Here is a 54,471-nt window from a genome sequence, read left to right as displayed (position 1 = left end):
GCCTGTTGAGTGGTGAGAAGCAGGGTTTACGCCGATCCATTGTGGTAGCTGGCTGCGAAGGCGGCTCAACAGTCGACCAATTTCTTTCAGATATGTCCCTCATCCCATTGTGGGAGCGGGCTTGCTCGCGAAGGCGGCCTGACAGCCGATCAATATCTTGCAGATGTACCCAATTCAACTGTGGAAGCGAGCTTGCTCGCGATGGCAATTGTTCATTCAACATTGATGTCGACAGACACACCGCTATCGCGAGCAAGCTCGCTCCCACATTTGGATTTTTGCCGGGCCGGGATTGATGTCTGCTGTGACTGTGGCTGTGGCTGTGGCTGTGGCTGTGTATGTGGCTGTGGCTGTGGCTGTGGCTGTGGCTTTTGATCTTGATCTTGATCTGCTTTTGATCTTTCGCCCCTTCGGCAGGCCGAGCGTAGGTGTTCATCAGGGGGTTAGGCGCGTAGCGCCGTGCGGCGAAGCCGCACACATCGAGAGGAGGTCGTCGCGAAGCAGACCGTAGGCGATGCCCCCTGATGGACACCGTAGCGAGGGAACGCGGAGCCTCAGCGAGGCGCCGTACGCCGGGGCGAAGCCTTTTGGTTACTTTTCGGCGTTTGGAAAAGTGACTCGCTGTAAGAGCGAAACCATAAGTAGCCGTTACCGCAAAAATGGATATGTACACCAAACCCCGAAACCCCGAAACCCAATCACCCCACCTGATACCCAAACATTCACCCAACCCCCATACCCCTCCAGGTTAACAAAACATAACGTGGCGTCGATTGTCAGACCTTTCCAAACCCCGATAGGATAAGCCAGCTTCCGAAGGGGCTCTAGATTGCATATTTCAGGAGTATGCTTCAGAAAAGGCATTCGCAAAGAGCACCCTTATGGCGCCCAGAAAGGTTGAACGACCTAACAATAATAATGGGGGAAGGTCTATGAGTGAGCCTGTCATGGGTGTGGGTATCTGCCGCCCGCCGGCATTACGCAAATTCGCGTTGCTGGCTACAGCGCTCTCGCTGTTGGGCTGTGCCGTGCTGTCGGCACCTGCGCTGGCCGCTGCGGCGCCGGCATCCGACATTGTTTATTCCGTTGAATCTGCCAAAGCCAGCAAGAGCCTGATGCTCGACGTCGTGCACGCCGGCAAACGCCTGGTGGCGGTCGGGGATCGCGGGCACATTTTGTATTCCGATGACCAGGGCGCGACCTGGACCCAAGCCAAGGTGCCGACGCGGCAACTGCTGACGTCGGTGTATTTCGTCGACGACAAACACGGTTGGGCCGTTGGCCATGATGCGCAGATCCTCGCGAGCGAGGACGGCGGCGTCACCTGGACCAAGCAATTCGAAGATCTGAAACGCGAATCGCCGCTGCTCGACGTCTGGTTCCAGGACGTCAACAGCGGCTTTGCCGTGGGCGCCTACGGTGCGTTGATTGCCACCACCGACGGCGGCAAAACCTGGGATGACGTCAGCGATCGCCTCGACAACGAAGACCAGTACCACCTCAACGGCATTGCCGCGGTCAAGGATGCCGGGCTGTTCATCGTCGGCGAGCAGGGCAGCATGTTCCGCTCTGCCGACGGGGGCCAGACCTGGGAAAAGCTTGAAGGTCCCTACCAAGGTTCGCTGTTCGGCGTGATCGGCACCGCTCAAGCCAACACACTGCTGGCCTACGGGCTGCGGGGCAATCTGTTTCGCTCCACCGATTTTGGTACGACCTGGGAGCCGGTTGAGCTCAAGGCCGCTCGCGGTGCGCTGGAGTTCGGTCTGTCCGGCGCGACGCTGCTCGACGACGGTTCCATCGTGATCGTCGGTAACGGTGGCTCGGTGATCCGCAGCAACGACAACGGCGAAACCTTCAGCGTGTTCAACCGTCCGGATCGCATTTCCGTTTCGGCAGTCACCGCGGCGGGCAACGGCAATCTGATTCTGGCAGGACAGGGTGGCGTTCGCCTCACTTCGCCAACCGGCGCAGAAAATGGAAAAAATGGGTCGTCCAAATGAGCCGGGCAAATAATAAGAAGGCGGGTCTATGACATCCTTGAGCACTCATCATCATGACAAGGCGACGTTTCTCGAACGCCTGATTTTCAACAACCGCCCGGCAGTGATCGTCATCTGCCTGCTGGTCAGTATTTTCCTGTTCTGGCAGGCGACGCTGATCCGGCCGTCCACCAGTTTCGAAAAAATGATCCCGCTCGAGCATCCGTTCATTCAAAAGATGATGGAGCATCGCAACGATCTGGCGAACCTGGGCAACACGGTGCGCATCTCGGTGGAAGCCACTGATGGCGACATCTTCTCCAAGGAGTACATGGAGACCCTGCGTCAGATCAACGACGAGGTGTTCTACATCTCCGGTGTTGATCGTTCCGGCCTCAAGTCGCTGTGGAGCCCGAGCGTACGCTGGACCGAAGTGACGGAGGAGGGCTTCGCCGGTGGTGAAGTGATTCCGCAGAGCTACAACGGTTCCCAGCAAAGCCTCGACCTGTTGCGCAACAACGTGCTCAAGTCCGGTCAGGTCGGGCGTCTGGTGGCCAACGACTTCAAGTCGAGCATTGTCGATATCCCGCTGCTGGAGTCCTACCCGGACCCGCAGGACCAGGGCAAGTTGCTGGCGCTGGACTATCGCAAGTTCTCTCACGAACTCGAAGACAAGATCCGCAACAAATTCGAAGCCCAGAACCCTAACGTGCAGATCCACATCGTCGGTTTCGCCAAGAAAGTCGGCGACCTGATCGATGGGCTGGTCATGGTGGTGATGTTCTTCGGCGTCGCCTTCGTCATCACGTTGATCCTGCTCTACTGGTTCACCAACTGCATGCGCAGCACCGTGGCGGTGTTGAGTACGACGCTGGTGGCGGTGGTCTGGCAGTTGGGCTTGATGCACTTCTTCGGCTTCGGGCTCGATCCGTATTCGATGCTGGTGCCGTTCCTGATCTTCGCCATTGGTATTTCCCACGGTGTGCAGAAGATCAACGGGATTGCCTTGCAGTCCAGCGAGGCAGACAACGCACTGACTGCGGCACGGCGCACGTTCCGTCAGCTGTTCCTGCCGGGGATGATTGCGATCCTCGCGGATGCGGTGGGTTTCATCACGCTGCTGATCATCGACATCGGCGTGATTCGTGAACTGGCCATCGGCGCGTCCATCGGCGTGGCGGTGATCGTGTTCACCAACCTGATCCTGCTGCCAGTGGCGATTTCCTACGTCGGTATCAGCAAACGTGCCGTCGAACGCAGCAAGAAAGACGCGCACCGCGAACACCCGTTCTGGCGCTTGCTGTCGAACTTTGCCAGCCCGAAAGTGGCGCCGGTGTCGATTGTTTTGGCCCTGTTGGCCTTCAGCGGCGGCCTCTGGTACAGCCAGAACCTGAAAATCGGTGACCTCGATCAGGGCGCTCCGGAACTGCGCCCGGACTCGCGCTACAACAAGGACAACAACTTCATCATCAGCAATTACTCCACCAGTTCCGACGTGTTGGTGGTGATGGTCAAGACCAAGTCCGAAGGCTGCTCGCGTTACGAAGCCATGGCGCCGATCGACGAGCTGATGTGGAAGATGCAGAACACCGAGGGCGTGCAGTCGGCGATCTCGCTGGTGACCGTGTCCAAGCAGATGATCAAGGGCATGAACGAGGGCAACCTGAAATGGGAAACCCTTTCACGTAACCCGGACGTGCTGAACAACTCGATCGCTCGGGCTGATGGTCTGTACAACAACAGTTGCTCCCTGGCGCCGGTGCTGGTGTTCCTCAACGATCACAAGGCCGCCACGCTGGATCGCGCCGTGCATGCGGTGCAAGACTTCGCCAAGGAGAACAACAAGGAAGGCCTGGAATTCATCCTCGCCGCCGGTAATGCCGGGATCGAGGCCGCCACCAACGAGGTGATCAAGGAATCCGAGCTGACCATCCTGGTCCTGGTGTACATCTGCGTGGCGACCATGTGCATGATCACCTTCCGCTCCTGGGCAGCGACGTTGTGCATCGTGCTGCCGCTGGTACTGACTTCGGTACTCGGGAACGCCCTGATGGCCTTCATGGGCATTGGCGTGAAAGTCGCAACCCTGCCGGTTGTGGCACTCGGGGTGGGGATTGGCGTGGATTACGGCATCTACATCTACAGCCGTCTGGAAAGCTTCCTGCGTGCCGGTCTTCCATTGCAAGAGGCGTACTACCAGACGCTGAAGTCCACCGGTAAAGCCGTGCTGTTCACCGGTTTGTGCCTGGCGATCGGCGTGTGCACCTGGATCTTCTCGGCCATCAAGTTCCAGGCCGACATGGGCCTGATGCTGACCTTCATGCTGCTCTGGAACATGTTCGGCGCACTGTGGCTGCTGCCAGCGCTGGCACGGTTCCTGATCAAGCCGGAGAAATTGGCGGGGCAGAAGGGCAATTCGTTGTTTGCTCACTGATCCCAGACTGAAATAGAAAAGCCGCAACCATGGTTGCGGCTTTTTTACATCCCGAATTCAACACTACCCCCCTGTAGGAGTGAGCCTGCTCGCGATAGCGGTCTAACATTCAACATCTATGTCGAATGACACTCCGTCATCGCGAGCAGGCTCACTCCTACAGGGGATTTTTGTAGCTATGGGATTGTGTTGTGTCAGGAAGGATCGGTACCCAGCACCGCATTCAACGCACTACGCGCATCATCCAGCTGCACCAACGTCGCATGCCGCGCACCCAGCGCATCCCGGTTCTCGATCGCCGTCAGAATCGCCTTGTGCCGGGGCAATGCCAGTTCATGCAGATTCGGCCGCTGGTTGGAATGCTTCAAGGCTTCGGCAATCGCCACCGACAGCATGTTGCACAGGTTGGCCAGCAAGTCGTTATGGGTCGCATCGGCGATCCGGCTATGGAAATCCAGGTCCGGTTGCAGCAGTGCTTCCGGCGTCGGCGCCGCTTCCATACGTTGGTAGGCTTCACCGATGGAGGCGATGTCATCGTCCGTGGCGAACTGCGCGGCGAGGGCGGCCGCTGCCGGTTCGATGATGCTGCGCACGCTGGTCAGCAGGTCGAAGAATTCATTTTGCGGGCTGCTTTGCATCAGCCAGTGCAGCACATCCGGATCGAGCATGTGCCATTCCTTGCGCTGCTTGACCACCGTGCCCACTCGCGGACGGGAATACACCAGACCCTTGGCGACCAACACGCGGGTGGCTTCGCGCAGGACTGGACGGCTGACCGCGTACTCCTCGCACAACAGGGCTTCGGCAGGCAGTTTGTCACACGGCTTGAAGCGTCCTGAAACGATCTGCATGCCCAGTTCCTGGACGATGCGCGAGTGCATGCTTTTGCGGTCGGAGGGTTTGCGGTAATCCATGGGGAACGGCGCGATCCTGGGCGATGGAGATGCCGCGCATGATAGCAGGCGCGGACCCGGTCCTGAATCAGATGAAGAACCAATGTGGGAGTGAGCCTGCTCGCGATAGCGGTAGTTAAATCAACATCAGTGTTGAATGTTCGACCGCTATCGCGAGCAGGCTCACTCCTACAGGGGGTGATCAGTGAGAGTGGCGCGGTACTTCAGAGCCACGGCAACCAACCAGGAAGTCGAAATCGCAACCCTGATCCGCCTGCAGCACATGGTCGATGTACAGCTGGCGATAGCCACCCACGATCAGTTGCTGCGGTGGCTGCAGATCGGCCATGCGCGCCGCCAGTTCGGCGTCGGGAATGTCCAGGTGCAGACGGCCGTTGGCGCAGTCGAGTTCGATCCAGTCACCTTCCTTCACGGTCGCCAAAGGTCCGCCAGCGGCTGCTTCCGGGGCCACGTGCAGAACGACAGTGCCGTACGCCGTGCCGCTCATGCGCGCATCGGAAATGCGCACCATGTCCGTCACACCCTGAGCCAGCAACTTGGCCGGCAAGCCCATGTTGCCGACTTCGGCCATGCCCGGGTAACCCTTCGGACCGCAGTTCTTCATCACCAGAATCGAGTTGGCATCCACGTCCAGTTCCGGGTCGTTGATCCGCGCCTTGTACATGTCGAAGTTCTCGAACACCACCGCACGCCCGCGGTGTTGCATCAGTTCGGCGCTGGCGGCTGAAGGCTTGAGCACCGCACCCAGTGGTGCGAGGTTGCCGCGCAACACACAGATGCCGCCGTCGGCGCGGATCGGGTTGTCGAGTGTGCGGATCACTTCGTCCTGGCCATAGATCGGCGCGTCCTTGGTGTTCTCGCCGAGGGTTTTGCCGTTGACGGTCAGGGCATTCGGATGCGGAATCAGGTTGGCTTCACCCAGACGACGCAGCACCGCTGGCAGGCCACCGGCGTAGTAGAACTCTTCCATCAGGAAACGCCCGGACGGTTGCAGGTCGACGATGGTCGGCATGCCGCGACCTATGCGGGTCCAGTCGTCGAGGTCCAGTTCCACGCCGATGCGCCCGGCGATGGCTTTCAAATGGATCACGGCGTTGGTCGAACCACCGATCGCAGCGTTGACCCGAATGGCGTTTTCGAAGGCTTCTTTGGTGAGGATTTTCGACAGTTTCAAATCTTCGCGAACCATCTCCACCGCGCGCATGCCGGACATGTGCGCCAGCACATAACGACGCGCATCGACCGCTGGAATCGCCGCGTTGTGGGGCAGGGAAGTGCCCAGTGCTTCAGCCATGCAGGCCATGGTCGAGGCGGTGCCCATGGTGTTGCACGTACCGGCCGAGCGGGACATGCCACCTTCGGCCGCAAGGAAATCGTCGATGGTGATGGTGCCGGCTTTCACTTGTTCACTGAGCTGCCAGACCACGGTGCCCGAACCAATGTCCTGACCTTTGTGCTTGCCGTTGAGCATCGGCCCACCGGTGACGACGATCGCCGGCACGTCGCAACTGGCCGCGCCCATCAACAACGCCGGGGTGGTTTTGTCGCAGCCGGTCAGCAGCACGACACCGTCAATCGGGTTGCCACGAATCGCTTCTTCGACGTCCATGCTCGCCAGGTTGCGGGTGAGCATGGCAGTCGGGCGCAGGTTCGACTCGCCGTTGGAGAACACCGGGAATTCCACGGGAAAGCCCCCAGCCTCGATCACCCCACGTTTGACGTGCTCCGCGATCTGGCGGAAATGCGCGTTGCACGGGGTCAGTTCCGACCAGGTGTTGCAGATGCCGATGATCGGCTTGCCGTGGAACTGGTGGTCGGCGATGCCCTGATTCTTCATCCAGCTGCGGTACATGAAGCCGTTCTTGTCGGCAGTGCCAAACCATTGGGCGGAGCGCAGGGTGGGTTTCTTATCAGACATGATCGGTTCTCTTATTGTATGACTATATTGTTCGAGTTGAGGCGTAACATAAGCGCAAATTCGGCGGTTTGGAAGTGTTGTTGCTTAAATAGTATTACTATATAGTCCGTTTCAACGGAGGGATGGCCCTGGCGGTTTTCCGCGAGAGGCGTCCCCCGAGGTTCTATAAAAACAACAATCGGAGACCTATCTCATGAGCCAGGAACTGCGGCTTATTCGTCGCATCACGCTGAAACTGATTCCCTTCCTGATCCTGCTGTACCTGATCGCCTATGTGGATCGCTCCGCCGTAGGCTTCGCCAAATTGCACATGGGCGCCGACCTTGGCATCGGTGATGCGGCTTACGGGCTGGGTGCCGGGCTGTTTTTCATTGGCTATTTCCTGCTGGAAATCCCCAGCAACCTGATGCTCGAACGCTTTGGCGCACGGCGCTGGTTCGCGCGGATCATGGTCACCTGGGGCGCCATCACCATCGGCATGGCCTTCGTTCAGGGGCCGCACAGTTTCTATGTGATGCGCTTTCTGCTCGGCGCGGCGGAAGCCGGTTTCTTTCCGGGCGTTCTCTACTACATCACCCAGTGGTTTCCGGTGCGCCATCGCGGCAAGATCCTCGGGTTGTTCATCCTTTCCCAACCCATCGCCATGTTGATCACCGGCCCGGTGTCCGGCGGTCTGCTCGGCATGGACGGCATTCTTGGCCTGCATGGCTGGCAGTGGCTGTTCATCGTCATCGGCACCCCGGCGATCCTGTTGACCTGGCCAGTGCTGCGCTGGCTGCCGGACGGTCCGAAACAGGTGAAGTGGATGGACCAGGCCGAAAAGGACTGGCTGACCGGCGAACTGAAAAAGGATCTTGAGGAATACGGCCAGACCCGCCACGGCAATCCGTTGCACGCCCTCAAGGACAAACGTGTGTTGCTGCTGGCGCTGTTCTATCTGCCGGTGACCCTGAGCATCTACGGCCTGGGCTTGTGGTTGCCGACCCTGATCAAACAGTTCGGTGGCACGGATCTGGTGACCGGTTTCGTGTCGTCGGTGCCGTACATCTTCGGGATCATCGGGTTGCTGATCATTCCGCGCAGTTCCGACCGTTTGAATGATCGCTACGGCCACTTGGCGGTGCTTTACGTGTTGGGTGCCATCGGCCTGTTCCTCAGCGCCTGGCTGACCGTGCCGGTGCTGCAACTGGCGGCGTTGTGCCTGGTGGCCTTCGCGCTGTTTTCCTGCACCGCGGTGTTCTGGACCTTGCCGGGCCGCTTCTTTGCCGGCGCCAGTGCCGCGGCCGGAATCGCCTTGATCAATTCGGTAGGCAACCTCGGCGGCTACATCGGTCCGTTCGTGATCGGCGCGCTCAAGGAATACACCGGCAACCTGGCTTCGGGTCTGTACTTCTTGTCCGGCGTGATGGTGTTCGGGCTGGTGTTGACCGGTGTGGTCTATCGCCTGCTGGAACGCAAGCACGTACTGCCGGCCGACCAGTTCGCTGCCAGCGCCCGTGGCGCAACCCGCACCTGAATGACTGACACCGCCCCCTGTAGGAGTGAGCCTGCTCGCGATGACGGAGTGTCATTCGACATAGATGTTGAAGGTTAGACCGCTATCGCGAGCAGGCTCACTCCTACAGGGATCTGCGGTGTTCTGAATAACAAAGGAGAAAATCATGCGTTTAGTTCAGTTCGAATTGAGTAACGGCGAGCGCCGGGTGGGCGTGGTCGAAGACAGTCTGGTGCGCGAAGTACAAGACGCGCGCACGGTTCGCGACCTGGCGTTGGCCGCGATCGAGGCGGGCGTCAATCTTGAGCAGCAGGTGAAAACCCTGGGCCTGGGCATCAGCCATGACTATGCAGAGCTGTTGGCCAAACTGCGCATCCTGCCACCGCTGGATCACCCGGATCCCGCGCACATGCTGGTCAGTGGCACGGGCCTGACCCATTTGGGCAGTGCGTCGGCCCGGGACAAGATGCATCAGCAAGTCGGCGACGAAGCCGCGATGACCGACACCATGCGCATTTTCAAATGGGGCGTGGAGGGCGGTAAACCGGTGGCGGGGCAGGCCGGTGTACAACCGGAATGGTTCTACAAGGGCGATGGCAGCATCGTCGTGCGTCCGGGCCAACCGTTCCCGCTGCCACCGTTTGCTGAAGACGCCGGTGAAGAACCTGAGCTCAGCGGTCTCTACGTCATCGGCCACGACGGCAAACCGTATCGACTTGGTTTCGCCGTGGGCAACGAGTTCTCTGACCATGTGATGGAACGCAAGAATTACCTGTACCTGGCGCACTCCAAATTGCGCAGTTGCAGTTATGGCCCAGAACTTCGAGTCGGCGAATTGCCAGAGCATCTGGCAGGCACCAGCCGCATCCTGCGTAACGGTGAAGTGCTGTGGCAGAGCGAGTTTCTCAGTGGCGAGGCCAACATGTGCCACAGCCTGGAAAACCTCGAGTACCACCATTTCAAGTACAGCCAGTTCCTCCGTCCGGGCGATGTGCACATTCACTTCTTCGGCACCGCGACCCTGTCCTTTGCCGACGGCATTCGCACCCAGCCGGGTGATGTGTTCGAGATCAGTCAGGCCGAGTTCGGTGCACCGTTGATCAACGGGATTGCACCGGTTGAAGCAGTGTTCGAGCCCGGCACCGTTGGCACCCTTTAAGGAGATACGCATGACCCAGATTCTTGGTCACAACTACATCGGCGGCCAGCGCAGTGCGGCCGGCCCGCTCAAACTACAGAGCGTCGACGCCAGCACGGGCGAAGCATTGCCGTACGATTTCTTCCAGGCGACCCCGGAAGAGGTCGATGCCGCCGCCAAGGCTGCCGCTGCCGCCTACCCGGCCTATCGCAGCCTGAGTGCCGAACGTCGGGCGCAGTTTCTCGATGCGATTGCCGATGAACTGGACGCGCTGGGCGATGACTTTGTTGCGCTGGTCTGCCGCGAAACCGCTCTGCCTGCTGCACGGATTCAAGGCGAGCGCGGTCGCACCAGCGGCCAGATGCGTTTGTTCGCCAAGGTGCTGCGTCGCGGTGATTTCTATGGCGCGCGGATCGATCGGGCATTGCCGGAGCGCCAACCGTTGCCGCGCCCGGACTTGCGTCAGTACCGCATCGGCCATGGGCCAGTCGCGGTGTTTGGTGCGAGCAACTTTCCGTTGGCGTTCTCCACGGCGGGCGGCGACACCGCGTCGGCGTTGGCCGCCGGTTGCCCGGTGGTGTTCAAGGCTCACAGCGGTCACATGGCCACCGCCGAACGAGTGGCCGACGCGATCATCCGCGCCGCAGAAAAAACCGGCATGCCGGCCGGCGTGTTCAACATGATCTACGGCGGTGGGGTCGGCGAAGCGTTGGTCAAGCATCCGGCGATTCAGGCGGTTGGCTTTACCGGTTCGTTGAAAGGCGGACGTGCGTTGTGCGACATGGCGGCCGCGCGTCCACAACCGATCCCGGTGTTCGCCGAGATGTCGAGCATCAACCCGGTGATCGTGTTGCCGCAGGCACTGCAAGTTCGCGCCGAATCGGTCGCCCGCGACCTGACCGCTTCGGTGGTCCAGGGCTGCGGCCAGTTCTGCACCAATCCCGGTTTGGTGATCGGTATTCGTTCGCCGCAATTCAGTGCGTTTGTGCAACAGGTGGCGGGCCTGATCGGCGATCAGCCGGCGCAAACCATGCTCAATGCCGGGACCTTGAGCAGTTATGGTCAAGGTCTGCAAAAACTCCTCGCTCATCCCGGTATCGAGCATCTTGCCGGCAGTCCGCAACAAGGCAATCAGGCACAACCGCAGCTGTTCAAGGCCGATGCCAGCCTGTTGCTCAAGGGCGATGAAGTGCTGCAGGAAGAAGTGTTCGGCCCGACCACGGTGTTTGTCGAAGTCGCCGATCAGGCGCAACTCAGCGCCGCATTGAATGGCCTGCACGGGCAACTGACGGCGACGATCATTGGCGAGACGGCAGACTTCGAGCAGTTCGCTGAGCTGACGCCGTTGCTGGAACAGAAGGTCGGGCGGATCCTGCTCAATGGTTATCCGACTGGGGTGGAAGTCTGCGATTCGATGGTCCATGGCGGGCCGTATCCGGCAACATCCGATGCTCGCGGCACGTCGGTGGGCACCTTGGCCATCGACCGTTTCCTGCGCCCGGTGTGCTTCCAGAACTACCCCGACAGCCTGCTGCCGGATGCCTTGAAGAATGGCAATCCACTGCGAATCCAGCGATTGGTCGATGGCCAACCTTCGCGCGAAGCCCTCTAACGGCGAGCACAATCCCCTGTGGGAGCGAGCTTGCTCCGGGCGGCGTTCCGACGATGAGTCCCTGTCAATCACATCAATGTTGAATGACACACCGCCATCGCGAGCAAGCTCGCTCCCACATTGGACTGAGGCGCAATGAGCTATCATTGCGTCTTTCCCATTCAAAGATTGACTGCCATGACTTCCGCAACCGACACCTTGCTCGCCACCCTCGAACACTGCGATATGGTGGAAATCGATGGGCTGCACGCCTTCGAATTCTCCCTCGATGAAGACGATAACCTGCACATCGAATGCTTGGACGGTCGTGTGTCCAAGCACTGGGAGTTCACCCCGGCCGAGGTCGAGGCTGCGACCTTCGATCCAGACCTGCAAAGCTGGCTGATCACCGGCAGTTCCGGCGAGCACCGGTTGGTGTGCATGACCGCGTTCCGCGGTGATGACGACGAGGAAGAAGCGAATGAGGATGCGTAAGCTCTGGCCACTGTTGATGGCCGGCAGCCTCGGCGCGATAGGCTTTCAGGCTGCATTGGCCGACGACTATCAGTTGCTGGTCGGCTCCTACACCGCCGGTCAGAGCCAGGGGATTTATCGCCTGAACTTCGACGCCACCACCGGGCAGATTGATGCCAAGCCGCTGCAAGTGGTCAAGAGTGAAAACCCGTCCTGGCTGACCCTGTCCAACGACCAGCGTCACCTGTTCGTGGTCAACGAAAACGGCCCGGGACAGACCGATCCGGTAGGGCGCGTCAGCAGTTATGCGATCGATCCGAAAACCCATGCGCTGAGCCTGATCAATCAGGTGCAGAGCCTGGGCAATGAGCCGACTCATTCGGGCCTCAGCATTGAAGCCAGTCACCTGTTTGTCAGCAACTATTCGGTGGCTGAAGATCCGGGCGGCACGCTGGCGGTATTGCCGGTGGACGCCGACGGCAAGCTGAAATCCGTGGTGCAGATGAGCAGCCATCCATCGAGCCGGGTCAATCCCGAGCGGCAGATGTCGGCGCACGTGCATTCAACGGTTTCGTCGCCGGACGGCAAGTATGTGTTCTCCAATGACCTGGGCGCCGACAAGATCTTTGCCTACCGCTTCGACCCCAAGGCCAACCCGGAACTGCCCTTGACCGCCGCGACACCCGCGTCCGTCCAGTTGCCACCCGGTAGCGGGCCGCGTCATCTGCTGTTCAGCGCCGATGGCAAGCACGCGTGGCTGACCATGGAAATGAGTGCGCAGGTTGCGGTGTTCGATTACAAGGACGGCCAACTCAAGCAAACGCAAATGGTCGAGTTGGCGACGGGGCAGCCCGCTTCGGACAAGGCCGCCGCTGCGCTTCACGCGTCGCACGATGGCAAGTTTCTCTACGTCAGCAACCGTGGCACCGCCAATCAGCTGCTGGTGTTCGCCATCGATCCTGCGACCGGGCACCTCAAGGAACTGCAGCGTCGTTCTGTTGAAGGTGATCACCCGCGTGAGTTCAGCCTCGATCCGAGTGGCAAGTTCTTGCTGATCGCCAACCAGAAAAGTAACCAGATTGTCGTCGTCGAGCGCGATTCAAAGACAGGCCTGCTGGGTAAAACCGTGCAAAAACTGCCGATGGATGCCCCGAGCGATCTCAAGTTCATGGTGCGTCAATAGGCCGCAGGCCCCGGTTGATGGGGCCTGCATCCTTCTATTAATGACGCTGATATCTGCTAATGCTACAAAAGATTTCAAGGCGCCAACCTCGACGGTTAAGTTTGCTTCACGGCCCCACCGGGCAAGCAAGCCAACTGAATCCGAGGAACACCGCCATGAACTTCAATCTCTTCTCTGTAATCGCCGCTTCCGCTATCTCTGCCACCGTTGCTTTGCCAGCCAGCGCCCACGTTGAAATCAGCGACAAAAAATCCCACACCCAAAGCTACACCCAGAAATACCTGCAACAGAGCGCCAACTTTTACGCGGCTCTGGATCACAAGACCCAAGCCTGAAATTTGACCCCTGCACCCTTTATGCAGGAGCGAAGTCACTTGTGCCGATCGAGCTGAAAAGCTTCGAAAAACATGAGTGATGTCGCTCCTGCATAACGCGTTTACGACAGCATCATATTGCTATCAATGTAGTGCTTGATATCACATGGCCACAAGTTTAAATTTGACGCTGATTTTTTGACTCCTTCTCCTGATAAGGATCGACAGCATGGCAATGCGTCTGGCCGTGGTTCTTCTGTTTCTCTATTCCACCCCCATTCTTTCGGCTGCCCAGCCCGTTCCAGACGAGCCCGATGCGGCCCGCGAGCGCTTGATGAGTTTTATTGAAGACTGAGATAGTTTGGCTTAATGATTAACGAAGCTGATGGTTACTATGGATAACCCTGAGTGGTTATCACCGCTTTTTTGATCGATTCTGTGGGCATCGAAACATGCCTGCGGAGAACATCATGGCCAGCGCAATCATCACTTCTGCCAAACACGGCGCCTACCTGGCTATCGCTCTTTACGTGGTCCTGGTGCTGGTTGTCAGCCTCTCGCCACAATCGCGTCAACCCCTTGAAGCGCCGATTCAAGTCGCTCATCCCGGCATCCAGTTTGAACACCGTTCGCAAATCGCGATGGTCGATCAAGCTGAACTCGCGGGAGTCGCCGGGGAATGAAAGGGCACAGACTTTGGGTCATCGCCTTCCTGGCGTTCATGACCAATGGATCTTCCTTGTTGGGGATCGGACAGGGCTCGGCGGGGTCGGTGGCACGGACTATCGAAGCCAATCACAACCTTGCTCGTAACATTGAAACCGCCAAGGCCCTGGGGTTACTGGCCGGCAATCCGCCGATCGAACGTCAGGACGATTTCTTCGGGCCGTTCCACGTAGATTGCTCGGCGTTGCAGATGTGTGAAGTGTTGGCCTGAGTTGCCTGGACGCGCACTTGTAGCAGCTGGCGAAGCCTGCGTTCGGCTGCGAAGCAGTCGTGAAACCAGAGCACTCGGTCTTCCAGATAAATCTGACATAACGGATTTGCGACTGCTTCGCAGCCGAACGCAGGCTTCGCCAGCAGCTACAGGGGGCGGTGCGGCTCCTTCTGCATTACGCCGACAAACAAATCCGACTCCAGAAGCCGCTGCAACCAGGCCTGCAAACGGTGATAGGGCGTCTGCCCGAACCACTCGCGATCCACATGGGCGAACTGCCGCACGAACGGCATCAGTGCCACATCCGCCAGGCTCGGATGCTTGTCCAGCAAGTAGTCGCGTCCCTCCAGCAATTCATCAAGCCTGCGCAAAAACACCTCGCCCTCGGCGCGATAAAACGCCATCGGCTGCTCGGGGTATCGCTCGGCGTACTTGTAGCGATTCAGGTGCACCTTGAACACCTGATCGTTTTCTTCGATCAGCCCAGCGATAAGTTGCTGCCCGACAGGATCATCCTTGAGCAACCAATCCTGCGGATCGCTCTGCGCCAGGGCCCAGTGCATGATCGCCAGGCTTTCATCGATCACCTGACCATCGACGCTCAGCACCGGCACCGTGCCTTTGCTCGACAGCGCCAGCATTTCGGCAGGTTTGGCCTTCAGGCTGACCTCGACAATGTTCACCGCAACGCCGGAGTAGCGCAGGGCCATGCGCGCCCGCATCGCATAGGGGCAGCGGCGGAAGGAATACAGCGTATTCATTTCACCTCCAGCGTACTCAGGCCATTGCCCTGACGGCGGACCTGAATCTGCACCGGAATCCGTTCATGCATTTCCTGCACGTGTGAAATCACCGCGACTTTACGTCCTTGCGCCTGCAAGCCGTCGAGAGCATCCATGGCCAGTTGCAGGGATTCCGGGTCAAGGCTGCCGAAGCCTTCATCGATGAACAACGATTCGATTTTCAGCGTGCTCGATGCCATGGACGCCAGACCGAGCGCCAGGGCCAGCGACACCAGGAACGTCTCGCCGCCGGACAACGAATGCACCGAACGCAGTTCATCACCCATCTCGGTGTCCATCACCAACAACCCGAGCATGCTGCCGCCCCGTTTGAGGCGATAGCGCCGCACCAGTTGCCGCAACTGAACGTTGGCGTGATGCACCAGCAGGTCGAGGTTGTAGGCCTGGGCGATCTTGCGGAAGGTGTCGCCCGTGGCCGAACCGATCAGTGCATTCAAACGTGCCCAGCGCTGGTATTCGGTGTAGGCGTCGGCGATCTGCTGTGCGAGGGCCTGATTGGCGTTTTGCCGGCGCTGATCCTCGGCCTGTTCGGCGCGCAGTTCGGCGCAACGGTGTTCGCTGGCGGTGAACAGGTTTTGCAACTCGGCAAGCGCCGTCGCCAGCTGTTCGGCGTCGAGATTGCCGTTGTGCTGTGCTAGATGATTGAGTAGACGCTGATCGCGCTCCTGCAACAGAACCTTGGTCTGTTCGATGGCTTTTTCGCTTTGCTGCAATTGCTGACGCAGTTCGCTGACCTGCTGGTCGTCGACACTCAGCAGATCTTCCAGACCGCCGTCATCCAGTTCCGGATGCAAGGCGCGCCAGTTGGCAATCTTGCCGCTCAGCTCGCGATCTTCGGTTTCCAGTGCCTGCGAGCGTTCCTGCTGGGCCTTGAGTTCGGCGCCCAGCTGCACTAGCCGCGTACGCACGCTTTGCAGTTCCTGATTGGCCGTCGCCTCAGCGTTGCGCGCCTGTTCGACGGCTTGATCCAGTTGCTGTTGCCACTGTTCGGCGCTGGTGTGTTCGCCGAGCAATTGCGTGAGTTTTTGCTGGCAGGCCTGTTGCTGGTCGGCGAGGGCGGTGAACTGCTGGCGGGCCGTTTCCAACTGCTGGAGGCGAGTGAGTTGGCGGTCCTGTTCTTTTTCCAGCGTCTGCTGCCGCTGTTGCTGTTCGCTGAGTTCATCGCGTTGCTGATCGAGTTGTTCCAGGCGCTGGCTGATCTGCTGGTCCAATTGCATGAAGGTCGCGGCCGGTTCGTTGCGCAGCGCTTGCAGCGTATCGGCCGGGAGCAGGGTGCTGAACGCTGTCAACTCCTCGTCCAGACGCTGGCGATCACTGCTCAACTCCCGTTGCTGGTTGGCCAGGTGCTGGGCAGCTTGCTGGCTCGCCGCTTCAGCGCTACGCAGTTGCTGGTGAAGGCGCGCGGCGTCCTGTTGCAGGGTGAGCAGGGCGGTCTGCCGTTGTTCGTCCTGAGTGATGCTTTGTTTCAACTGGTTGTTTTGCTGCACCAGCCAGGCATCACGTTTGAGCGCATCCTGCGTGAACAGCTGCGCAGACAACGGATGTGTCTCAAGGCTGGGCGTCAGGCTCTGCTGCTGGGTCGCGAGGTGTTCTTGCTGTTGCAGCAACTCCTTTTGCTGCGCAATCACACCGCCCACTTCAGCGCGCAAGTCAGTGAGCGTTTCTTTCAACAGGTCGACGGCTTTCTGGGCGTTGGCCTGTTCGCTTTCATCATGCCGGCCAAGGCTTTGCAGCAGGGCTTCGGGCTGATGATAGGGATGGTCGGGGCTGCCACAGACCGGGCACGGTTGATCGTCCTGCAACTGCTCGCGCAGTTCTTCGACACTGGCGCTGCGGGCCAGGCGCTGGCGCTCCAGCAATTCGCGGGTGACGGTCAGGGTCTGTTCGGCAACGACCAATTCGCTCTTGGCTTTCACACCGTCCTGGGTCAGACGCTCACGCGCTTGCTGAGCGATCAGCTGACGTTGCTGGAGCTCGGACGCGTGCTTGTCCAGTTCCTGCTGACTGGCCCACAGGCGCGTCAGCTCTTCAAAGTCCCGCTGTTGCTTGCGGTTATCCTGCAACAGACTACCGAGAATCTGAACCTGCTCGGCCACCGCTTCAGGTTCGGCGCCGGCCTCCTTGTACAGCACTTCAAGGCTCTGGCGCTGAGTGGACAGATCCTCGGCAGCGCGAGCGGCGCTCTGTTCCAGGGCGGCCAGTTCAGCCTGGCCCTTGTTCAGGCGATTGCCGATCAGCATCAGCTGTTGCAGGCGATCACGGTAGGCGTTCCAGGCATCGCTCAAGGGCGCCAGAGGGGTGCTTTGGTCAAGCTCCCCGGCAATCCGCTGCAAACGTTCGGCGACCTGTTTCTGTTGGTCTAGCAAGCCTTGGATCGTGTTTTGACCCTGAGTGCAGGCCAGTTCCGCCTGCTGCTTGAGATTGGCACTGAGGCCGGCATCCTTGACCAGGCGAGCGAGGGTGCTTTGCTCTTCAAACGCCTGACGCAGCAGTGGTGCGCTGGTGGTGTGTTGGCTTTGGGCTTCGACCAGTGCGGTCTGCGCAGCGCTCAGGCTGTGTTCGAGTTGCGCCTGGCGTTCATTCAGTTCGGTTTGCTGTTGGATGTGCTGCTGAATCTGCGCGGCCAGGGGTGTGAGCCGGGCAGTGAGTTCGGTCTTGCGGGCGAACTGGTGCCGTTGCGGGGCCAGTTGCTCCAGGCGAGTCAGCTTCAAACGTTCGCCGGCCAGACCTTCCCAGTGCTGCTGGGCCGATTGCAGTTGCTCGGTGGCGCTCTGTTGCTCGTCCTGCAATTGACGCAGGTCCTTGAGCCAAGTGTGTTGCAGTTCCAATTGCTTGAGTTGCGCTTGCTGGGTCTTGAGTTGTTGCTGAGCCTCGCTGAAGCGTTCATCGAGTTCTGCCCGAGCTTCTGGCGACAACGGCGTCACACCGGTGGCCTGATCCTGCAGCAGCTTGTGGGTTTCGCGAGCCTCTTTGGTTTTGTCGAACGCCCGGCGTCCGAGGCGCGTATAGAGCGCGGTGTCGGTGAGTTTTTCCAGCAGTTCGCTACGTTCGTTGTCGTTAGCCTTGAGGAACGCACTGAATTCGCTCTGGGCCAGCAGCACCGCGCGAGTGAATTGCTCAAAGTTCAAGCCCAGTACGGATTCGAGCTGGGTTTTGAATTCAACTTTCTGACTGGCCAGCAGTTGATCCAGATCGATGTCGCGCAAACTCTGACGGCTGGCTTGCAGCTTGCCGCCGGCCTTCTCGCGAGCGCGATTAGCCTCCCAGCGAGCGCGGTAGCGACGGCCATCGATGCCAACGAAATCTACTTCGGCATAACCTTCACCCGTGCCGCGACGCAGCAGCGTGCGGGGGTCGCCAGTACTGATCTCGCCGTCGGCGTCTGGCGCTTTGGCAGACACCTGGGCATTGCTCAGCCGAGGCACAGCACCGAACAGCGCCAGGCACAAAGCGTCGAGCAAGGTGCTTTTACCGGCGCCGGTCGGCCCGGTGATCGCGAACAGACCGGCGCTGGCCAACGGCTCAGCGGTAAAGTCGATTTCAAAAGGCCCGGCCAGTGAGGCGAGGTTTTTCAGGCGGATCGCGAGGATCTTCATGGTTGTTCGCTCTCCATCTGCACGTCTTGCAACAACTCGGCGAAGTCCTTGAGGGTTTGCTCGTCGACCTCACTGCCGTAGTTGTCCTGCCAGGCGCGGCTGAACAGTTCTTGAGGCGAGAGCTGGTCGAGTTCGATCAAGGTCGTGCCGTCATCGACGCCATCGCGGCTGCCATTGCCGGCATATTCAGCGGCGATCCGCACCAGACGCACGGCTTTGCCCTGCAGGGCGGTTTCCACTTGATAACGCAAGTCGGGTTGCGGTTCATCGAGACGCACCCGAACTTCCAGCCATGGCTGGCGCTGGATGTCGGCCAGCAGGTCGATGTTCGGCAAGTCGGCCAGTTGCAGCAGGATGTCCGCCAGTGGCGCGGGACCAATGCGTTGCAGATTCACCGCCCGGGGAATCAGTTTGGGTTCGACGCTGACCAGGGTTTCGCCTTTCAGTTGGATGTCGAGAATCTGGTGCTGATAGCCGATCTCGGAGAACGACAACGGAATCGGCGAGCCGCTGTAGCGGATACGCTCTTCACCATTGACCTTCTGCGGCTTGTGCAAGTGACCGAGGGCGACGTAACTGATGCTCGGCCCGAACAGGCTGGCGGGCAGCGCTTCGGCGTTGCCGATGATCAGGCTGCGCTCGGAGTCTTCCGACACCGAACCGCCGGCCATGTGCGCGTGGCTGATGGCGATCAGCGCCTGACCTGGCTTGCGCTTGGCATTGGCCGCTTCGATCAGCCATTCGTGAACCTGACCGATGCCGCGCAGGTAGTTGTCGCCCAGGTGCGCGCCGGTCACTTCGGCGGGTCGCAGGAACGGCAGCGCCAGGCACCAGGCGACGGTTTTGCCCTTGGCATCCGGCAATGGCAGCAACAAGCGCTCGGCGTCGAGTTGACCGTCATCCAGCCACAGCACACGGCCCAGTGCATGCGTGCGCAAACGCCGCATCAGCGGCGCGGGCAGTTCAATGCGCGAACCGGAGTCATGGTTGCCGGCGATCATCACGATGGTCAGCTTCGGCTGTTGTTCATGGGCGCTGACGATGAAATCGTAGAGACGTTCCTGGGCTTTGACCGGCGGGTTGACCGTGTCGAAGATATCGCCGGCGATCAGAAGCACCTCTGGCTGGTCCAGCTTCAGCTGACGCAGCAGCCATTCGAGAAAGCAGGCATGTTCGAAATCGCGTTCCTGGCCGTGCAGGTTTTGTCCAAGGTGCCAGTCGGAGGTGTGAAACAGACGCAAGGTGAACTCCGTGGGAAAGAAGGTAATGGCCGCGAGGAAAATGATGGCGGCTAAAGGGGAGGGAGTTTACTGGCAAACACGCTGGATGTGGCCAACACCACAACCTGTAGCAGCTGGCGAAGCCTGCGTCCGGCTGCGCAGCAGTCGTAAATCCTGCTTACACGGTTTGTCTGATACACCGCGTGTGCTGATTTTACGACTGCTGCGCAGCCGGACGCAGGCTTCGCCAGCTGCTACAGGGAATGTGGCGACAGTGTTTATTTGGGGTACAGCGGTGGCAGGCCACTGTCGCCCACCGGGTCCTGAACCCGCTCGGCAATCGGTATCGCCTTGATCGCCCGCCACAAGTCTTCACCTTGCCAATGCTGGCCGGTTTCGCTGTAGAGCGCGCCGTTCAAGCCGTCGAGGGCGTCGGACAACGGCACAAAGCGCGCCGCCATATCGGCCAGGGTTTCCGGTTGTTGCCGAGCCCAGGCGTCGAGGGCCTGGCGGGTAGCATGGGAGTCGTTGGCCTGGCAGGCACGCTTGAGATCGTCGAGCACGGTGCGCGGGCTCGGACCGGTCTGCGCCGCGCGCAGGATCGCCGGTTGCCAGCGGGCGCGCCACCAGAGACCGAAGCCCAGCAGGGTGGTGCAGGCCAGGACCAGGGTGCTGAGTTTCCACCACCAGAGGGCTTCGTTGTCGGCCGCGGAAAAGACTTGAGGCGTCCCGGCCGGGGTGTCGACCATCAGGCTCGGATTGTTCGCCACTGGCAGGGTTCGGGCCGGCAAACTGCTGTGGTCGAGGTGGTCCTCGAAGGTGTTCCACCAGATCACTTCAACCGCTGGCAACTCGATTGCGCCGCTACGCGTCGGCACCAGGGCTTCACGGTCCTCGCGACTGCCGATCAGCCCGCGCTCGCTGTTCTGGTTGCCCAGCACCGGTTGATCCGGGTAGCGCCGCAAGCTGTTGACGTCGGTGGCGGGCAGCGGTGGTAACTGCGAACTGGCCAGGCCTTCAGCCTTCACCGTCAGGCTGCGGGTCAACGAATCACCCACCTGCGCATGATCGGGTTCCGGGTTCCAGCTTTCGCTCAGGCTGAGGCTGCGGGCCGGCAGCCATGGAATGTCGGCCGGGTAGGTGATGGGTTTGGCCTTGACCGTCAGCAGAATCTCGGCGGAGCTGACCCGCATCAATTTGCCGGATTTCGGTGCCTGCGCGGCGGCGTCCTTCGCAGGCTGTGCGTCCACGAGTGCAGCATTGAATATTTGCGGCGGAATGACCAACTCACCGCTGTGTTGCGGGTAGATCGCGTAGCGCATCTCGATCACGCCGTGGCGCAGGCCATTGATGTCCTTCTCGTAGGTGCGCGCCTCGCCCAGTTGCTCGATGCGCACATCGGGGATTTGCAAAGGGGGCAGGCTGCTGTCGTCGTACAGCGACACCGAATGGTAGATGCGCAAGGTCAGGATCGCCTGGGCTTGCACGTACACGCTGTTTTGATCGAGGCTGGCGTCGATGAACACCGGGGCCCGTTTGTCCGGGCTGTCCTGGGTTTCGGTTTCGACCACTTGCACGGTAATCGGCTGGCTCTGCACGTCACCCAGGTGCAGTGACGGAATCACCACGCTGCCGTTCTGTCGAGGCAGCAGGGTGATGATCCAGCGGGTCGTCGCACGGTTGTCGCCGTTCAGGGTGGTCAACTGGTTGACCTGACGGGTGCCGCGTACTTCGAACAGCGGCTCCAGCGGTGACAGATCAGGCTTGCCGAACTGCGTCACGTCGCTGGATTCCAGGGTCAGTTCAATCGTTTCGCCGCTGTTCAGGCGACTGCGATCCACACTGGCGACCAGCCCGGCTGCCTGTGCCTGAACAGTCCAGAGCAGAAGAGCGAGCAAGAAAGTGGTGAAGCGGGTCATCGAGTTTTTCCCTGATCCTGATGTTGTTGCTGTTCGTACCAGAATTTGCGTCTGAGCAATTCACCCGGATCATCCGGGATCTTGCGCAGCCATTGCTCCAGCGCCTGGCGCCGTTCACCATCGATGCTGTCGCTGGCCGGACGCATCGGTGGTCGGGTGCTGTCTTCATTCCCCAACTCGCTGCCCGGGACTTCATTGGTGCCGGGTTTCGACGGCGTTTTGCTCTGTTGGTCGGAGTCCGTCGTGGTTTGTTGGCCGTCGGTTTTCGGTTCACCACTGTCCGACGGTTGCGTGGCCGCGCCCGGCGGCGGTTCTTGCGTGTGGGGCTCGGTCTGGTTTTCGGCGTTTTTGTCTGGAGCAACGGGCGGTGGAGTGTTTTTCTGCTTGAGCAGACTTTCCACCAGCGCCTTGTTGGTCAGGGCCGGGCGCAAATCCGGTTGACGCTCAAGCGCCTGTTCGTAGGCATCCAGCGCGGCTTCCAGTTCACCACTTTTGGCCAGGGCGTTGCCACGATTGTAGTGGGCGTGGGCGTCGCTGCCTTCGGCGAACCGCTGGGCGGCGCCGCTGTAGTCGCCGGCCTCGTAGAGCGCGACACCTTGCCATTGGCGATCTTCGAAGTGCTGCGCAGCCTCGGCCGGGCGCTCCTGCTTCAGCAAAATCAGGCCCTGTTGATCGGGGCGCAGCCACAAATCGTTGAAGTCGAAGGCATAACTCGGTTGTGGCAGCAAAAACAGCAGTGGCAAGCAGAACAGCCAGCCGCGACGACCGGCGCACGCCGCCAGCAACAACAACGGCAACAACAGCCAATAACCCTGATCGGCCCACGTATCGAGGCGCAGGGTCTGGCCGTTGTTGCGCAGCGTGCGTGGCTCCTCGAACAAGCCGAGTGCGCGCAGGTCGGCATCGTCCAGGCGCGCGTGGCGATAGCTTCCGTTCAGATCGTTGGCAAAGGCTTTCAGGCTTGGTTCGTCCAGATGCGGCACCAGAATCGCGCCCTGGTCGTCCTTCAGAAAACTGCCGTCCTCCTGGGTGATCGGCGCGCCTTCGGCAGTGCCGATACCGAGCATCAGAAACTGTGTCGACTTGCCGTCCAGCGCCTGCTGAATCCCCTGGCGTTCCAGTTCAGTCAAGGTCGAACCGATCAGCAGGATCCGCCCGTCACCCAGGGCGCTCTGAGCCAGTAGGGCAAGGGCCTTGGTCACCGCCAGATCGGCACGATGTCCCGCCTGGGGCATCAGCGAAGGTTTGAGGGCATCCAGCAGATTACGGCTGGTCGACAGGTCATCCGACAGCGGCACCAGGGTGTGAGCGCTGCCGGCGTAGACGACAATCGCGGTCTGGGCGTCGCTGCGGCTCTCCAGCAGGTCGAACAGCTTGCGCCGGGCCTGTTCCAGCCGGTTGGGTGGTACGTCGGTGGCGAGCATTTCCGGGGTCAGCTCAAGGACCACGACCAGCGGGTCGGCGGGTTTCTGACTGGGTTGCTCGACACGTTCCCAGCTCGGCCCGAGCAGCGCCAGAATGGCCAGCACCCAGGCACATCCAAGGATGACCCACGGCAATTTGCTGTCGCGACCGTTGCCGCCACTGAGCAATGCCGCATGGAAGGCCGGTGGCAGAATCATCTGCCAGCGCCCGGCGCGTTTCTGCCGATGCCAGAGTTGCCAGAGCAACCAGCCAAGCAATGGCAACAACAGCAACCACCAGGGGCGGAACAAGTACGGCCAGAGTGCACTCATCGGCGCCTCCGCAGGCGCAGGCGGTTAAGCCGCTGGCGCCAGTCGGGCAGTTGCGTTTGCAAAAACAGATCCTTGGTAAACAGTCGCTGCAACGGGTTGTCAGGCCAGCGCTCGCGCGCCACCAACAGCATGCTCAATAACAGCGCTATCGCCAAAGGCCAGTGGTACAACGCCTGCGCCGGGCGGGCCTGAGTCGGTTGCTGGGTCACCGGTTCCAGTTGGTCGAGGGTGTCCTTGATCGCTTGCAGTTCCTTGTCATCGTGGGCGCGAAAATACTGTCCGCCCGTGGCTTCGGCGATCGCCATCAACGAAGGTTCATCAAGGTCGAGGCTCGGGTTGACCCCCAGGAAACCCACAGTGCCGCTTTGCTCCGGATCGGCGCCGATACCTATCGGGTAGATTTTCACGCCTTCGCTGGCTGCCAGCCGCGCAGCCGTGAGCGGGTCGATTTGGCCGCCGTTGTTGGCGCCGTCAGTGACCAGAACCAGTACGCGACTTTGTGCCGGGCGTTGGCGCAGACGTTTGAGGGCCAGGCCAATGGCATCGCCGATGGCGGTGTTCTTGCCGGCGATGCCGATCCGCGCTTCGTCCAGCCACACGCGCACCGTGTGCCGGTCGAACGTCAGCGGTGCTTGCAGATACGCCTGGCTGCCGAACAGGATCAGGCCGACGCGATCGCCGTCGCGACTTTCAAGGAAGTCACCGAGCAAGTGCTGAACCAGTGTGAGTCGACTGACGTCTTCGCCCTGCCATTGCATGTCGGGGTAATCCATCGAGCCGGACACGTCGACCGCTACCAGCAGATCGCGACCGCTGGCGGCGATGGGCAGCGGTTCGCCGAGCCATTGCGGGCGCGCCGCGGCGATCAGCAACAACAGCCACAGCAGAATGAACGGTGCCTGTTGGCGCCAGGCCGGCAGGTTGGCCCGGGCGCGGCGGCGGACCAAGCCTTCGAGGTCGCCGAGGAAGCTGACTTTGAGCGCCGGCTCGCCACTGTCGGCGACAGGCAGCACGATGCGCATCAGCCAGGGCAGCGGCAGCAGGGCAAAGATCCACGGCCAGGCGAACTCAAACATGTTTACGAATCCAGGTGTCGACCGCTTGAGTCAGGCCGGCGATGGCCTTGTCGTCGAGTTTGCACTCGGGTTTGTAGGCGCCTTCGACCAGCACCATCCAGCGGGTCAGGCCGGCGGCCGGGCAACGATTGTCGAGGAATGCCAGCCATTTGCGCCCATTGAGGGTATGGCTCTGGCTGTAGGGGTAGTGGTTGCGGCACAGGCGTTTGAGCAAACCGTTGAGTTGCTGCAACCAGGCACCGGCCGGAGCGCCGTCGTAGGGTTTAGGCATCCGCGCCAGTTCGGCCAGCGCGGCGAGGCGCACCGGGTCCAGCGGTTGTTCGGCGCGCACGATCGGATGCTTGTTCGGAAGGAAGCGCCTTGCCTTCCACAGACCGAAGCCGATGAGCGGCAGTAACAGCAACAACAACCACCAGCCCGGTGCCGGTGGCCAGAATTCGATCGGTGGCGGGGAGATCAGTGGTTGCAGTTGATCGAGGCTGCTCATCGGCCTTTCCCCGGTTTCTGTGGGTTCAGGTACTCGCGCAGTTGCTCGACCATCTCACTCTGGGTGCTCAGGGGCATCAGCAATACCCGCAGCTTCTGCGCCAGCAATTCCCAGCGAGCGATGCGCGCTTCGGCCTGGGCGCGATAGGTCTGGCGCAGCTCGAAATTCAGGGTGTCGAGTTCCAGTTGCGCACCGCGTTCGGCGAAGCGCAAAAGCCCGGCGGCGGGCAGGGCGTGATCCAGCGGATCGGACACCGGCAGCAGCAACAGATCGCAATGCCGCGATAACAGGCTCAGCTGTTGCTCGGCGCCCTCGGTCAGGGTGCGTTCGTCGCAGATTATGATCACCAGGCTGCCGGGACGCAGGACTTCCCGGGCACGGCGCAGGGCAATGTTGAAGGCGTCCCGGTCCGGCTCGTTTTCCGTGTGCAGCGACTGATTGACCCGCACCAGACGGTTGAGCAATTGCAGCAGGCTCTGTTTGCTGCGTCGTGGCTTGATTTCATAGTGCTCGTTGTTGCCGAACACCAGTCCGCCAACTCGATCGTTATGACCCAGTGCTGCCCAGCCGATCAGGCTCGCAGCCTGGGCGGCGAGCACTGATTTGAACATCAGCCCCGAGCCGAAAAACAGCCGGCGACTTTGCTCGACCATGATGAAAATGGGTCGCTCGCGCTCTTCATGGAACAGCTTGGTGTGGGGTTCCTGGGTCCGTGCGGTCACCCGCCAGTCGATGCTTCGCACGTCATCGCCGGCCTGATAGACCCGCACCTGGTCGAAGTCCACCCCGCGGCCGCGCAGTTTGGAGTGGTGCAGGCCGATCAGCGGGCTGCGCTGGCTCGGTGTGGAAAACAGTTGCACTTCACGCACGCGATGGCGCATCTCGATCAGCTCGGCGAGGCTGACGCGGATGCCCGGCTCGGGCGGCAGGAGGGCGTTCATCGGGGTCAAGCGACGGCTACGACGTCGAGAATCCGCTGGACCACCCGGTCCTGGTCGATGCCCGCGGCTTCGGCTTCAAAGGAAAGAATGATGCGGTGGCGCAGTACGTCGAACAGTACCGCTTGAATGTCTTCCGGGCTGACGAAGTCGCGACCTGCCAGCCAGGCGTGGGCCCGGGCGCAACGGTCGAGGGCAATCGAACCGCGCGGGCTGGCGCCATAGGCGATCCACTCGGCCATCTCCGGGTCGAATTTGGCCGGGGTGCGCGTGGCCATGACCAGTTGCACCAGGTATTCCTCCACCGCGTCGGCCATGTACAAACCGAGGATTTCCTTGCGCGCGGCAAAAATCGCCTGCTGGCTGACCCGGCGCTCGGGCTTGGTTTCGCCGTTCAGCGCTTCGCCACGGGCCTGTTGCAAAATCCGTCGTTCGACGGCGGCGTCCGGGAAGCCGATTTTCACGTGCATCAGGAAGCGGTCGAGCTGCGCTTCGGGCAATGGATAGGTGCCTTCCTGCTCGATCGGGTTTTGCGTGGCCATCACCAAAAACAGCGGCGACAGCTCATACGTGCTGCGCCCGACGCTGACCTGGCGTTCGCCCATGGCTTCGAGCAGGGCCGACTGAACCTTGGCCGGGGCGCGGTTGATTTCGTCCGCCAGTACCAGATTGTGGAAGATCGGGCCTTGCTGGAATACGAAACTGCCGGTTTCCGGGCGATAGATTTCCGTGCCGGTGATGTCGGCGGGCAGCAGGTCGGGGGTGAACTGGATGCGATGGAACTGTGCTTCGATGCCTTCGGCGAGTTCTTTGATGGCCTTGGTCTTGGCCAGGCCCGGAGCGCCCTCGACCAGCATGTGGCCGTCGGCAAGCAAGGCAATGAGCAAGCGCTCGATGAGTTTTTCCTGGCCGAGAATCTGCGTTGAAAGAAAGGTTCGCAGCGCTAGCAGCGCTTCACGATGTTCCATCGATGACTGTTCCTGGAAAGGGTGACCGAAGACGTTCGAATAACGCCAGGGCTGGGGGCGTTACTTTAATCTATCGCGGGGGGCGGCGACTAACGGCATTTTGTGCAAAGTGTGGGAAATGGTCGGGGGAATTGTTAGAGATTTGTAGCAGGGGAGTGATTGGGTGGCTGTGCCGGCCCCATCGCGAGCAGGCTCACTCCTACAATTGATCGTCGTACACCGTCAATGTAGGAGTGAGCCTGCTCGCGATGAGGCCGGTCAAGGCACCATCATATCTCGCTGATATAGGTGCCAGTACCCTTGAGAATGTTCTGCAACGTTTCTTCCACTTCAGCCAAATCCGCCGCATCAGTGCTGTGAATGATTTCCAGCGAATCATCACCATTCAGCGCATCGGCGTCAGCGGCGGCGATTTCGATCAGCAGGCGGGTAGGGCTGAGGGTGACTTTTACGCCGTCCAGTGTCGAAGGCTCGTCGCCGAGGCTGATGTCCAGCGCGTCCTCGTCCGGGTAGCGGGTCATCAGGAACATATCGCCCTGATCGCTGTGGCAGCAGAGCATGGCCATGTTGTCTTCTTCGTCGTCGCACGGGTTGACGATCAAGAGGGCGGTGGTCATTTGCATGGGGAATTCCTGGCTCGACGAGCGTTGTGAAGACAAACAAAGGGCGATTCTGCCAGCAGACGGGAATTTCTGCTCGTCTGGTTGTCAGAGGATGTGTCGTGAACATCTGGGGTGTTGCTGGTCATTTCTGGTACGGATGTGCCGCAAAACCGGGCTTAAACCCCCCGTTTTGCCGTGCGGCTGCTAGTGTTGTTCGATGCGCAAGGCGCAAGCTGCGTACCGATGACCGAATATGTCGCAGCGCTGCAAGCACGGGGCTTGCCGCACTGGTTAAGCTGCGCAACGGATGAGCACCTGTAAAGGCATTGCGCTGCACCTTGCCCAGTCGTTTTTGCAGATGCCCATTCATGGAAGGTGAATGTGACCTGAGTGTCTCGTCCAGCTTCACCCACCTGTCACCCTGTTTCCTCTGCCCGAGAATCAGGAACAGGGTGACGGATCGCCCCGAAAGGGGTTTGCACGCGACGCTTCCATCAATAACAAGCCCAAGCGGAGTACCACAGATGGCGTTCTTCACCGCAGCCAGCAAAGCCGACTTCCAGCACCAACTGCGAGCGGCACTGGCCCAGCACATCAGTGAACAGGCACTGCCACAAGTGGCGCTGTTCGCGGAACAATTTTTCGGCATCATTTCCCTGGACGAGCTGACCCAGCGTCGGTTGTCCGACCTCGCCGGCTGCACCCTTTCTGCGTGGCGCCTGCTTGAGCGCTTCGATCACGCGCAACCGCAAGTGCGCGTCTACAACCCCGATTACGAACGCCACGGCTGGCAGTCGACCCACACCGCGGTCGAAGTGCTGCACCACGACCTGCCATTCCTGGTGGACTCGGTACGCACCGAGCTGAACCGTCGCGGCTACAGCATCCATACCCTGCAAACCACTGTGCTGAGCGTACGTCGCGGCAGCAAGGGCGAGCTGCTGGAAATCCTGCCGAAAGGCACCCAGGGCGACGACGTGCTGCAAGAGTCGTTGATGTACCTGGAAATCGACCGTTGCGCCAACCCGGCCGAATTGAATGTCCTGAGCAAGGAACTGGAACAGGTTCTCGGTGAAGTCCGCGTTGCGGTCGCCGATTTCGAACCGATGAAAGCCAAGGTCCAGGAGATCCTCACCGGCCTGGACAACAGCCAGTTCAAGGTTGATCCGCAAGAAAAAGCCGAAATCAAAAGCTTCCTGGAATGGCTGGTGGGCAACCACTTCACCTTCCTGGGCTATGAAGAGTTCGTGGTTCGCGATGAAACCGATGGCGGCCACATCGTCTACGACCAGGATTCCTTCCTCGGCCTGACCAAATTGCTGCGCACCGGCCTGACCTACGATGACCTGCGCATCGAAGACTACGCCGTGAACTACCTGCGCGAACCGACCCTGCTGTCGTTCGCCAAGGCTGCGCACCCAAGCCGTGTACACCGTCCGGCTTACCCGGATTACGTGTCGATCCGTGAAATCGACGCCGACGGCAACGTCATCAAGGAATGCCGTTTCATGGGCCTGTACACCTCCTCGGTGTATGGCGAGAGCGTGCGGGTCATCCCGTACATCCGCCGCAAGGTCGAAGAAATCGAACGCCGCTCCGGCTTCCAGGCCAAGGCTCACTTGGGCAAGGAACTGGCCCAGGTGGTTGAAGTGCTGCCGCGCGACGACCTGTTCCAGACCCCGGTCGACGAACTGTTTGCCACCGTGATGTCGATCGTGCAGATCCAGGAACGCAACAAGATTCGCGTGTTCCTGCGCAAAGACCCGTACGGCCGCTTCTGCTACTGCCTGGCCTACGTGCCGCGCGACATCTACTCCACCGAAGTGCGCCAGAAGATCCAGCAAGTGCTGATGGATCGCCTGAAAGCCTCGGACTGCGAGTTCTGGACCTTCTTCTCCGAGTCCGTGCTGGCCCGCGTGCAGCTGATTCTGCGTGTCGATCCGAAAAACCGTCTGGACATCGACCCACAGCAGCTGGAAAACGAAGTGATCCAGGCTTGCCGCAGCTGGCAGGACGACTACTCGGCCCTGACCGTCGAAACCTTCGGCGAAGCCCACGGCACCAACGTGTTGGCCGACTTCCCGAAAGGCTTCCCGGCCGGTTACCGCGAGCGTTTCGCTGCGCATTCGGCTGTGGTCGACATGCAGCACCTGCTGAGCCTGAAAGAATCCAATCCGCTGGTGATGAGCTTCTATCAGCCACTGGGTCAGGTCTCCGGTCAGCGCGAGCTGCACTGCAAGCTGTATCACGCCGATACCCCGCTGGCGTTGTCCGACGTGTTGCCGATCCTGGAAAACCTTGGCCTGCGCGTGCTGGGTGAGTTCCCGTATCGCCTGCGTCACAACAGTGGCCGCGAGTTCTGGATTCACGATTTCGCGTTCACCGCCGCTGAAGGCCTGGAACTCGACATTCAGCAACTCAACGACACCTTGCAGGACGCGTTCGTCCACATCGTGCGCGGCGATGCCGAGAACGATGCGTTCAACCGCCTGGTGCTGACCGCCGGCTTGCCATGGCGCGATGTTGCGCTGCTGCGTGCCTACGCCCGTTACATGAAGCAGATTCGCCTGGGCTTCGACCTGGGTTACATCGCCAGCACCCTGAACAACCACACCGACATCGCTCGCGAGTTGACCCGGTTGTTCAAAACCCGTTTCTACCTGGCCCGCAAGCTTGGTACTGACGATCTGGAAGACAAGCAGCAACGTCTGGAACACGCGATTCTGAGCGCACTGGACGACGTCCAGGTGTTGAACGAAGACCGTATCCTGCGTCGCTACCTGGACCTGATCAAGGCCACCCTGCGGACCAACTTCTACCAGACCGACGCGCACGGTCAGAACAAGTCCTACTTCAGCTTCAAGTTCAACCCACACCAGATTCCAGAGCTGCCGAAGCCAGTACCGAAGTTCGAAATCTTCGTTTACTCGCCACGCGTCGAAGGCGTGCACCTGCGCTTCGGCAACGTTGCTCGCGGTGGTCTGCGCTGGTCTGATCGTGAAGAAGACTACCGCACCGAAGTCCTGGGCCTGGTAAAAGCCCAGCAAGTGAAGAACTCGGTCATCGTGCCAGTGGGCGCCAAGGGCGGTTTCCTGCCGCGTCGCTTGCCACTGGGCGGCAGCCGTGACGAGATCGCGGCCGAGGGCATCGCCTGCTACCGCATCTTCATCTCGGGCCTGCTGGACATCACCGACAACCTGAAAGACGGTGCGCTGGTACCGCCGGCCAACGTCGTGCGTCATGACGACGATGACCCGTACCTGGTAGTGGCAGCGGACAAGGGCACTGCAACCTTCTCCGACATCGCCAACGGTATCGCCATCGACTACGGCTTCTGGCTCGGCGATGCGTTCGCATCGGGCGGCTCGGCCGGTTACGACCACAAGAAAATGGGCATCACCGCCAAGGGCGCGTGGGTTGGCGTACAACGTCACTTCCGCGAACGCGGCATCAATGTTCAAGAAGACAACATCACCGTGGTCGGCGTCGGCGACATGGCCGGTGACGTGTTCGGTAACGGCTTGTTGATGTCCGACAAGCTGCAACTGGTCGCAGCGTTCAACCACCTGCACATCTTCATCGACCCGAACCCGGAGCCGGCCAACAGCTTCGCCGAGCGTCAGCGCCTGTTCGACCTGCCGCGTTCGGCCTGGTCGGATTACGACACCAGCATCATGTCCGAAGGCGGCGGGATCTTCTCCCGTAGCGCGAAAAGCATCGCGATTTCCCCGCAGATGAAAGAGCGCTTCGACATTCAGGCTGACAAGCTGACCCCGACCGAACTGCTGAATGCCTTGCTCAAGGCACCGGTGGATCTGTTGTGGAACGGCGGTATCGGTACGTACGTCAAAGCCAGCAGCGAAAGCCACGCCGATGTGGGCGACAAGGCTAACGATGCACTGCGCGTGAACGGCAACGAACTGCGCTGCAAAGTCGTGGGCGAGGGCGGCAACCTCGGTATGACCCAGCTGGGTCGTGTCGAATTCGGCCTCAATGGCGGCGGTTCCAACACCGACTTCATCGACAACGCCGGTGGTGTGGACTGCTCCGACCACGAAGTAAACATCAAGATCCTGCTGAACGAAGTGGTTCATGCCGGTGACATGACCGACAAGCAACGTAACCAGTTGCTGGCGAGCATGACCGACGAAGTCGGCAACCTGGTGCTCGGCAACAACTACAAGCAGACTCAGGCCTTGTCCCTGGCAGCACGCCGTGCCTTCGTGCGGATTGCCGAATACAAACGTCTGATGAACGATCTGGAAGGCCGCGGCAAGCTGGATCGCGCCATCGAGTTCCTGCCGGCTGAAGAGGCAATCAACGAGCGCCTCGCGGAAGGCCATGGCCTGACCCGTGCCGAGCTGTCGGTGCTGATTTCCTACAGCAAGATCGACCTCAAGGAAGCGCTGCTCAATTCTCAGGTACCGGACGACGATTACCTGACGCGCGACATGGAAACCGCTTTCCCGCCGACCCTGGTGAGCAAGTTCTCCGAGGCCATGCGCCGTCACCGTCTGAAGCGCGAAATCGTCAGCACCCAGATCGCCAACGATCTGGTCAACCACATGGGCATCACCTTCGTTCAACGACTCAAAGAGTCGACCGGCATGAGCCCGGCGAATGTTGCGGGTGCATATGTAATTGTTCGGGATATCTTCCACCTCCCGCATTGGTTCCGGCAGATAGAAGCCCTGGATTACCAGGTTTCCGCTGACGTGCAACTGGAGCTGATGGATGAGCTGATGCGTCTGGGCCGTCGCGCTACGCGCTGGTTCCTGCGTGCTCGTCGCAACGAGCAGAACGCTGCCCGTGATGTCGCGCACTTCGGTCCGCATCTGAAGGAGTTGGGTCTCAAGCTCGACGAACTGCTGAGTGGCGAAATCCACGAGAACTGGCAGGCTCGTTATGAAGCGTACGTCGAAGCCGGTGTGCCGGAGTTGCTTGCACGCATGGTCGCTGGCACTTCGCACCTGTACACCTTGCTGCCGATCATCGAAGCCTCCGACGTGACTGGCCAGAACCCTGCGGACGTGGCGAAGGCTTACTTCGCCGTGGGCAGCGCGCTGGACATCACCTGGTACCTGCAACAGATCAGCGCTCTGCCGGTTGAAAACAACTGGCAGGCCCTGGCCCGTGAAGCGTTCCGCGATGACGTCGACTGGCAACAACGTGCGATCACCATCTCCGTCCTGCAACAGGGCGACGGCACTCAAGACGTGGAAACCCGTCTGGAGCTGTGGATGGAGGAGCACGAAGGCATGATCGAACGCTGGCGCGCCATGCTGGTAGAAATCCGTGCCGCCAGCGGCACTGATTACGCCATGTATGCGGTGGCCAACCGTGAGTTGCTGGATCTGGCGTTGAGCGGTCAAGCGGTAGTGCCTGCCGCTGTCGCTGTTACTGCCAGCGCTGAGTTGGAGCCGGCTGCCTGATCAGGCGCTGAATGAAGAAGCCCCGTCTCGAAAGAGGCGGGGCTTTTTTTTGTCTGATGTTTTTGTGGCGTTTGGTTGGGCCCCATCGCGAGCAAGCTCGGCTCCCACAGGTTTTGTGTCGTGTGCATGTTATGTGTTCAACACAAATCCTGTGGGAGCCGAGCTTGCTCGCGATGGGGCCATTGGCCTTAATACAACTTCTGACCTGTTGTGCTATCGATCATCGACACTTTATCTGTCGGTCTGGTCAATAAATTACTGAGCGACTGGTCAAACTTTTGCAAGGCCCGAACTTGCACATTCTGTTGTTCGTTAATATCGGAAACTATCTCTTCGCTGCGTTTATAGTCCGCCCATACCGGACTCAGTTCTTTAGCATCATGCCCTTGCGCAGTGCCGATGTAGTTGAAGTGGGTATCGTAGAACGCTGCGCTGACATTCGCGCTGATGTCCGAACTGCGCGATGTCATCAATTGACTGCGCGTGTCGACAATGGCGACCACGTCCGGTTTAGCGGCCCTGAGACTTTGCATGTCCGGATACACCGTCACCGAGCCAAACTGACGTTGCAAGGAGGCTTTGACCCAGTCCACCGCCATGTCCGGTTTGGAGGTGGCAACGTAGGCGTCGTGAATCGACTGCACCAGCAGGCTCTGGCCGAAACCGGTGCCGGCGTTGGCCTGGTAATCCTGAAGGTAGGCGCGGTTGGTCTGAGTGTTGCGGCTGTAGACGATGCCCAGGGACACGTTGCTGCCATTGGTGACACGCGTGGCACTGCTGCGGCCCACCGGCTCGGTGAAAATGCCGTCGAGCGAAGAAACAGCCTTCGGTGCAGTGGGTATTGAACATCCTGTTAAAAGAACTGTTATCGTCATGGTGCTGACAAGTGCAAGTTTCATGGTGTTTCTCCCGTGAAACAACTTGAGTCGGAAAGTTAATAAGCCGGACACAGTCGGCGGAAATTCCAGACTAAACCTGTCGTTGCTCAAAGAAATAGCCAATCACCGCGCTTGCCGGGTGGTTACTAGTTTTGTTTGGTTTAAAAGACGCCGGTTAATTACGCCGGGAAATAAAAAGGCCCGATTGCTTAATTCGAGCCTGTTTATTTATGGCTGGCGCGACAGCTATCAGTTTTCCAAAGGGATCAATACTTTTTCGTCGGGCGCTAACACCATAAACACCAAGAGTTTAGCGGGTTTGGTGGTACTGGCATTTTTCGAGACCAGATGCTCCGATCCGGCCGGTTCGTACCAATACTCGCCGGCCTTGTAGGTCTTCGGTTGCTCGCCTTTCACTTGAGAAACGATCGAACCAGAAATAACGTAAGCCATCGTCGTGCCCTCGTGCTTGTGGGCGATCGACGATTGGCCGGGTTTGTAATCGACTTCGATCATCAGCGCTTTTTTACCCGGCACGTTTTTCAGCATCTGGTCCTGCAACACCGTGACTTTTTCCGAAGGGTCGTGGGCTAATGCCGCGGCGGAAACGGTCAGGGTCAGGGCCAGGGCGGCGAGGGGCGCAGCACAGTAGCGGAAGGCATTCATTGGTTATCACCTGCTGTGGTTAGATGTCAGGGACCACAGTAAGTCTCGGCCAAGGCCAATCAAACAGCCAATTCTCGTGAAGGCGAGGGGACCAATCATGCGCGTTGAACAAACAAGATCGCCGTCTCTAGCCACTCCTGCAGGGGTACCCATTGCCCTGTAGCAGTGGCCGAAGACGGCGACCTAATTTTTAAACGATAGGAAAGCTGTTGAAATCGACGGCGTTGGCCAGGCGGCTGTCGATCAGGCCGATAAAGCCTTGTACTTCAGGGCAGTTGAAATGCATTTGCATGGCCGCTTCCGATTGCCAGCGGGCGCTGACAGTCCAGCGGTTGTCGTCCTCGGGGCAGCGGTCGACCATATAGGAATCGCAGCCCGGCAGTTCGCGCAGGGTGTCGACAATTTTTTGCAGTTGCTTGCCCAGTTCGTCCGAGCAGCCGGCGGCGGCCTGCACCTTAACGGTATTGATCACTTCGTTGGACATTGCTCACACTCCTGAATCAGGCCGGACGAAATCCTGCTCATTGAGGGATAACGCTTATGCAGGATAGGCCTGCATCCCCGGACCACCAATAGCCAATCGCGGGATAAAGACGCAGACCAATCTGTCAGGCGACTTGCTGCAAAATGTCCCGCAGGCGGTCCAGGGCGATGTCGATGTCGAGGGTTTCGATGGCGCCAAAACCGAGGAAAAGCCCGGCCTGCGGCGCTTGCTGATAGAAAAAGCTGTCGATGGGATACACACCGACTTCGACTTTTTTGGCCAGTTCGATCACCAATGGAATATCGATAGACACTTTGCACATAACCACCATGTGGAACCCGGCGGTGGTCGGAACCGCCTCGAGCCACGGTGAAAGATCGCCGGCCATGCGCGCGAGGATCCGCTCACGACGCCCGGCATAGATCGTATGGCAACGCCGGATGTGCTTGAGCAGACAGCCTGCGGCGATGAACTTGGCCAGCGCCCATTGGGGCAGGGTGGAGGTGTGCAGGTCGGTGAGCTGCTTGGCGCGAATGACCGCGTCGAGAATCGCTGGCGGCAGGATCGCATAACCCAGGCGCAGCTCGGGCAGAAGGGTTTTGGAAAAGGTCCCGACGTAGGCGACGATGCCGCGTTCGTCCATGCTTTGCAGCGAGTCGGTGGGTCGGCCTTCGTAGCGGAATTCGCTGTCGTAATCGTCCTCGATGATGATCGCGCCCAACTCATGGGCCCGCTCCAGCAGCGCCACCCGGCGCGCCTGGCTCATCGGCATGCCGAGCGGGAACTGGTGGGACGGCGTGACGTAGATTAGCCGGGTGCCAAGGGGGATCTTGTCCACCTGAATGCCTTCGGCATCCACCGGTACACCGATCACCGTGGCGCCGTGGGTGCCGAACAACAGGCGTGCGGGCGGATAGCCAGGGTCTTCCATGGCGACAATGCTGCCGGGACGCGTGAGTACCCGGGAGATCAGGTCCAGCGCCTGTTGTGCGCCGTTGCACACCACCACGTCTTCGTCCTGGCAATTGACCCCGCGGGAAAACGCGATGTGTCGGGCGATCGCATTGCGCAGCGCCGGCAGGCCTTCGGGCAGACTGTAGAAACCCTTGGAAGCGGCGATCTGGCGCAAGGCGTGAGCGGTGCAGCGCCGCCAGTCATCCTGGGGGAACTGGCCCTTGCTGGTGGCGCCGCCGATGAAGTCGTAGCGTAACGAGCCTTCCAGCGTCGGATGGCGCAGGAACACCGGCAGGTTGCGCCAGGACTCGATGACCTCGGCACTGGCCAACTCCGAATGGCTCTGTTTACGGGTGATTTTCGCCGGCCGGGCATTGACGTAGGTGCCTTTGCCGATGACCCCGGTGAGGAAGTTTTCGTAGGTCAGTTGCGTGTAAGTGTCGGAAATGGTCTTGCGGGAAATGCCCAGTTGTTCAGCGAGTAAACGACTGGGCGGTAGCTGCGTCCCGGCTGCCAGACGGCCGGATTCGATGGCGCTGCGCAGTTGGCTATACAACTGGCCTGCCAGGTCCTTGCGGCCGTTGATGACAACGTGAAGTTCCATACCGGCGAAGCTCCTGGGGCGATTGACGCGCGTGTGCGTCGGGCCAGATTACCCGCATGCGCGCCTGCACAAAAGTTGCGTGGGCGAAAAACCTCCGATTGGTCTGGTGCCTGAGTGGTCCACGGGTATTTCGTAGAATTGGATCTGTAACGCCTGCGTATCAACGCCTACCTTGAGGGGTACATATTCGATCCACGAGGTCACTCCATGAACGCCCGCCTGGATTACTACAGCGCATCGCCCAAAGCGATGAAAGCGATGATTGCCATGGAGGCCTTGACCAGCAACCTCAGCATCGAGCCGGCCTTGCTGCACTTGATCAAGATCCGTGCCTCGCAACTCAATGGCTGCGCCTTCTGCACCGACATGCACTCGGTGGATGCCCGGCGCCTGGGCGAGACTGACCGTCGGTTGTATTCGATCGTGGTCTGGCGCGACAGCGGCTTCTTCAACCCGCGAGAACGTGCGGCGCTGGCCTGGACCGAAGCCGTCACCTTGCTCTCTGAGAGCCATGTGCCGGACGAGGTCTACGTGCAGGCCCGGGAGCAGTTCAGCGAAGGCGAGATGGTCGACCTGACTATCGCCGTCACCACGATCAACAGCTGGAATCGCCTCGCGGTGAGTTTCCGGCAAACCCCCGGAGGCTGAATCGATTTTCTACCCTGAGCGTCACATCAGGTTCATAAACCCTGCGCAGGATGAGGCTTTCAAGGACAGATCGACAGGGAGTCAGCGATGCCATTCATGGAAACCACAGGTCATCAGCAAGTTGCCAAGTACCGCTCGCCCGTAGAAAAAACTTCATCCTGGCGCACACTGGCGGCAGGCATCGATCCGGTGCTGGCGCAGTCTTTTCGGGTCAGTGCCCGTTGCGGCTGTTTCATGCAGGCAGCCCGCAGTCTCAACATCAAGGCTACCCAGCTGCGCAAACAATTGGCGCAGCTTGAAGCGCACCTGCAGTGTTCGCTATTCAGCCACTCAGAGAATGGCGTTGCCCTCAGTCGTGACGGATTGCAGCTGCAATCGCAGTTGATTGCTTTGGCCCACGAGCGCGATTTGCCGGTGATCGAACAGCCGTTGATTCGCCTGGCCGTTGCCGAGTCGATCCTGCATGACATTCTCGGTCGCGATCTGGTTGCCTTGTTGCGGCGCAACGCCAGCGTGCGCCTGGACGTCATCACCCTGGACAGCGAACTCTCCCTGCAAGCGGTCAGTGCCGATGTAGTGCTGTGGCTGGCCGGCACCGATTCACCGCTTCCGGGCCCGAGTTTTGCTGTCAGCGAGCCCCGGCGTCTGGCGCGGCTCGACTACCTGCCCCACATTGCCAAACGGTATTCACGGGTCGCGTCCCGCCCTGACAGCCTCGATGACCTGGCGGATTTCCTGCTGGTGCAATGGCAGTATGACCATCAGGTCGACTGTTTTCGGCCGTGGAATACCCTCGTGGACCAGCGCCTGGCCGGGGTGGTGCAGTTACATTCCTATCAACTGATGCTGGAGATGATCCGTTGCAGCGCCTGCATTGGCCTGCTGCCCGGCTACATCAGCCGCTTCGACCGCGGCCTTGTTGAGTTGCCGGGGCTGTTCAGTCAACCGATGCAGCGTCAGGTGTGGATGGCGGTCAATGCCGAGTCCGAGGGGCAAGCGCAGGTGCAGATGATCGTCGAGCTGATCCAGAACACCTTCGAAGAGCGACGAGAGTGGTTCGAAGCCTGACCGCCGTCCAAAATGTGGGAGCGAGCTTGCTCGCGAAAGCGTCGGCAAATCCGGCATTGATGTGACTGAAAAACTGCCTTCGTCGGAACGCCGCCCGGAGCAGGCTCGCTCCCACACTGACTCTCGCCATATCGCAAATTCGGCTTCGACACCGAAGGGCTGTTTCGCGACTACGCCGTGCGTGACGGCGTGCTGGTGGATGCCTTGAGCATGGCGCGGCTGCGTCGCACGCCCAAGGCCGGTTGAGTCACTCGCCCAAGGCGAACGCCACCGCCGCCTGCGCATGCAGTTCGGTGGTGTCGAGCAAGGGCAGGGCGCTGTGCTCGGGTTTGATCAGCAGGCCGATTTCCGTACAACCGAGGATGATCGCCTGGGCGCCACGTCGGGTCAGCGATTCGATGACCTGCTGATAGACCTTGCGTGACGCCTCGCTGATCACCCCGACACACAACTCGTCATAGATGATCCGGTGGACGGCCTGACGTTCATCGGCCTCCGGCACCAGCACGGTCAGCCCCATTGAAATCAGGCGCTCCTTGAGGAAGTCCTGCTCCATGGTGAACGCTGTGCCGAGCAATCCGATCTTCAGCGCGCCAGCCTCGACGGCAGCCTGACCGACCGGGTCGGCGATGTGCAGGAATGGAATGTCGATCGCCGCCTGAATCTGCCCGGCCACTTTGTGCATGGTGTTGGTACACAGCACCACGCAATCGGCACCACCCGCCTGCAGCCGTTGCGCCGCGTCCACCAGAATCGCCGCCGCATCGTCCCAGCGCCCGGCATGCTGGGCCTGTTCGACAGGGCCAAAGTCGACGCTGTACATTAGCAATTTCGCCGAGCGCAACGGCCCGAGCCGGTCGCGTACCTGTTGGTTGATGAGACGGTAATATTCGGCGCTGGACTCCCAGCTCATGCCGCCGATAAGGCCGATGGTGCGCATCATGCTCTCCCATTATGTGAGTCGCGAGAGTGTCCTTTGTTTTGGGTAGATGACGCCAGAGGGTTGTGCGGTTTGGTGCACAAAGCCCTGAAGCGGGAGCTTCAGGGCGGTTGGTTTCCAGGCGTCAGGGGAGGACCAATTGATCCGATGCAACGTACTGAAAACCCGCCTTACCGTTCATGGTTGAAGGCGGTATGAGCCTGATCACAGGAACCCAGATCCTGGCGGTGGTTGAGTCGTGGAAGTCTTTCTGATTGCCTCGGGCTTCCGCAAGACCGGCATTGTCTCCTCCTGCGATAAAAAAGAAGGCCATGAGTGGCAGGGTATTTTGGAGATTCTGCGACCAGGTCCTGATGACGATTTCGTTTTGTTCGTTCAGGCCATCAGCGCCTAACATCCCTCTTGCCCGTACCGATTGATAGAACGGAACTGAAGCCGGTTTGCCTGTCGCTTCCGACACATCGAAACCGCATTGTCGGATTTGTTGATTGCTCGGTGAACTACTCCAGACACTTTTCCATTGTTCCGCTGTGGTCACACCGGCGCTGCGGCAACGCTGGCTTTGAGAGGGAAACGAGGCGTGATGGCCGCAAGGCGTGGTTCGAGTCCAGGTCCAGCCGTCGATGGGAAAGGAGCAAAGATAATCAAGGTCGATCTTGTCCACTGGTGCACCAAAGATGGGGTACAACATGAAACCGTTGTTTTTACCCCACGCCAGTCGTCCTATATTTGCATCCGCTCTTAAATAAGAAAATGAAACACCACCGCTCTTGACGGACGTCGGGCTCGGGTTCCAGACATGATGCGTTTCACCAGGCCTTTTATCAGTGACTCGGAGTGTGATTCCCGAACACAGAAATGCCGGTGAAGTAGCCGAGTTGTGACAGTTTGGGAACGTTCGGTTGTAAAGGTCGGTCAGCAGATTCACAACTTCTGGTCCCGTCATGGCAGCGTGTAAGTTGCCGGTTGTATTGACCTCCAGAGTCGAATGCCTGTCGATTTGAGCACAGCCAAAAATGAATGAGATAAGTAGCGCAAGTGGTATGTTTTTCATGAGGTGTGCTCCACTGTTTATCAGCGTTTTAAACTTTCTTTAAGCGATAAAAGGCCCTGTTGATAAGGGCGCGATGTTTTAAGATTCGCCAAATATCAGGGGGCTTTTTCGGGCAGGGGAATAACATGGTTGCAACCGGCGGCCAGGGTTTTTTCGTAGCCGACGTCAGGTCTCCATGGTTCCAGGATCCATTGAGGTTTGTCTCGTGCGATGGCCAGATGGCAAATCAATTGGTGTCTCAAGCCATGGGTGTTTTTCCAATACCTGCTGTTGGAATAGTCACGCGTCAGCTCATCCCATAAGTAAGGCGTTTGTTCTGGCTGGGTTTCTCTGGCACAAAGTGTTGGGGTGATTGCAATAGACCATTCATGGTCCCGGCGAAACCATTCGGCGGTTTCAATATATCTTGCGCAACGCTGTGTGGTGATAGTTGTTGGGCTGCTGGGTGTACTGGTTGTTTTCGAGGCAGCGTACAGATTTGAGAAGTTGCAGAGCAATAGTCCAGCGCCAAGCAACAGCCAGGCAGGGCGGTTCATAATGCACTCCTTGTTACTTATGAAAGACTCAATGTGTTGATGCGGTCCCTGAAGTTGGTTCGCGACTAAACTCGCAGGCGCAATACCCACGAAAACATTAAGCGATCACCACTGCTGGTGCGAAGGACTGTGTAATTGACACGCACGGGCAGTCCTGCACTTTCAGCAATCCAGGCCGGGTCAATCGAAAGTCTCATCTGAGAGGTACTGGTGATGGGCGTCTCGGGCCCATAACGCGTGACTTTTCCATGCCAGGCAATGCGTACGGTATAACCCGTGGTCATGCCGACGTAACTGACTGTTGCAGTGCGTTTGTCCGACGACAGTGTTGGCTCTGGCAGGTTGAATCTCTGCGGGGTCACGGTGAGGTTTAAGGGGCGCGACTCGATCGGGTCCGGGATTCCAGAATGTAGAACGGTGTAAAACACCTTGGCGCCGCTGCCGATACAGTCGATTACGTCCAGTCGGTGGATCAGGAATGTCAGGGTTTGCCCGGGTTGTCCGATCGCTTGAGTCTCACTGCCATAAGTGGAATTTCGGCCCTGCCAATACACTTTAACGGTGTGTCCGGTGAACGAACCGGTATAGGCGACCTGCACTCGGGCATAGTCGGCAGAATACATGTCATCAAACGTCAGCACTGTCCCGTTACTGCCAAAGGCTTCAAGCACTTTGGGCGGTTTCAGATCCAGAACCGGTCGTTTAAGGTGCACATCGATATAAGTCGTTTTTGACCAAATCGCCTGCGGGCCGGTAGAGTTTCCGATTTGATCGACGCTCCGCAAGCGCATGGCGAAACGAGGATTATCGTTTTTGAACGCATCTGCGAACAGCTTCAACACTATTGTGCCGGCAGTTGCTTGTGCCGCTGTCACTGTATGAAGAACGGTGTGGCCATCACAATCGAGAGTGATTTTGTCGTGCGCTCGCATGTAAGGGTATTTGAGGGTGATATCTACCCCTTGGGCGGCGCGGTCGGCATCCACACCCTTGCTAATAACATCGGCCGGGAGTGACATTACAAGGTTAGGATTGTCCCCGGATCCCGTTACTTCGCCGCCAGGGCGAGGGGTGTTAAACAGAGCGACAAGGTCATCCGATGTTTCCGGTGGCTGACTGGTCCGTTTGACTCTCAAGCGAATCCGGTTGATACCGTTCTGCAGATACCCGCCGGGCAGATCCAGCGTGAATCTTTTGTCTACCTCGTCCGCCTGGATAGTTTTGGAGGCGACAGACGTGGGCAGGTCATTGAGCAATAGCTCTGCGGTGTCATATTCGCCCATGTTAAGCCAAGGATCGACCAACACTCGAACGCCGGCAGGTGTGACAAGGGAAAGGCCGATGCCACCCTCGGGATTGTCCGGATGAATGACCGGCGGCGTCCACCCCAATATCATCACTCTGTCTATCTTTAAAGTTTGGTTGCTCATGAGCGGCAATCCTTGGCTGTGGGCAGAGAGTTTTCTGGTTACATCAACTGTCGAATCATCAGACACCAATGTGCGAACGTCGGCTACTGTCACATCTGACAGGTAGAAGGGGATCAACCCGTTAAAAAGTAACCGCTCGTCGTTTTCATCCCTCATTAATTGGCACCCACACGGCCGCTTTGTCGTACGCCGGTGGCTGGCATCTGCCATGATTGAATTCCGCAGCACCGCTTCAACAAAGGAACACCGCAATGGACGACGTACAGCAACTGGGTGAGATGCTTCGCCATTACGCAGAAAGCGAAGCGCACAAGAAGCAACTGTTCGAGTCGCAATCGGCCGTGTGGGCGACGCGTATTGGTGAGCTGTTCGATCAGATCCAGCAATGGCTGGAACCGGTCCAGGCGCCGAATCTGCTGGAGGTGAGTCGCGAGGCGTATGTCGCCTCGGGGCCGAGCGTTCCGGTCGAAACGTCGACCTTCAAGACCGAGAAGCTGACGATTGTGATTGCCGGTAAACCGGTGGAGTTTGTGCCGGATGTGATGGGCGCCGGTGGTCAGATTTCACTGGCCGTGATGGGCCTGACGGCCGCGCGCTATGGCAGCATTTCGCTGGTGTGCCTGCCGCCGTCCAGTAGCTGGCAATGGCGCAAGACCAACGGCTTGAAAGACCCGGATACCTTTGCGTTCGATGCGAGCTTTTTAGCGCAGCAGTTGCAGAGCCTGATTCCCCGCGAGCGTAGCTGAATTCTCTAAAGCTGGCGCAGACCCCTGTGGGAGCGAGCTTGCTCGCGATGGCGGTGTAACAGTCAACATAGATGTTGCATGTTATGGCCCCATCGCGAGCAAGCTCGCTCCCACATTGATCGGCGTGGCGTCAGATTTCCAGGTTGCCCCAGCCGGGTTTCGCTTCTTCCGGCTCCACCGCCTTCACCGTCTTGCCCGTCGCCAATGCCACCCGCCGCGCCACTTCCGGGTCATCGGCAAACGGAATCAAACTGGCTTCATCCAGACTCTCTGCGGTCTGGTGTTTCAGGCAGTATTCAACCGCCAGCCAAAGCCCCACGACGCCTAACACATTCAGCACGACCTCAATCATCTCAAGCCCCTTGCCTCAGGCAATCTGCGCTTCGCGGTGGGCCATTTCGACGTCCGAAACCCGCACCGTGCGCCAGACGTTATAAGCCATCAGCAACATGCCGCTAAGGAAGAACACCCCACCGACGAAGCGCACCACGAACCCTGGATGGCTGGCCTGCAAGGCTTCGACGAACGAGTAGGTCAGCGTGCCGTCGTCGTTGATCGCGCGCCACATCAAACCCTGGGTGATGCCGTTGACCCACATCGAGGCGATGTACAGCACGGTGCCGATGGTCGCCAGCCAGAAGTGCAGGTTGATCAGTGGTGTGCTGTACATCTGCTCGCGGCCGAAGACTTTCGGGATCATGTGGTAGAGCGAGCCGAAGGTGATCATTGCCACCCAACCCAGAGCGCCGGCGTGAACGTGGCCGATGGTCCAGTCGGTGTAGTGGGAGAGGGCGTTGACCGTCTTGATCGCCATCATCGGCCCTTCGAAGGTCGACATGCCGTAGAAGGCCAGGGACAACACCAAAAAGCGCAGGATCGGGTCGGTGCGCAATTTATGCCAGGCACCCGAGAGGGTCATCATGCCGTTGATCATTCCGCCCCAGCTCGGTGCCAGCAGGATCAGCGACATCGCCATGCCGAGCGACTGCGCCCAGTCTGGTAGCGCGGTGTAATGCAAGTGGTGCGGGCCGGCCCAGATGTACAGGGTGATCAGCGCCCAGAAGTGCACGATCGACAGCCGATAGGAATACACCGGGCGCCCGACCTGTTTCGGCACGAAGTAATACATCATCCCCAGAAACCCGGTGGTCAGGAAGAAACCCACTGCGTTGTGCCCGTACCACCACTGCACCATGGCGTCGGTCGCCCCGGAATACACCGGATAGGACTTGAACCAGTCCACCGGAATCGCCAGGTGATTGACCACGTGCAGCATCGCGATGACCACGATGAACGCGCCGAAGAACCAGTTGCCGACGTAGATGTGCTTGGTCTTGCGTTGCACCACGGTGGTGAAAAACACGATGGCGTAGGCGATCCAGACCACCGTCATCCATACCGCGCCGGAGAATTCGATCTCGGCGTATTCCTTGGTGGTGGTATAGCCCAGCGGCAGGGTGATCAGCATCACCACAATCACCGACTGCCAGCCCCAAAAAGTGAATGCCGCTAGCCTGTCCGAAAACAGTCGCACCTGGCAGGTGCGCTGCACCGCGTAGTAGCTTGCGGCGAATTGCGCGCTGCCAGCAAAGCCAAAAATCACCAGGCTGGTGTGCAGCGGGCGCAAGCGGCCGAAAGTTGTCCATGGCAGGTCGAGGTTCATCTGCGGCCACACCAGTTGCGAGGCGATCCACACCCCCATCGCCATCCCCACGACACCCCAAACCACGGTTGCCACGACGAATTGGCGGACGACCTTGTAGTTATAGGCCTGTCCGATTGTTGCTGTGCTCATGGTCAATGCTTCCACGGTTGCAAAGTCTTGCCAGACCACCCGGACTGGCATGTCGCCCACTGTAGAAATCCCGCCGGAAACAAAACAGACTCAGGAATTGTTCATTTGTGCGGATCAGATTGAAGTGCTGCCTGCGGCGTTCTGCCGCGTGCTGATATGGTTTTTATCGTTTCAGGTGAATCTGTTGTGTTATGCGCCGCACCTTCATAGTGCTGCCAAAGTCTGTAGGAGTGAGCCTGCTCGCGATAGCGGTGTGTCAGGCAACTGAGATGTTGACTGACACACCGCTATCGCGAGCAGGCTCACTCCTACAGGAATTGTGCGTCCTGATGAGGTAACCGCTGCATGTACCAATACGATGACTATGACCGGGCCCTGGTCTTTGAGCGGGTCGCGCAGTTTCGCGATCAGGTCGAACGCTTCATGGCGGATGAGTTGAGCGAAGAAGAATTCCTGCCGCTGCGTTTGCAAAACGGCCTGTACATGCAAAAACACGCCTACATGCTGCGCGTGGCGATTCCATACGGCACGTTAAGCGCGCCGCAAATGCGCACGCTGGCAAGCATCGCCCGGGATTACGACCGTGGCTACGGCCACTTCACCACCCGACAGAACATGCAGTTCAACTGGATCGAACTGGCTCAAGTGCCAGACATCCTCGAACGCCTGGCGCACGTGGAAATGCACGCGATCCAGACCTCCGGCAATTGCGTGCGCAACATCACCACCGAAGCCTTTGCCGGGGTGGCGGCGGACGAAATGATCGACCCGCGGCCGCTGGCGGAAATCCTGCGGCAGTGGTCGACCATCAACCCGGAATTCCTGTTCCTGCCGCGCAAGTTCAAGATCGCCATCTGCTCGGCGGAACAGGACCGGGCGGCGATCATGATGCATGACATCGGCCTCTATCTTTACCCGGGCACCGACGGGCAAATGCTGCTGCGGGTCATCGTCGGCGGTGGGTTGGGGCGCACGCCGATCCTCGGTTTGCAGATTCGCGAAGGGTTGCCGTGGCAGCATTTGCTGTCCTACGTCGAGGCGGTGCTGCGGGTCTACAACCGCCACGGTCGGCGCGACAACAAGTACAAGGCGCGGATCAAGATTCTGGTCAAGGCGCTGGGCATCGAAGCCTTTGCCCGGGAAGTGGAGGAGGAGTGGCAGTACCTCAAGGACGGCCCGGCGCAGTTGACCGACGTCGAGTATGAGCGCGTGGCCAGTGCCTTTGTGCCACCGGATTACCGCGCTCTGGCGGACACCGACCTCGACTTCGGCACACGCCTTTCCGAAAACCCGGCCTTCGCCCGTTGGGTGTCGCGCAACGTTCAGCCGCACAAAGTGCCGGGCTATGCCAGCGTGGTGTTGTCGACCAAACCGGGCATCGCCTCGCCCCCGGGTGATGTCACTGCCGAGCAAATGGAGGCCGTTGCCGACTGGTCCGAGCAGTTCGGTTTTGGCGAAATTCGCATCGCTCATGAACAGAACATTGTGTTGCCCGACGTGCCCAAGGCTGATCTTTATACGCTCTGGTGCCTGGCCTGCGAACAGGGCCTGGGCTGCGCCAACATCGGTTTGCTGACCGACATCATCGCCTGCCCCGGCGGCGACTTCTGCGCGCTGGCCAATGCCAAGTCGATCCCCATCGCACAAGCCATTCAGGCTCGCTTCGAAGACCTCGACTATCTGCATGATCTGGGCGACATCAGCCTGAACATTTCCGGCTGCATGAACGCCTGCGGCCACCACCATATCGGCAACATCGGCATTCTGGGGGTCGATAAGAACGGCAGCGAGTGGTACCAGATCACCCTCGGCGGGGCTCAGGGCAAGAACAGCGCATTGGGCAAAGTCATCGGCCCGTCCTTCAGCGCCGCCGAGGTGCCCGGGGTGATCGAGCAGATCATCGCCACGTTCGTCAATTACCGTGAGAGCGAGGAAGTGTTCGTCGACACCTTGCAGCGTATCGGTCTGGAGCCATTCAAAGAGCAGGTCTATCCGAAGCTGCTGGAGGTGTCGGAATGAACAATGTGTTGCGGCTGGAGGAGGGCGTGGCGCGGATTGTCGCTGATGATCCATGGACGCTGGTCAGGGATGTCAACGATGAGTGGCCGGCGGGTGAAGTCATTCTGCCGTTGGCCCGTTGGCTTGAAGGTCCACCGCAAAAGGGCGTGTGGTTGGGGCCGGACGATGAGGTGGAAAGCCTCAAGCCGTGGTTTTCACACCTGCCGCTGATTGCCCTCGACTTCCCCAGTTTCCGTGATGGTCGCGGTTACAGCCAGGCGTACTTGCTGCGCACTCGATTGGGCTGGACGGGCGAGTTGCGCGCCGTCGGCGATGTACTGCGCGATCAACTCAGCCACATGCGTCAATGCGGATTCGACAGCTTCGCGGTGCGTGAGGACAAGTCCGCCGAAGATGCGCTCAAGGGGCTGGCCGGGATGAGTGTGTTGTATGGGCGCTCGGTGATTGAGCCGCGACCGTTGTTCAGGCGACGGTAAAAAAAACGGGTAGATCAAAAGATCGCAGCCTGCGGCAGCTCCTACACATTGCGGATGTACGCGGCTGGTGTAGGAGCTGCCGCAGGCTGCGATCTTTTTGCTTTGGGCGTTCACTTTGGTAGAGTCCGCACCTCACAAGGAAGTCGTACCGAAAGGAGTCTGGTTTGAGTGTGGGCAAGAAGATTTTAGGGTTAACCGCGTTTCTGCTGATGTTGGCCCTGTGGGGCGGTTACTTTTATGTGTTCCAGGAGAACCGGGGCGGGCAGTTGGGTGGCGCGTTCGACAGTTACGCCTGGTGCGGCACGCCACCGGCCGCCGATGCGCTGTCGCTGGGCAAGGATCAACTGACCCTGCGTATCACCAACAACCTGCGTGGCGAGTTCCTGCTCAGCGGCGCGGTGATTGTTTCCGAGCGCACTTTCAATCGCTATGACCTGGGCCGAAACGAGCTGCGCCTGCGCCTGGAACCGCTGCAATGGTCCTACGGCGCCACGCCGATTTTCCTCGAGCAGGTCAAAATCAAACCCCTGAGCCGTAACCTCGCTTCAGACAACAAAAGTGCCTACGCGGAGCTCGAGCCGCGACCGATTGGCGTGCAGGGGCGCGCCACCGAGTTCCCCTTCGACACCTACCGCTATGGCTACAAACCGGTGCTGTATTACCTCAAGGGCAATGAGCGCATCGACCTGCGCTTCCGCCACATCACCACGGTGATGGAGATGTCGAACACCTTTACGCCCATTCAGAAGTACAACCGGGCCGAGTACATCAACGAGAAAAACGCGCTGGTTGGCGAGGAAGACTACAAACCCTTCACCTCTCATGAATGCGCGTTCAGCGTCGAGCGCAAAGGTTCGTTCAAGGTGATCGTGTTGCTGTTGCTGCTGGTGATTTGCCTGCCGCTGATGCACGTGTTTTATCGCGACGAGCCGGGCATCGATTTTCTCGCCACGCTGGTGAGTATCGGGGCTGTCCGGATATTGCTGGTGGGGCCGTTGCAGGACTTTCAGCTGTACAACATCGACTTCCTGTTTGGCGCGGCGATTTTGCTGGTGGGGACGGTGTCGTTGATCAAGGCGATGCGAGTCAATAGTCGGCGGGAGTTGGCGCTCAAAAGCGGTTCGTCCTGGTGATTCCACCGTCGATGTAGCTGCCCTGTGGCGAGGGGATAAATCCCCTCGCCACAGGGCGGCTGATACAGACTTGGCGCAAGGGTCATTTCAACGCCGGATCCCCCATGTTCATTTTCTTCCAGCCCTGCAGCAACACCTGCGCCTTCGGTTCCTGCCCGTTATCCAGGTAGTACTGGATCAACGACAACCGGGCATTGCGATTGGCTGGCTGCACTTTCAACAATCGCTCCAGCTCTTGGCAGGCCTCATCGACCTTGCCGCTGTCGTGCAACGCTACCGCCAACACGTAACCGTATTGGGCGCTCTGAGGCTCTAGTTGCGCGGCTTTGCGCAGGGCCGGCATGGCCTGGGCTGATTTGCCCGCGCGCACCAGCGACAGCCCTTGAGTGTGTTGCAGCAGGGCGGCATCCGGGTGTGCTTTCAGGCTCTGCGCCAGCAGCGTCTGAGCTTCCTGACTGCGTCCGTTCGCCTCCAGCCATTGCACCAGTGTCACCAGCGCCGGGTAGAAATCCGGATCGCGCTTGAGGGCTGTGCGCAGCAGCGCTTCGACTTCGCTGCTACGACCGCTGGCTTGATAGAGCATGGCCAGGTTGAGGTTGGCTTCGGCGCGTTCGGCCAGGTTCTTCTGGACGTCCTCGTATTCGGCGATGGCTGCATTCCAGTTGTCCTGGGCGCTGCCCAAGCCATTACGGGCCACGCTCAGCAGATCCCGGGCCGCGACAATCCGCACAGCCTTCACCGGGTCGCCCAGCAACGGCGACAGCAGCGGCGCGCGCTCCGGTGGCGGCAGGAACGCGCTGATCGCCCGGACGGCGCTTTCACGCACTTGCGGGGCCGGGTTGTTCAAGTCCTGGGTGGCCAGTTTCAACGCCTGTTCGCTTGGGTACAGCGGCAACTCGGCGAGCAGGGTTGCGCGCTGAATCGCTGGCAAATGGCTAAGTTGAAGCTGCTCGTACAAGGCTTGTGCCGCGCCGGGCTGACCGTTGCGAATCAGCCACAGGCTTTCGTCGTAACGCGGTGCCTGCGCGGTGTTGGTGTTCCACAGCTTGAATTGCTCGGTGATCTTGTCGCCCGCCTTGCCCTGGTGACAGGTCAGGCAAGCGTCCGGCGTGCCGAGTTTTTTCGCCCGCTCAGGGTTGGGGATGCTGAAACTGTGGTCATGCCTGAAGTCATTACCCATGTAGAACTTGCCAGGCATGTGGCAATCCACGCACTGCGAACCCGGTTGGCCCATGGTGTGGCGCGTGTGTTCGATCGAATCGTAGTTCTTCGCTTGCAGCCCTTTGCCGTCGACGCCGTCGACCGAAGTCTTGCCGGCGGTGTTGTGGCATTGCAGGCAGACACCGTTGCCCGGTGCCTTGAGCTCGGTGCTGTGCGGGTTGTGGCAGTTGCTGCAGCGCACACCCTTGTCGAACATTTTGCTCTGGGCGAAGGAGCCGTGTTCGAACACTTCGTCCTTGATCTTGCCGTCCAGCGCGTACAACTCGCGGGTCAGGGGGCTCGGCAGGTAGTCATCCATCAGGCGCTTGCCGGCGGTGAAGCCGTCGCCCAATGGCGCGCGGCGCGAGTGGCAGCGGGCACAGGTTTCGATTTCGACGGTGGCGTTCTTGTCCTTCAGGTCGACGGCAAAACCGGCATGGACCAGGTCACCTTTTTTTGCCGTCCACTCCAGGTGATTGGAGGCCGGGCCGTGGCACGCCTGACAGCCGACACCGAGGCTGTTCCAGTGACTGTCGAAGGTGTTTTTCGCGGCATCGAAATTGCGTTTGTAACCGGTGGTGTGGCACTCGACGCACATGAAGTTGGCGTTCTGGCTCGGCTTGCTCCAGTGCAACGGGTCTTTGAAGTTCACACCCTGGCCCGGATAAAGGTGAAACCAGCGGTGCTTCTCGGTATCCCAGGCCACGCCGAGGGCTTGCAACCGACCCTCGCCGACCTCGATCAGGTATTGCTGCAACGGCGCGATGCCAAAGGTGTAGGCGACCTTGAACTCGGCATTCTTGCCGTCAATGCCGGGGGTGTTGACCCAGAATTCGTCGCCCTTGCGCGAGAAACGGGTGGTCTCGTTTTCCGCTTTGAAGGTTATGTTTTTGAAGTCGCCCAACATCGTCTCGGCATTGGCCTCCTGCATCGCCAATTGGTGATGGGAGCCTTGCCAGTCCTTGACCTGCTCGCTGTGGCAGCTTTGGCATTGTTGCTCATCAACCATCGTTGCCGGCGCCACGGCGACTGGTTGCGGTTTGACCGGCTGAGCGACCGGCGTACTGACAGGCGCATACGTCACGGGGGCCGGTGTGCTGCTGAACAGAAACCAGCCGATGCCCGCGACGGCTAATAGCAAGACGCCAAGGGTGACGGGAAACAGGTAACGGTTAATCAAGGTCGGTGGCGAATCAGGGTTTGTCTGTACCGCTTTATTTTTATGTTTCGGCATTGCGACTTCCATAGTCCGGGTGCGTTTGCCGTCAGGCGCGCGTTCAAGCTCGACGCAGCTTTGCCGGAAGGCCGGCGTCTGTCAAATGACGGTTGTGATCCACTGGGCAGCGTCCCACTGAAGCGGTGTTTCTCGATGGCTGGGCCTGCGATCTGCATCAGTCGTATTTGAAGCTCAAGTCCAAATGATGCGTTGAGGCTGAGGGCCTAATCGCGAGCAAGCTCGCTCCCACAGGGGATTTGTATTCGCCACAGATCCAGTGTGGGAGCGAGCCTGCTCGCGAAGGCGGTCTATCGGACGCTGCATCACTCCCCGACAAACCACCGGAAATACGGATTCCCCCCATCCCCGCGCATCACCTCGCGAATATCCCTGGCCCACGCGTCGCGGTCACCGTCATAAGCATGCAGGCTCGCCCTATAGAACTGCATCAGGCGTTGCTGGTGTGCGTTCATCCGTTCATTGAAGCCCGCATCGGCATTCACCAGCGGTGGTGCTATGCGCAGGTCCAGCAAGGCCGGCAGTACACGGCTGATCTCCTTGGCCCGCACCCACGGCGCATATTCGATACGCGGCTGATCGTCGGTTACCGGTGGGGCGTCGCCAGCAAAACGCTCCAGGCCGGCACGATCGGTGACCCAGGTCGAGAGCAACGCTGCAGCGGAGCCAATGCCCACGTCCTGCAAGGTGCTGCGCACGGTGTCCTGTTGGAAGCGTTGGCTGATTTTCGCCGCGTCCAGTTCGATCGGTTCCATCGAGCCCACCAGCAGCATTTCGTGGAACTCGCTGGTCCACAGGTTGGCGTAGGGGAAGACGTCGAGAAAGCTGCGCACCAGTGAGCGCGAATCGTCGATGTTCTGGGTGGGCAGTGGCAACCATTGAGCGACCAGACCCTTATTCTCCAAGCGACTGGCGGCCAACTGATAGAAGTCCCGGGAATACAGATTCACCACGCCAGCCGCGGAGGGCGGTGGCGGTTCGAGGGTGATCAAGTCGTAGCGTTGTGGGTTGCGCAGCAGTTCCTGCCGGCCATCGTGCAGGCGCACGTCAACAACGGGGTCCGCGGTCGCATTGAAGTTGCCTTTGAACAACGGCGCGGCTTTGACCACCGAAGGCAGCAACTCGGCCACGACACGGTGTTCCAGCCCCGGATAGCGCGTCAGGGCGCCCGCGGTGATGCCGGTGCCAAAACCGATCACCAGCGCCGAGCGCGGTTCGCCATTGTGGATCAGCAGTGGCAACAGCGCCTGGATACGCATGTAGCGCAGGGACGGCATGGCGTCGCCGGTGTTCGATACCCCCTGGATGTACAAGCGCTGGAACGCTTTTTGTCCTTTGCCCTGAGTGACCACGGCGACGGTCCCACCGCGTCCTTCTTCGTAAAAAGCCAGAGTGCCGTTGCGTGCACCGGGAAGCAGGCTGGCGAGTTTGTTCACGGGGGTAAAAACGGCCACCGCAATCGACAACAGGCCGATAGCGACCACAGCCTGGCGTCGGCCTTTCTTGACCCTATGACCCTTGCGCACCGCGAAGTACCCAATCCCGGCAGCGACAATCGCCAGCAAGCCGAGGGTTCGGACCAGCCCCAGCAACGGGATCAGCACAAACCCGCAAAGCATCACCCCGACAATCCCGCCCAGCGTATTGAACGCCACCACCGCGCCGACGGCCTGACCGACCCGCTCGCGGCCGACGCTCAAACGCAGGGCCAGCGGAAATGCGGCGCCGAGCAGCAGGGTCGGTACAAACACGATGCTCACTGCCGCCACCGCAAACCGTGCGGTCATGCCCAACAGGTCACTTGCACCCAACGACAACACCCAGGTTTCGGCCAGGCTTTGGGCGACCACCAGCCACCGTCCGAGCAAGGCGATTTCCAGCAACGCGACGAGCCCGGCACCGGCGATCAGCAAACCGAACACACCCCAGGGATCGCGAATGCGGTCAGCCCGTCGGGCCAGCAGGATGCTGCCGAGAAACAGCCCGGTGAGGTACGTTGCCAGCACCACCGCAAAGGCGTACGTACGAGTGCTCATGAACTGCACGATGGACTGCGACCAGACCACTTCGTAACCGAGGGCCACGCCACCGGCAATTGAATACAGCCACAAGGCAACGCGATCGGGAGCTTTGTCGACGTGGTGCTTGACCGGCGCCTCGTTCGGCAGCGAGCGGTGGCGTTGGAACCACAAGGCACCGGCGGCGGCCAGCAGGTTCAGCATGGCTGCGGCCAAGGCACTGCCGCGCACACCGAGGGTCGCAATCAATACAAACGCGGCCAGCAGGGTGCCGGCAATGGCCCCGGCGGTGTTCGCCGCATAGAGCTGACCGCCGGCCTTGCCCAGCTGTTGCGGGTTTGCTGCCAACGAACGAATCAGCACTGGCAGGGTGCCGCCCATCAGCAGCGCCGGAATGCCCACCAGTGCAAACGGCAACACCCAGGCCAGCAGGCCGACTTGCTGTTCCAGCCAGGCAAACGGGCTGGCCGCGAGACTCATGGCGAAGGTCGCGCCGACGCCGAGCACGGCCACCAGCACTTCCAGCCCTGCATAGAGCAGAACCGGCTTCTGCAAGCGATCGGCCCACCGGCCGAACAACAAACCGCCTAACGCCAGTCCGGCAAAAAAGGCGCTGATCCCGGTGGTAATGGCGTACACCTCGACGCCGACCACCAACGACAACTGCTTGATCCACAGCACCTGATACACCAGCGCCGCGGCACCGGAGATGAACAGCAACAGGGCGGGAATCAGCAGCGCCGGGGCTTTGGTCTGAGTGGCAGGGATGGCCGACGACTTGCTGGCGACACGTGAGGTCATTGCGGATTGCCTTGTGCAAAATTCGAATCGAACACGAACCGGCGTAGGAGCTGCCGTAGGCTGCGATCTTTTGATCTTGAAGACTGAAGATCAAAAGATCGCAGCCTTCGGCAGCTCCTACAGTGGATGTGTTCACATCCTGGAAATAGGGCCGCTCGCCGGTGAAGGCGAGCGGCGGTCAAGCGGTCTTACTGTGCAGCTTTCATTTTTTCTTCGATTTTCTTGTCTACCGCCGCACGGATCTGATCGATGCTGAAGCTGGCCGGTTTCTGGCTCGGCGGATACTCGATGAACGTTTGCAAGAACGCCGCTGACTTACCGACCGCTACAGCGGCCAGATAGACGTTCTTGGTTTGCCAATCGTAATACTGATCGGAAACGATGTCGGCCCGCTCATACGGGTCCATCCGCAGGTTGAAGATTTTCGGTACCCGCAAGCATACGAACGGCTCGCTCCAGACCTTGAAACCACCCGGTGCGCGTTGTTCGCAGAACACGGCTTTCCAGTTATCGAAACGCATGGACACCAGCACACCGTCGTCGTTGAAGTAGTAAAACTCCTTGCGTTCGCCTTTAGGTTGTTGGCCCGTCAGGTAAGGCAGTTGGTTGTAACCGTCCAGGTGCACCTTGAAA

Annotated in this window: 43 protein-coding genes and 1 pseudogene (1 of these 44 running past the window's edge); 19 read left to right on the top strand and 25 right to left on the bottom strand. The window is 59.7% G+C overall.

The genetic code is table 11. The annotated features are described in order from the left end of the window. The first annotated feature begins 932 nt into the window (after positions 1-932). Both VD17_RS09615 and VD17_RS09610 read left to right on the top strand, forming a co-directional pair. Positions 933-2,000 carry a WD40/YVTN/BNR-like repeat-containing protein gene (locus tag VD17_RS09615; protein ID WP_046053639.1) on the top strand — a complete coding sequence of 356 codons (1,068 nt, stop codon included), beginning with the start codon at positions 933-935 and terminating at the stop codon, positions 1,998-2,000. 28 nt (positions 2,001-2,028) lie between these two features. Continuing rightward, on the top strand, positions 2,029-4,413 hold the full coding sequence (locus tag VD17_RS09610; protein WP_046053638.1) for an efflux RND transporter permease subunit: 2,385 nt from the start codon (positions 2,029-2,031) through the stop codon (positions 4,411-4,413). Between the two features lie 194 nt (positions 4,414-4,607). On the opposite strand, the gene VD17_RS09605 is transcribed toward VD17_RS09610, so the two are convergent. Further along, the gene (locus VD17_RS09605) at positions 4,608-5,327 is read right to left on the bottom strand and encodes a FadR/GntR family transcriptional regulator (RefSeq protein ID WP_046053637.1); all 720 of its coding nucleotides are present in this window, start codon (positions 5,325-5,327) and stop codon (positions 4,608-4,610) included. A 181-nt stretch (positions 5,328-5,508) separates the two neighbouring features. After that, complete coding sequence (locus VD17_RS09600; RefSeq protein WP_046053636.1) at positions 5,509-7,245, bottom strand: IlvD/Edd family dehydratase; 1,737 nt, start codon at positions 7,243-7,245, stop codon at positions 5,509-5,511. A gap of 193 nt (positions 7,246-7,438) precedes the next feature. On the opposite strand from VD17_RS09600, the gene VD17_RS09595 reads away from it, so the two are divergent. The 9 genes from VD17_RS09595 (at position 7,439) to VD17_RS09560 (ending at position 14,377) form a co-directional block, all read left to right on the top strand. After that, a complete protein-coding gene (locus tag VD17_RS09595; protein ID WP_008157041.1) occupies positions 7,439-8,761 on the top strand; it encodes an MFS transporter in 1,323 nt (440 codons plus the stop codon). Positions 8,762-8,906: 145 nt separating this feature from the next. Beyond that, complete coding sequence (araD1, locus tag VD17_RS09590) at positions 8,907-9,899, top strand: AraD1 family protein (RefSeq protein ID WP_046053635.1); 993 nt, start codon at positions 8,907-8,909, stop codon at positions 9,897-9,899. Positions 9,900-9,909: 10 nt separating this feature from the next. Next, on the top strand, positions 9,910-11,490 hold the full coding sequence (locus tag VD17_RS09585; RefSeq protein ID WP_046053634.1) for an aldehyde dehydrogenase (NADP(+)): 1,581 nt from the start codon (positions 9,910-9,912) through the stop codon (positions 11,488-11,490). Positions 11,491-11,667: 177 nt separating this feature from the next. Then, positions 11,668-11,964, top strand: a complete 297-nt coding sequence (locus VD17_RS09580) for a DUF5629 family protein (protein WP_046053633.1) — start codon at positions 11,668-11,670, stop codon at positions 11,962-11,964. Continuing rightward, on the top strand, positions 11,957-13,126 hold the full coding sequence (locus VD17_RS09575) for a lactonase family protein (RefSeq protein ID WP_046053632.1): 1,170 nt from the start codon (positions 11,957-11,959) through the stop codon (positions 13,124-13,126). Before VD17_RS09580 ends, VD17_RS09575 begins: the two co-directional genes overlap by 8 nt. 155 nt (positions 13,127-13,281) lie before the next feature. After that, a complete protein-coding gene (locus VD17_RS09570) occupies positions 13,282-13,461 on the top strand; it encodes a hypothetical protein (RefSeq protein WP_046053631.1) in 180 nt (59 codons plus the stop codon). A gap of 208 nt (positions 13,462-13,669) precedes the next feature. Beyond that, on the top strand, positions 13,670-13,795 hold the full coding sequence (locus VD17_RS32570) for a hypothetical protein (RefSeq protein ID WP_255141673.1): 126 nt from the start codon (positions 13,670-13,672) through the stop codon (positions 13,793-13,795). A 115-nt stretch (positions 13,796-13,910) separates the two neighbouring features. Next, positions 13,911-14,123 carry a hypothetical protein gene (locus tag VD17_RS09565; RefSeq protein ID WP_046053630.1) on the top strand — a complete coding sequence of 71 codons (213 nt, stop codon included), beginning with the start codon at positions 13,911-13,913 and terminating at the stop codon, positions 14,121-14,123. Beyond that, the gene (locus VD17_RS09560; RefSeq protein ID WP_046053629.1) at positions 14,120-14,377 is read left to right on the top strand and encodes a hypothetical protein; all 258 of its coding nucleotides are present in this window, start codon (positions 14,120-14,122) and stop codon (positions 14,375-14,377) included. Before VD17_RS09565 ends, VD17_RS09560 begins: the two co-directional genes overlap by 4 nt. 146 nt (positions 14,378-14,523) lie before the next feature. On the opposite strand, the gene VD17_RS09555 is transcribed toward VD17_RS09560, so the two are convergent. The 10 genes from VD17_RS09555 to VD17_RS09510 form a co-directional block, all read right to left on the bottom strand. Continuing rightward, the gene (locus VD17_RS09555) at positions 14,524-15,138 is read right to left on the bottom strand and encodes a glutathione S-transferase (RefSeq protein ID WP_046053628.1); all 615 of its coding nucleotides are present in this window, start codon (positions 15,136-15,138) and stop codon (positions 14,524-14,526) included. Continuing rightward, entirely contained in the window at positions 15,135-18,776 is a 3,642-nt protein-coding gene (locus VD17_RS09550) for an AAA family ATPase (protein ID WP_046053627.1), read from the bottom strand. The genes VD17_RS09555 and VD17_RS09550 overlap by 4 nt, the downstream gene beginning before the upstream one ends. After that, positions 18,773-20,017, bottom strand: coding sequence for an exonuclease SbcCD subunit D C-terminal domain-containing protein (locus VD17_RS09545; protein WP_046053626.1), 1,245 nt, complete (start codon positions 20,015-20,017; stop codon positions 18,773-18,775). The genes VD17_RS09550 and VD17_RS09545 overlap by 4 nt, the downstream gene beginning before the upstream one ends. Positions 20,018-20,274: 257 nt before the next feature. Further along, on the bottom strand, positions 20,275-21,915 hold the full coding sequence (locus VD17_RS09540; protein ID WP_046053625.1) for a BatD family protein: 1,641 nt from the start codon (positions 21,913-21,915) through the stop codon (positions 20,275-20,277). Next, positions 21,912-23,651 (bottom strand): tetratricopeptide repeat protein, encoded by a 1,740-nt coding sequence (locus tag VD17_RS09535; RefSeq protein WP_046053624.1) that lies wholly within the window; start codon positions 23,649-23,651, stop codon positions 21,912-21,914. The genes VD17_RS09540 and VD17_RS09535 overlap by 4 nt, the downstream gene beginning before the upstream one ends. Further along, complete coding sequence (locus VD17_RS09530; RefSeq protein ID WP_046053623.1) at positions 23,648-24,727, bottom strand: vWA domain-containing protein; 1,080 nt, start codon at positions 24,725-24,727, stop codon at positions 23,648-23,650. The genes VD17_RS09535 and VD17_RS09530 overlap by 4 nt, the downstream gene beginning before the upstream one ends. Next, on the bottom strand, positions 24,720-25,214 hold the full coding sequence (locus tag VD17_RS09525; RefSeq protein ID WP_046053622.1) for a DUF4381 domain-containing protein: 495 nt from the start codon (positions 25,212-25,214) through the stop codon (positions 24,720-24,722). The genes VD17_RS09530 and VD17_RS09525 overlap by 8 nt, the downstream gene beginning before the upstream one ends. Beyond that, complete coding sequence (locus VD17_RS09520; RefSeq protein ID WP_046053621.1) at positions 25,211-26,155, bottom strand: DUF58 domain-containing protein; 945 nt, start codon at positions 26,153-26,155, stop codon at positions 25,211-25,213. The genes VD17_RS09525 and VD17_RS09520 overlap by 4 nt, the downstream gene beginning before the upstream one ends. A 5-nt stretch (positions 26,156-26,160) precedes the next feature. Continuing rightward, complete coding sequence (locus tag VD17_RS09515; protein ID WP_008150800.1) at positions 26,161-27,120, bottom strand: AAA family ATPase; 960 nt, start codon at positions 27,118-27,120, stop codon at positions 26,161-26,163. Positions 27,121-27,389: 269 nt separating this feature from the next. Beyond that, positions 27,390-27,743 (bottom strand): hypothetical protein, encoded by a 354-nt coding sequence (locus VD17_RS09510; protein ID WP_046053620.1) that lies wholly within the window; start codon positions 27,741-27,743, stop codon positions 27,390-27,392. A gap of 503 nt (positions 27,744-28,246) precedes the next feature. Here VD17_RS09510 and VD17_RS09505 point away from each other — a divergent pair. After that, positions 28,247-33,154 carry an NAD-glutamate dehydrogenase gene (locus VD17_RS09505; protein WP_046053619.1) on the top strand — a complete coding sequence of 1,636 codons (4,908 nt, stop codon included), beginning with the start codon at positions 28,247-28,249 and terminating at the stop codon, positions 33,152-33,154. 188 nt (positions 33,155-33,342) lie between these two features. Here the strand turns inward: VD17_RS09505 and VD17_RS09500 are convergent, their stop codons facing one another. The 4 genes from VD17_RS09500 to pdxR form a co-directional block, all read right to left on the bottom strand. Beyond that, positions 33,343-34,053: a hypothetical protein gene (locus VD17_RS09500; protein ID WP_046053618.1), complete on the bottom strand. Its 711-nt coding sequence runs from the start codon at positions 34,051-34,053 to the stop codon at positions 33,343-33,345. A gap of 228 nt (positions 34,054-34,281) precedes the next feature. After that, on the bottom strand, positions 34,282-34,698 hold the full coding sequence (locus VD17_RS09495; RefSeq protein WP_046053617.1) for a cupin domain-containing protein: 417 nt from the start codon (positions 34,696-34,698) through the stop codon (positions 34,282-34,284). A gap of 190 nt (positions 34,699-34,888) precedes the next feature. After that, positions 34,889-35,182, bottom strand: coding sequence for a putative quinol monooxygenase (locus tag VD17_RS09490; protein ID WP_046053616.1), 294 nt, complete (start codon positions 35,180-35,182; stop codon positions 34,889-34,891). Between the two features lie 124 nt (positions 35,183-35,306). Continuing rightward, entirely contained in the window at positions 35,307-36,740 is a 1,434-nt protein-coding gene (gene pdxR / locus VD17_RS09485; RefSeq protein ID WP_046053615.1) for a MocR-like pyridoxine biosynthesis transcription factor PdxR, read from the bottom strand. 207 nt (positions 36,741-36,947) lie between these two features. Here pdxR and VD17_RS09480 point away from each other — a divergent pair, with 207 nt between their 5' ends. The 3 genes and pseudogenes from VD17_RS09480 to VD17_RS31520 all read left to right on the top strand — a co-directional run. After that, positions 36,948-37,388 carry a carboxymuconolactone decarboxylase family protein gene (locus VD17_RS09480; RefSeq protein ID WP_046053614.1) on the top strand — a complete coding sequence of 147 codons (441 nt, stop codon included), beginning with the start codon at positions 36,948-36,950 and terminating at the stop codon, positions 37,386-37,388. Between the two features lie 87 nt (positions 37,389-37,475). Further along, positions 37,476-38,456, top strand: coding sequence for a LysR family transcriptional regulator (locus VD17_RS09475; RefSeq protein ID WP_046053613.1), 981 nt, complete (start codon positions 37,476-37,478; stop codon positions 38,454-38,456). A gap of 129 nt (positions 38,457-38,585) precedes the next feature. Then, positions 38,586-38,702 (top strand): annotated as a pseudogene (locus tag VD17_RS31520) (GNAT family N-acetyltransferase); the annotation flags it as partial. A gap of 1 nt (position 38,703) precedes the next feature. Here the strand turns inward: VD17_RS31520 and VD17_RS09470 are convergent. The 4 genes from VD17_RS09470 to VD17_RS09460 form a co-directional block, all read right to left on the bottom strand. Then, a complete protein-coding gene (locus VD17_RS09470) occupies positions 38,704-39,396 on the bottom strand; it encodes an aspartate/glutamate racemase family protein (RefSeq protein WP_046053612.1) in 693 nt (230 codons plus the stop codon). Positions 39,397-39,520: 124 nt separating this feature from the next. Further along, positions 39,521-40,450 (bottom strand): hypothetical protein, encoded by a 930-nt coding sequence (locus VD17_RS09465; RefSeq protein WP_046053611.1) that lies wholly within the window; start codon positions 40,448-40,450, stop codon positions 39,521-39,523. A 95-nt stretch (positions 40,451-40,545) separates the two neighbouring features. Next, a complete protein-coding gene (locus VD17_RS31515; RefSeq protein ID WP_080931988.1) occupies positions 40,546-40,986 on the bottom strand; it encodes a DUF2599 domain-containing protein in 441 nt (146 codons plus the stop codon). 65 nt (positions 40,987-41,051) lie between these two features. Beyond that, positions 41,052-42,416 (bottom strand): hypothetical protein, encoded by a 1,365-nt coding sequence (locus VD17_RS09460; protein ID WP_046053610.1) that lies wholly within the window; start codon positions 42,414-42,416, stop codon positions 41,052-41,054. Positions 42,417-42,667: 251 nt separating this feature from the next. On the opposite strand from VD17_RS09460, the gene VD17_RS09455 reads away from it, so the two are divergent. Next, the gene (locus VD17_RS09455) at positions 42,668-43,162 is read left to right on the top strand and encodes a hypothetical protein (RefSeq protein ID WP_046053609.1); all 495 of its coding nucleotides are present in this window, start codon (positions 42,668-42,670) and stop codon (positions 43,160-43,162) included. Between the two features lie 130 nt (positions 43,163-43,292). On the opposite strand, the gene VD17_RS09450 is transcribed toward VD17_RS09455, so the two are convergent. Beyond that, positions 43,293-43,514: a hypothetical protein gene (locus VD17_RS09450; protein ID WP_046053608.1), complete on the bottom strand. Its 222-nt coding sequence runs from the start codon at positions 43,512-43,514 to the stop codon at positions 43,293-43,295. Between the two features lie 15 nt (positions 43,515-43,529). Beyond that, entirely contained in the window at positions 43,530-44,957 is a 1,428-nt protein-coding gene (gene ccoN, locus VD17_RS09445; protein WP_046053645.1) for a cytochrome-c oxidase, cbb3-type subunit I, read from the bottom strand. A gap of 345 nt (positions 44,958-45,302) precedes the next feature. Between ccoN and VD17_RS09440 the strand changes: the two genes are divergently transcribed. The 3 genes from VD17_RS09440 to VD17_RS09430 all read left to right on the top strand — a co-directional run bounded on the left by VD17_RS09440 (position 45,303) and on the right by VD17_RS09430 (position 48,585). Further along, positions 45,303-46,976, top strand: coding sequence for a nitrite/sulfite reductase (locus tag VD17_RS09440; protein ID WP_046053607.1), 1,674 nt, complete (start codon positions 45,303-45,305; stop codon positions 46,974-46,976). Beyond that, the gene (locus VD17_RS09435) at positions 46,973-47,452 is read left to right on the top strand and encodes a DUF934 domain-containing protein (protein ID WP_046053606.1); all 480 of its coding nucleotides are present in this window, start codon (positions 46,973-46,975) and stop codon (positions 47,450-47,452) included. The genes VD17_RS09440 and VD17_RS09435 overlap by 4 nt, the downstream gene beginning before the upstream one ends. Before the next feature lie 164 nt (positions 47,453-47,616). After that, positions 47,617-48,585: a hypothetical protein gene (locus VD17_RS09430; protein ID WP_046053605.1), complete on the top strand. Its 969-nt coding sequence runs from the start codon at positions 47,617-47,619 to the stop codon at positions 48,583-48,585. An 82-nt stretch (positions 48,586-48,667) separates the two neighbouring features. Here VD17_RS09430 and VD17_RS09425 read toward each other — a convergent pair whose 3' ends face one another. The 3 genes from VD17_RS09425 to VD17_RS09415 all read right to left on the bottom strand — a co-directional run. After that, positions 48,668-51,019 (bottom strand): tetratricopeptide repeat protein, encoded by a 2,352-nt coding sequence (locus VD17_RS09425; RefSeq protein ID WP_046053604.1) that lies wholly within the window; start codon positions 51,017-51,019, stop codon positions 48,668-48,670. Between the two features lie 305 nt (positions 51,020-51,324). Next, positions 51,325-53,838 carry a fused MFS/spermidine synthase gene (locus tag VD17_RS09420; protein ID WP_046053603.1) on the bottom strand — a complete coding sequence of 838 codons (2,514 nt, stop codon included), beginning with the start codon at positions 53,836-53,838 and terminating at the stop codon, positions 51,325-51,327. 188 nt (positions 53,839-54,026) lie between these two features. Continuing rightward, positions 54,027-54,471, bottom strand: partial view of an arylsulfatase gene (locus VD17_RS09415; protein WP_046053602.1) — the final stretch only. Its footprint extends 1,136 nt past the window's final position; 445 of the gene's 1,581 nt are visible here — the last part of the coding sequence; its start codon lies off the right edge, out of view; it ends in the stop codon at positions 54,027-54,029.

It is taken from the genome of Pseudomonas fluorescens (assembly GCF_000968015.1).
Classification (GTDB): Bacteria; Pseudomonadota; Gammaproteobacteria; order Pseudomonadales; family Pseudomonadaceae; genus Aquipseudomonas; species Aquipseudomonas fluorescens_W.
The sequence above is the reverse complement of the archived record's forward strand: the minus strand, read 5'-3'. Positions and strand labels throughout refer to the sequence as shown.

Coding starts and splice junctions, on each gene's coding strand:
- VD17_RS09615 (WP_046053639.1), top strand. CDS start 933: ATGAGTGAGCCTGTCATGGGTGTGGGTATCTGCCGCCCGCCGGCATTA.
- VD17_RS09610 (WP_046053638.1), top strand. CDS start 2,029: ATGACATCCTTGAGCACTCATCATCATGACAAGGCGACGTTTCTCGAA.
- VD17_RS09605 (WP_046053637.1), bottom strand. CDS start 5,327: ATGGATTACCGCAAACCCTCCGACCGCAAAAGCATGCACTCGCGCATC.
- VD17_RS09600 (WP_046053636.1), bottom strand. CDS start 7,245: ATGTCTGATAAGAAACCCACCCTGCGCTCCGCCCAATGGTTTGGCACT.
- VD17_RS09595 (WP_008157041.1), top strand. CDS start 7,439: ATGAGCCAGGAACTGCGGCTTATTCGTCGCATCACGCTGAAACTGATT.
- araD1 (WP_046053635.1), top strand. CDS start 8,907: ATGCGTTTAGTTCAGTTCGAATTGAGTAACGGCGAGCGCCGGGTGGGC.
- VD17_RS09585 (WP_046053634.1), top strand. CDS start 9,910: ATGACCCAGATTCTTGGTCACAACTACATCGGCGGCCAGCGCAGTGCG.
- VD17_RS09580 (WP_046053633.1), top strand. CDS start 11,668: ATGACTTCCGCAACCGACACCTTGCTCGCCACCCTCGAACACTGCGAT.
- VD17_RS09575 (WP_046053632.1), top strand. CDS start 11,957: ATGCGTAAGCTCTGGCCACTGTTGATGGCCGGCAGCCTCGGCGCGATA.
- VD17_RS09570 (WP_046053631.1), top strand. CDS start 13,282: ATGAACTTCAATCTCTTCTCTGTAATCGCCGCTTCCGCTATCTCTGCC.
- VD17_RS32570 (WP_255141673.1), top strand. CDS start 13,670: ATGGCAATGCGTCTGGCCGTGGTTCTTCTGTTTCTCTATTCCACCCCC.
- VD17_RS09565 (WP_046053630.1), top strand. CDS start 13,911: ATGGCCAGCGCAATCATCACTTCTGCCAAACACGGCGCCTACCTGGCT.
- VD17_RS09560 (WP_046053629.1), top strand. CDS start 14,120: ATGAAAGGGCACAGACTTTGGGTCATCGCCTTCCTGGCGTTCATGACC.
- VD17_RS09555 (WP_046053628.1), bottom strand. CDS start 15,138: ATGAATACGCTGTATTCCTTCCGCCGCTGCCCCTATGCGATGCGGGCG.
- VD17_RS09550 (WP_046053627.1), bottom strand. CDS start 18,776: ATGAAGATCCTCGCGATCCGCCTGAAAAACCTCGCCTCACTGGCCGGG.
- VD17_RS09540 (WP_046053625.1), bottom strand. CDS start 21,915: ATGACCCGCTTCACCACTTTCTTGCTCGCTCTTCTGCTCTGGACTGTT.
- VD17_RS09535 (WP_046053624.1), bottom strand. CDS start 23,651: ATGAGTGCACTCTGGCCGTACTTGTTCCGCCCCTGGTGGTTGCTGTTG.
- VD17_RS09530 (WP_046053623.1), bottom strand. CDS start 24,727: ATGTTTGAGTTCGCCTGGCCGTGGATCTTTGCCCTGCTGCCGCTGCCC.
- VD17_RS09525 (WP_046053622.1), bottom strand. CDS start 25,214: ATGAGCAGCCTCGATCAACTGCAACCACTGATCTCCCCGCCACCGATC.
- VD17_RS09520 (WP_046053621.1), bottom strand. CDS start 26,155: ATGAACGCCCTCCTGCCGCCCGAGCCGGGCATCCGCGTCAGCCTCGCC.
- VD17_RS09515 (WP_008150800.1), bottom strand. CDS start 27,120: ATGGAACATCGTGAAGCGCTGCTAGCGCTGCGAACCTTTCTTTCAACG.
- VD17_RS09510 (WP_046053620.1), bottom strand. CDS start 27,743: ATGCAAATGACCACCGCCCTCTTGATCGTCAACCCGTGCGACGACGAA.
- VD17_RS09505 (WP_046053619.1), top strand. CDS start 28,247: ATGGCGTTCTTCACCGCAGCCAGCAAAGCCGACTTCCAGCACCAACTG.
- VD17_RS09500 (WP_046053618.1), bottom strand. CDS start 34,053: ATGAAACTTGCACTTGTCAGCACCATGACGATAACAGTTCTTTTAACA.
- VD17_RS09495 (WP_046053617.1), bottom strand. CDS start 34,698: ATGAATGCCTTCCGCTACTGTGCTGCGCCCCTCGCCGCCCTGGCCCTG.
- VD17_RS09490 (WP_046053616.1), bottom strand. CDS start 35,182: ATGTCCAACGAAGTGATCAATACCGTTAAGGTGCAGGCCGCCGCCGGC.
- pdxR (WP_046053615.1), bottom strand. CDS start 36,740: ATGGAACTTCACGTTGTCATCAACGGCCGCAAGGACCTGGCAGGCCAG.
- VD17_RS09480 (WP_046053614.1), top strand. CDS start 36,948: ATGAACGCCCGCCTGGATTACTACAGCGCATCGCCCAAAGCGATGAAA.
- VD17_RS09475 (WP_046053613.1), top strand. CDS start 37,476: ATGCCATTCATGGAAACCACAGGTCATCAGCAAGTTGCCAAGTACCGC.
- VD17_RS09470 (WP_046053612.1), bottom strand. CDS start 39,396: ATGCGCACCATCGGCCTTATCGGCGGCATGAGCTGGGAGTCCAGCGCC.
- VD17_RS09465 (WP_046053611.1), bottom strand. CDS start 40,450: ATGAAAAACATACCACTTGCGCTACTTATCTCATTCATTTTTGGCTGT.
- VD17_RS31515 (WP_080931988.1), bottom strand. CDS start 40,986: ATGAACCGCCCTGCCTGGCTGTTGCTTGGCGCTGGACTATTGCTCTGC.
- VD17_RS09460 (WP_046053610.1), bottom strand. CDS start 42,416: ATGAGCAACCAAACTTTAAAGATAGACAGAGTGATGATATTGGGGTGG.
- VD17_RS09455 (WP_046053609.1), top strand. CDS start 42,668: ATGGACGACGTACAGCAACTGGGTGAGATGCTTCGCCATTACGCAGAA.
- VD17_RS09450 (WP_046053608.1), bottom strand. CDS start 43,514: ATGATTGAGGTCGTGCTGAATGTGTTAGGCGTCGTGGGGCTTTGGCTG.
- ccoN (WP_046053645.1), bottom strand. CDS start 44,957: ATGAGCACAGCAACAATCGGACAGGCCTATAACTACAAGGTCGTCCGC.
- VD17_RS09440 (WP_046053607.1), top strand. CDS start 45,303: ATGTACCAATACGATGACTATGACCGGGCCCTGGTCTTTGAGCGGGTC.
- VD17_RS09435 (WP_046053606.1), top strand. CDS start 46,973: ATGAACAATGTGTTGCGGCTGGAGGAGGGCGTGGCGCGGATTGTCGCT.
- VD17_RS09425 (WP_046053604.1), bottom strand. CDS start 51,019: ATGCCGAAACATAAAAATAAAGCGGTACAGACAAACCCTGATTCGCCA.
- VD17_RS09420 (WP_046053603.1), bottom strand. CDS start 53,838: ATGACCTCACGTGTCGCCAGCAAGTCGTCGGCCATCCCTGCCACTCAG.